Below are 55,975 nucleotides of genomic sequence, written 5' to 3'. Positions count from 1 at the left end.
CTGCTCTAATGTCATACCCTGCTCAGGTTTTGACTTCACATATCGCCCCATAGAGATTTTTTCGTGTTTCTTTCCAATCTGAAAACGAAATGTCCATGTCATTGTACCGGTAGGACGAACACGTATATTCAGCCCTTCAATTTTTTTATCTGGGATTAAATACTCTTTATCTTTTGGCTTCAGAGCTTGTAGTGTGGCATTGCTGTTTATTCGTTTTGTCATTATAAGCAACTCTCTAACTAAATCCTGGGTACGGTGTGGGGTACGGCAATAACGCGATTTCTATTGTACCCATAAAGACGTCAATGGAAAACAAATAGAGACAAATAACCATAAAGCATTGATTTAAATTACATTCAAAGACATTGGTGGACACCTATGGAATTATGTAACTATTTACCCACCACATAGAAGCAGGTGTGATGTTAGAGCGTAAAGACAACCAATAAACAGCAGAAACGAGCCAAATGGCTCGTTTCTTGTTCTGGAAAGATTGACATTATTTCGCTTAAGCTATTCAGTGGCGACGGCCAATAAATCCGAGCTTTTTACCGATCCACAATAAAAGGGCTAAGACAATAAAAAGAGAAAGTAAGTTTGAACCACTATCAGGATATTGAGCCTTAATAAACGCAGAATGGCCAAATGCTCCAACAAAGAAACAGGCCAGACTCACCAACGGGATATCTTCGGCAACAGGATGACGTAAATACTGCTGATAGAGAGCCTGCACCGATAAAACTAAAGCGATCAAGGGAAAGATCGAGAATGTGACTTCACTCATGGTAAGCCAAGATAGTAAGGCATCTCCGGACATACCCGAGATTAATGCTAACACCAAGGTTTTACGCTCAGAGCTTGGATAATGATTATTTGTTTTTTTCGTCATTAGTCTATTCCACCTTTTAATCGATTTCGTTCCCGTTCCTTCCGATACCAGAGAGCCCCTTTTGCCATCATGCGTAGTTGCATTATTAATCGCTCAGCTAATTCCTCTCTCGCTTGTCGATTTAAATCTAAAGCTTGAGCGCCGGAGCTAAATACCAATGTCACTGATGCTTCAGCTTGCACCATGGCCTCTTCACGTGACATGCCTGTATTAATTAAGTACTCGGTTAACTCTGCTGAAAAATGTTCAATTTCACGCACCACTGCGGTACGAAACTCAAAGGATGTACCAGAACGCTCACGCAGCAACAGACGAAATACATTGGGGCTGCTGTCAATAAATTCCATAAAGGTTTCAACTGAGGTTCGAATGACACTCCCTTCTTTAACAATGCGCTGGCGGGCTTGACGCATTAACTGTCGTAATAACAGCCCGCCTTCATCCACCATGGTTAAGCCTAGCTCATCCATATCTTTAAAGTGGCGATAGAACGAGGTCGGGGCGATCCCCGCTTCACGGGCAACTTCACGTAGGCTCAAGTTGGAAAAGCTGCGATCCGCACTGAGTTGACGAAAAGCAGCATCAATCAATGAGCGGCGGGTTTTTTCTTTTTGTTGTGCGCGAATTCCCGTGGGTTTCATACTGGATCCGTTCTATCAATGAAAATCGACTCAATACTATAACGCAAGACAAAGACTTGTCGACTCTCTCATTACCTCGTTACCTCGTTCTGCTTAGGAGCAATCTTCTATTCAATGATTCAATCAATCTCGGTCCCACACCATGAAAGTACGTGATCCTAAACACTCTCTGAAAGCAACAAGATTTACCTCACTGACTAATTCGTTACAATCTCGCTACAGTCAGACAAAGCATGGATAACAAGGACACTTTATGGCACAGAATCACCACTTTGACGTCATCGTAATCGGCAGTGGTCCAGGCGGAGAAGGAGCCGCCATGGGCTTAACAAAAGCAGGTATGAATGTCGCCATTATCGAAAAAGAAAGCAGTGTTGGCGGAGGATGTACACACTGGGGAACCATTCCCTCCAAAGCACTACGCCATGCTGTTAGCCGAATTATTGAATTTAATCGTAACCCTCTATTTTGTAAAAATAACACCAGCCTCTACGCTAATTTCTCATCGATTCTCGACCATGCAAAATCGGTGATTGATAAGCAAACTCGTTTGCGCCAAGGTTTTTACGATCGTAATCACTGTTCTCTTATTTTTGGCTCTGCTCAATTTGTTGACCCACAAACTGTCGCGGTTAGCAAAGAGGATGGTAGTGTGGAACATTACCAAGCGGATAAGTTTGTGATCGCTACAGGCTCTCGACCTTATCAACCAAGTGATGTCGACTTTAGTCACCCTCGCATCTATGACAGTGATTCGATTCTCAACCTTAAACATGACCCCAAACATATTATTATTTACGGTGCAGGAGTCATCGGCTGCGAATACGCCTCTATTTTTCGTGGCTTAGGGGTTAAAACCGATTTAGTAAACACGCGGGATCGCTTACTCGCCTTCTTGGATAATGAAATTTCAGATGCACTCTCTTATCACTTCTGGAATAGTGGTATCGTGATCCGTAACGATGAAACCTATCAAAAAGTGGAAGGCACCGACGATGGGGTTATTGTTTACTTGCAGTCTGGCAAAAAAATGAAAGCAGATTGCCTACTGTATGCCAATGGACGAACGGGAAATACCGATAAACTCAATCTCTCTTCTGTTGGACTCAGCCCAGACTCACGCGGCCAGTTGGCGGTCAACAACAACTACCAAACTGATATCGAACATATTTATGCCGTAGGTGATGTGATCGGTTATCCAAGCCTTGCCAGCGCTGCCTATGATCAAGGCCGCTTTACCGCCCAAGCCATTACTCAAGGGCAAGCCAGTAATAAACTGATTGAAGATATTCCAACCGGAATTTATACCATTCCTGAAATCAGCTCGGTGGGGAAAACTGAGCAAGAACTTACGGCCGCGAAAGTTCCTTATGAAGTGGGCCGCTCGTCGTTTAAACATCTTGCGAGAGCACAAATTTCAGGAAAAGATATCGGAAGCCTAAAAATTTTGTTCCATCGAGAGACAAAGGAAATTTTAGGCATTCACGTATTCGGGGAACGTGCGGCTGAAATCATTCATATTGGCCAAGCAATTATGGAACAAAAAGGAACAGCGAACACCATTGAGTATTTTGTGAATACCACATTTAACTACCCAACCATGGCAGAAGCGTATCGCGTCGCGGCGCTCAATGGCTTAAATCGACTCTTTTAAAAAAAGCTCCCCAACCGTTTACCATGCTTGGGGAGCACATTTATCCCTTTTCGAAAAATAGCCCGTATCGCCACAGCCCTATCAATCGCCAGCCTAACGTCATACCACGTAATGCCATAAAAGCCAGCATGGAGAACCACAAAGCATGATTCTGCCAAGCAGAAAACAGAGTGAAGAAAATAAAAAAGCCCAAAGCAGCAATAAACATACTATTGCGCATTTCCTTCCCTTTCGTTGCGCCAATAAAAATACCATCCAATAAAAAGCACCACATGGAAATTAACGGCATGGCCACCAACCAAGGAAGAAAAGCTTGAGCTGTTTGCTGGACGTCTTCAATACTGGTGATGAGACTAATCAGCCATGTCCCTGCCACCGAGAACATCACGGTTAAACCTAGACAAATCAGTAGACTCCAGAAAGTACTACCAATGATAGAGGCTTTGAGTTGCTGCTGACTATTGGCTCCGATCGCCTTGCCGACCATGGCTTCTATTGCATAAGCAAAACCGTCCATGCCATAGGAGATCATCATTAGAAAACTCATTAATACCGCATTCGCCGCAACAACCTGATCACCAAATGCTGCGCCTTGAAAGGTCATAAAACTAAATACGGCTTGCAAGCACAGTGAACGAAGGAAAATATCACGATTTAGGCGAATAAAACGGCTCATGCCCTGTGAGGCTTCTGCCAACAAAGACCATGGTGATGGTAACGATTTTGCACACCAGTACCGCCACACACATAATAATCCAAAGCTCATGCCAACATAATCAGCAATCACCGAGGCCGCCGCAACACCTTGTACTTTCCAGCCTAATCCCAGCACAAAAAACATATCTAATCCAATATTGGTAAGATTAGTAATAATCACCATCCACATCGGAGCTTTAGCATTTTGTGTGCCCAACAACCATCCCAGCAATACGAGATTGATTAACGCCGCGGGGGCACTCCAAGATCGAATAACAAAATACTGCATCGCATAGGTTTTGACTTGTTCACTGGCCTGACTGATAGAAAAAATCGCCTCCGCGATCCCACGATGAAAAAGTAAAAATAGCGTTGCAAACCCTAACGCCATAAGGATGCCTTGTAACCAAACTCGCGCTAATTGCTGAGCATTATCCGCACCATAGGCTTGTGCGGTTAAGCCCGTCGTCGACATACGTAAAAAACCCAGCAACCAAAATGCCACACTGATCAAATTGCTTCCTAAGGCCACGCCTCCTAGATACCAAGCATGTGGTAAGTGACCAATCACGGCCGCATCAACCACCCCCAATAAGGGAACAGTAATATTTGACAACACCATCGGAATAGACAGCAGTAAAACCTGCCGATGAAGAGAACGATTAGACAATGTTTGAATGATGGATTGCACGCCATAGCCCTCGAGAAATGAAGGCATCAGTGTAACGAAAATTCTGCCTAACAGCTATGTAACGACTATCAGTGTAAGTACTACCAGCAAACGAGAGCAGCCACAGGCGTGAAGCGCTGTTTTACGTAACCAAACTTGCTCATGAAGCGTTGCCATAATTTCCAACGTCCACAATCACGATCCAGAGGAGAAAACAGAGTAACCTGATTCGCCCAAGGTAAACAGTGTAATACCGCCTGATCTGGGTGAGAAAAACCATGTCGATAATTGCCTGAGCCCATTTTTTGCCCTAAACGAGTATCGGTTTTATCCCCAGCTAAAATAATACAAGCCTGCGCATGAGCGAAGTGCAGGCCAATTGAGCGAATAAAATGCGCCACTTGTTGTGCATTGCAATCTAACAAAGCTTGCTCGCATAAGATAAACACAGGAGCAGATTCAGGGATCGGTAAACATTCCAGCCAATTAATGGTCTCGACGCTGCCACAGCAGTGTTGATAACGTTCACTGCGGTGGAAAAGCTTTTGCCGCCAAAGAAGATGTTCAGTCACATCCACTTCTAACCAATGGCAACGACCATTATCAATCCGGTAGAAACGAGTATCGAGCCCTGCACCAACATTGACGACCCAACCCTCTGGGTAATGTTTAAGGAACTGCTGAACCAGTTGATCGCACAGCCGCGTTAACGTGACGTGTAATAGTTGTTTTTGATGTATATCACCCGCAAAGCACTCAGGTGCTAAATGACAACGCTGACAAGCGCTAGTGGCCATGGGGTCATAAACTAAACCATCATCAACTAAGCTTTCTCGGCTACGTAACCAAAGCGGCTGCAGTAACCGAACGGGAACATGATAAGCGGATGAATCTGTCTTTTTTGAGGGCATAACCATCTTCCTTATGACGCCATAAAGAAGATGATAATGAATATCAGTTAGATTAGCAAGATTCTTTACTGGAAGGAATTCTACATCCAATCGGTATTGCGAATAATACCGACGGCCACCCCCTCAATCGCTAATTCCTGACAAGTAAGATCAACTTCAATCGGTGCAAATGCTTCATTCTCTGCATGCAGAAAAACTTTCGCACCCTTACGTTCTAACCGTTTAACAGTGACATCATCTTCAACTCGAGCCACTACCACTTGCCCATTGCGAACATCTTGAGTTTTATGCACCGCAAGCAGATCACCATCCATAATACCAATATTCTTCATGCTTTCGCCTTGGACACGCAATAAGAAGTCGGCCTGCGGACGAAACATGCTCGGATCGACCTGGTAGTGAGCTTCGACATGCTCTTGCGCGAGAATCGGCTCTCCCGCAGCAACACGGCCAATGAGCGGCAGCCCGTCGTCCTGAGTTTCATCATTTGCTCCCAGTAAAATTCGCAGGCCTCGCGAAGCACCTGGAATAATCTCAATCACTTGTTTACGAGCAAGCGCTTTTAGGTGCTCTTCAGCTGCGTTGGCAGAACGAAAACCGAGTTCACGAGCTATTTCCGCTCGAGTCGGTGGCATACCTGTTTCTTCAATTTTACTTTTAATTAAATCGAAAACTTGTTGCTGGCGTGGCGTTAACGGCTTCATAACTCACCTGTCTTTTTATACAGTTAACTGTGAGTATATCCAGTAATAATGGAAAAGCAATCCAGATTACTGGTTTTTGAGTCATTCCTACCAGGCTCATGGGTATAGTACCTATTGGTTTGCTTTCCGACGATGGCCGCATAACTCATCATAACATCGATAAAATGACGTTATGTTGAGCAATATTATTAAAAGGTTTGACCAGTTTCTGGTATTCTTGCGATCCAAAAAAGACTCCGACTTAAGCATCTTCCTTTTGAGCAACGACTAAACAAAAGTAAGCCGTTTAAGTTTTTGTATGTATTCTCGAGGCCTTAAACTCTTATGTCTTCCGGACACTCATTTTCACGTTCCCTGCTTAAATTACCGCTTTCGGTACTGGTTAAGGGGACAGCTATTCCGTCAAATCCAATTGATGATCTTAGCATCGACCTCAATAAGCCGGTCGTCTATGCGCTACCGTTTCGCTCTAATGTTGATTTACTGACATTACAAACACACGCTCGGCGCGCAGGTTTACCCGACCCGCTTACGCCACTCGTTATCAATGGACACCAGCTAAAACGTTATGTTTTTATCTCCTCACGTCCAACCTTATTACAAGATGATAACCATGTTCCTAGTGAGTCCATCTCAACCTTTACCGAACTCCTTAGCCTACATCAGTTAGATTCTGAGCTGGACGTTCAGATGATCCCAGCGACTGTTTTATGGGGAAGAAAACCAGGTAAAGAAGGGCGTGAGAAACCGTACTTACAAATGCTAAACGGCCCACAAAAAGCCAAAGCCGTTCTGTTGTCTGGCCGAGATTGTTTGGTTCGTTTTAGCCCTGTCGTTTCGCTACGTTATATGGCTGATGCCCATGGCACCGATAGTTCAATTGCCCACAAATTAGCCCGCGTCGCACGAATCCATTTTTCTCGTCAAAAACTTGCAGCATCAGGGCCAAACCTTCCTCAGCGTCACCAATTATTTACACGATTAATGCATTCTCCGGCGATTGAGAAAGCCATTGCTGATGAAGCGAATAGTAAAAATATTTCGCTTGAAAAAGCACGTAAAGAAGCACACAACATCCTTGATGAAATTGCGGCTGATTTCTCCTACTCCTTAATCAAAAAAGGCGATCGTATTCTGGGTTGGTTATGGAACCGAATTTATCAAGGTTTAAATATAAATAATGCCGCTAGCGTTCGGAAGCTCGCACAAGATGGACATGAAATTGTCTATGTTCCTTGCCATCGGAGCCACATGGATTATCTATTACTCTCTTATGTGCTGTATCACGAAGGCATGGTGCCGCCCCATATCGCCGCAGGTATTAACTTAAATTTCTTTCCAGCTGGCTTAATTTTCCGCCGTGGCGGTGCCTTTTTTATTCGTCGCAGTTTTAAAGGAAATAAACTTTATTCCACCATTTTCCGAGAATATTTAGCAGAACTGTTCGCTAAAGGCTATTCCGTGGAATATTTTAGTGAAGGAGGACGCTCAAGAACGGGGCGTTTGCTCCAGGCGAAAACGGGTATGCTCGCGATGACCATTCAAGCGATGTTGCGCGGACTTAATCGTCCAGTAACCCTGGTGCCCGTGTATATTGGTTATGAGCATGTTATGGAAGTCAGTACTTATGCGAAAGAACTACGAGGTAAGCGTAAAGAAAAAGAAAATGCTGGGCTCGTTTTTCGTACCTTGCGCAAACTACGCAATTTTGGACAAGGCTACGTAAACTTTGGGGAACCGATTCCACTTAATCAATTTCTAAATGAACACGTACCAGAATGGACCCAAGCGATCGACCCAATGGGAGCCAGTAAACCACAATGGATGACTTCTGTGGTCAATGAGTTGGCCACCAAAATGATGACCCATATTAACGATGCAGCGGCGGCCAATGCGATGACATTATGCGCAACTGCATTACTCGCTTCACGTCAACGTGCGCTCGCTCGGGATAATTTAGTCAAGCAAATTGAATGTTACTTGTCGCTGCTGCGCAATGTACCGTATTCCAATACCTTCACCGTACCAAATGAAAGTGCAGAACAATTAGTTTTACATGCTGAGTCTTTAGATAAGTTTTTAGTGGAAACCGATACCATGGGGGATATTATTTCCCTCGATCGTAATCAATCCATTTTGATGACCTATTATCGCAACAATATTATTCATCTACTTGCGCTCCCATCATTAATTGCTCAGATGTTGATTCGTCAACAGCAGATGTCGGTCGCGGCAATCCAGCAGCATGTCGCACAGGTATATCCATTTCTCAAACAAGAACTCTTTTTGAGCTATAAGGAAGAAGAACTCCCCCAAGTTGTTGAGCACTACCTGGCAGAATTAGAAGCACAGCAAATGCTCACCCAACATGATGGTAACGTCACAATTAACCAAGCACAAACGCAGGTATTGATGTTACTTGGTCGAACTATTCTAGAAACCTTACAGCGCTATGCGATTGCTTTAAATCTGCTGGTGGCTAATCCTGAACTGGATAAGGCAGAGTTAGAAAGTAAGAGCCAAGAAATCGCTCAGCGTCTAGGCCGATTACATGGCATTAATGCGCCAGAGTTTTTTGATAAAGGCGTCTTCTCAGCGCTGTTTGTCACCTTAACCAAACAAGGTTATTTAGAGAGCAATGGCGATTGTCATTTAGAAAAAACCCAATCCTTGGCACAAGCGCTGTATGCCATGCTTTATCCGGAGGTTCGACTTACCATCCAAGAAAGCATCTATCAAGTGGAATGGTAGCCAGGTTATACCAGCAATACTGTTATGGCGCAGCAGCTAGCAAGCGCAAAAGCCATCAGGCATCCATTAAGGATGCCTGATGGCTCTACAAGATAAACCATTATAGAAAAGAGAGAAATAAACCAACAGCAACCACCATACCAACGTAATTATTATTAAGAAAAGCTTGAAAACAAGGCATACGCTCACGATGTCGAATGAGATGTTGCTGGTGAACAAATAAGCCACAAGCAATTAAGATAGCCCAATAATAACTCGATCCTAACTGATAACCGTAGCCAAGCAGCATCAATAATAATACGGTCAAAAGCTGTAAAGTTCCGATAATCATTTTATCAAAACGACCAAATAAAATAGCGGTCGATTTAACCCCAATGATTAAATCATCATCTCGGTCGACCATGGCATACTGGGTATCATAAGCAATGGTCCAAATAACATTGATCGCAAACAAAAACCACACCACCATCGGTAATTCATTGGCTTGTGCAGCCCATGCCATCGGAATAGACCAGCTAAACGCTAACCCCAAAAAAAACTGCGGGAGATGTGTGTAACGTTTCATAAACGGATAAATAAAGGCTAACACCACCCCAGCAAAAGAGAGCTTGATGGTCAGTGGATTCATGGTTAGCACCAATAAAAATGAGAACAAAACTAAGGTAACAAAAAGAATAATCGCTTCTTGTGCTGTTACCATGCCAGAAGGCAATGGACGTTGAGCGGTGCGCTTAACGTGCCCATCCACATGACGGTCAGCAAAATCATTAATCACGCATCCCGCAGATCGCATCGCAAAGACTCCCACAATAAAGACCAGCAACACTTTGAGATCGGGTATTCCTTGTGCAGCAAGGATCAGCGCCCATACGGTTGGCCATAATAAAAGTAATGAGCCAATCGGCCGATTCATGCGCATTAACTGCCAATAAGCACGCGCTTTTGCTACTGTCATTTACACACTCTCCTTAGTGTACACAGGACAATCCGGAAGAAATAATTCTGCGACTAACATGGGTTTATCATTCATCCATAAACGTGAACGTCGAGCAAGTAGTTGCCCCTGTGACGTTTTTGCCCATCCCACTTGCAGTGCATCGCGGTTAACGTTCTCACACCTAAAAACCGTTAAACCAAGTGGAATATTACCCTGCAAGGTCAGATCTATCGGTTGATCGTGTAATGAGGCTTGAGGAATCAAGGTTCGACCAAGCACCCAAGGATGGCTGTCGCCAGATAAGATGACTTGCCGTAATAAACAACGCTCTTGCGATAACAAGGCAATTTCATCGATCGCCAACTGTTTGGGATCAGCCCAGTGATGCTCACAAAGATTAACTTGTAATGTTTGACAGTGTTGACTCATCAAACGCGATAATGAACCTTGCTCGAGCAACCAAGACCTAGCCAACTCGCTTGGATAGCTAAATTCTGCTGGTATTTGCCAATTTACTTGCTGTAACGCAGAAAGATAGAGCGGAGTTATTCTCTTCATACTATTATTCAATATAATGCTTAACCATCATACAATAACGCTTGAATACAGCAACACGACTCGTGTGTAAGCTCTAGTTAAGCATTTCTTTACCATCAGATGCACTATTGTAACAAGACTCAGGCGATTCGAATATCGTGAACAGAACAAAGAACAGGCACAAATATGCTTAAACGTTATTTAGTTCCAACAATGCTCGCCTTTGGCCTGCTAACCGCTTACCCAAGCCAAGCAACTGAAGAAAATAAACCACAGTTGGCTTACTTTACTCTTGAACCCGATCTTACCACTAACTTTTACACTAAAGGTAAACAGTTGGGCTATATTCAAGTCAGGATTGATATTATGGTCGCGAATAATGCCGATCTGCCGCTGATCGAATTGCACCAGCCTTTAATACGAGATGCCGTGGTTGAGATGCTTGGAAAACAAACGGAAGAAGCGATAAAGTCACTGGCTGGGCGAGAAAACTTACGTAAAACTTTAGTTGAGCAATTAAATGATATTTTATTGCCAGAAACGGGGCGCATGCTCATTGCTGACTTACTGTTCACGAAGTATATTTATCAATAAATGTCCAAGACTGCTCTTAATCAAAAGCATTCTATTGATGCTTTTGATTTGTTTTTTTCAGTCGTCCGATATCTAACCAACCCAATAACAAACCACAGATCAGCCCAGCAAGATGTGCACTGTTTGCGATCGCCATAAACGGCTGAACAAAACCTAGAATTAACCAAACCAACATAAATCCAATCAACGGTTTAGGCATAGTTAATCCCAACTCAGGAACCCGCCAGCCTACAATCCATAAATAACCCACTAAGGCATAAACGACGCCGGATAAGCCGCCAAAGTTCGCGCCTTCAACCCAATATTGCCCGGCACCCGAGAGTGCTGCTGAGATCAAAAAGATTTGTAATACCTTACCACTGCCTAACCGCTTTTCAATATCTCCCCCTAATTGCCACCACCACAATAAATTAAAGGTAATATGTATAACAGAAAAATGCAGTAGCGCATGGCTAAACCAACGCCATAGTTGCCATTTCTGATCGGCAACTGCCGGAAAATGTAAAGCAGCAAATACCTGCTGAGCCCAACCAAACTGTTGTAGAGTAAAGTTAGCGACACACACCAGCATCACCAGCAAAGTGATGGGGCCTGCTTTCGCTTTTATTAACGAAAAAAGGCTAGGAGAAGCATAATAAAAGTGCGGCTTACGCGTCTCTGCCACATCCCAAGACGCCGCTTGATATTTGCTATCTTGCGGACAACGCAAAAACTGTTTTAATTCACTTTCCGTTTCTGTCCAATGTTGCTCATCCATCAGCCATAAAGAAAATAGCTCCCCCTCTTCGACTTCCATCTGCACTTCAATCTGACGTGAAGCCATATAGTCAATAAAAGACTGTGCCATTCGAGGGTTATTTAGGGTGATCAATTTTATCATCGTCGCTTAACTCGTTTCTATCGGTAAACCGGCCCGTTGCCAAGCTTCAAATCCACCATCAATACTATATACCTGCTCAAAACCTTGGTTAATCAGATATTGTGCGGCACCTTGGCTGCTGACACCATGATAACACAGCACCAAAATAGGCTGTTCAAAATCGGTGTCATTCATAAAATGAATCATAGAATCGTTAGTTAAATGAAAAGCTTGAGGTGGATGAGCAAGAGCAAAAGATTGTGCGTCTCGAATATCCACTAGTTTTGCTGTTAACTCGGTCAATAATGATTGGGCAGACATGACATCAATATGCTGAAACTGGTCCATAACTGTTCTCGTTGAGGCTTGATTTTATAGCGCACATTGTAACCTAACTCACACGGAACAAGTACACAGAGAGATTAAGGTTATCCACTGCTGAATGCTTTTTCATCATTTGTGGATAATTCTGTGAATTGCGTTGATAAGGTATATTGATAAATTTAGATCCACAACATCTTGTAATGATCTTTACTTTACTGTGTGTAAAAAAACATATCCCCAAATAAAAAACAGCGTTCAACCCTTTATTTACCCTGTTTGATGACAGTTAGCAAATAATTTTGTCACAGAGTTATCCACAGAAAAATCGCCGAATGATCCGGCACTAAGATCGAAAACAAAAAAAACCGGGATCACTGGATCCCGGCTTCTTAAATATGGAGCGGCGGTATTTAAATTACAACTCGCCTACCGCATCTTTGAGCTTTTTCATGGCATTTTTTTCTAGCTGACGAATACGTTCCGCTGAAACTTGGTATAAATCGGCAAGCTCTTGTAATGTCGCTTTTTGATCATCTAACCAACGAGAACGTACAATATGCTGGCTTCGTTCATCTAAGCTTGCAAGAGCCAAACTTAAACGCTGATTGGTATGACTTTCCCAATTTTGGGCTTCAATATTGTCAGCAATATCCGATTGCTTATCTTCTAAATACAGCATCGGTGCGGTATAAGCATTTGGGTTGTCATCATCTTCAGCAGAAAATTCAAATGTTGGATCTTGAGCTGCTAACCGAGACTCCATTTCACGAACTTCTGACGGCTCAACACCCAACTCTCGCGCAACCGTTTCGACTTCACCATTATTAAACCAACCTAAACGTTTTTTCGACTTACGTAGGTTAAAAAACAGCTTACGTTGTGCTTTCGTTGTCGCGATTTTGACAATGCGCCAGTTCCGCAAGACATATTCATGGATTTCCGCTTTAATCCAATGAACCGCAAAAGAAACTAATCGAACACCAACCTCTGGGTTAAAGCGTTTTACCGCTTTCATTAAACCGATATTTCCTTCTTGGACAAGGTCAGCCATCGGCAATCCATAGCCGGAATAGCCACGAGCAACATGAACAACAAATCGAAGATGCGATAAAATAAGCGTTTTCGCCGCTTCAAGATCACCTGAGTAATGTAATTGCTCCGCCAATTCACGTTCCTCTTCAGCAGTCAACATTGGGTAACTGTTTACTGAACGGATATAGCTATCTAAGCTATCTTGTGAAACGAGAGCCATTGGATACGCTTGGTTAGTCATTCAAATCCTCATCAATCTCTGATCTGGAGTTATTTTTAACCCATCAATCTTGAACTGAAAATGAACAGGTTTCAAGTGTTGATTGCCGATCATTAACAAGCCACACTCAAGAAACAAACCTTAGCCTCAATAATTATATCTTTGCCCAATAAAAAATGAAGGCATTGAGAACAGAAAAATTTACTTTATTTATCGAGATTACTAAGGTCTGTTTATCTTTCGAGCTGATTTTTGCAGCAGTTTGTGGCTTCTTTATACAAGGCAGAGGCTTTGAAATGTAGTTATTCTACCTGAGAAGCCGATAACGCCGTAGAAAGGAGCTACAAACGCTGCCCGAAGGGTTCGGCTAAAAGTGTTTTAACCGCGAAAGATAAACAGACCCTAGACCTCAACAACTTAAATAGGTTCAATTTCTTTTAAATGCCGTTTCGCTGAAATCTGTGCCGCAATACAGCCTAAAAACGTCCCTACCATCAATAACAGGAGTGACTCATCCCAGCTTAGGCCAATCATCCGAAAACGACTGTCGTATAAAGCTGCTAATGCAGAGACCGCGTCATTCAACACCACCGTAATTAAGGCCGTCATTAGCCACGCAAAAAACGAGCCGAGCAAACCTAACCACATTCCGGAATACAGGTAAGGGCGTAAAATATAACTGTCGGTTGCACCAATCAGTTTCATCGTTTGAATTTCGTCTTTATTGGCCTGCACATTAAAACGTAACGTATTACCAACAATGAGAAAAACAGATGAAAGCATTAATAATGAAAGGCTCACCACCACAATCAAAACCAGATGTCGAATGGCATCTAACCGGGCTAGCCAATCTTCATCTAAACGGACATCGGTAACATTTGCCTCTTCACGCAGAGTGTGGGCAAGTTGTTTTATCATCTCATTATCGTCAATACTCGGTGAGATCACCAAGACCGCTGGCAAGGCATATTCATCCAATAGGCTTAGCGCTTGATCAAAGCCTGCGTATTGGCTGAGTTCAGCAAGACCTTGCTGTGGCGAAATGTATTCCACCGTTGCCACTTCACTACGGCGCTCAATCTGGTCTTTTAACACCATGATTCGTGGCTCAGGAGTTCCTTCTTGAATATACAGGTTAATTTGTGATGGGCTTGCAACATTAACGGCAACAGAGGCAATATTTTTGGTGAGTAAATATAAACTTGCCGGTAGTGTTAACGCCATCGAAATGACCGCTAACGTCAGAATATTTCCTAATGGACGTTGCCATAATGCAGAAAAGGCCGCTTTGGATTGCTTCATCTGTACCGTAAAGAAGGAGTCTCGTTGTACTCTTTGCTGCCCACGTTGTTTATTCACTTTCTTTTTAATGACCATATTCATCTACCTCACTCAAGAAGCCTTGGTTGAGTTCCATATGGCGATATTGAGGGCGCGAATGCACCAAATGAATATCATGGGTTGCGAGTAAAATCGTCACCCCGGCTCGGTTAAACTCCTCAAATAATCGTAAGATACGATTAGAAAGTTCGGGATCCAAATTTCCGGTTGGCTCATCGGCTAACAATAACGTCGGTCGATTAACAACCGCACGAGCAATACCGACACGTTGCTGCTCACCACCGGAGAGTTGACTGGGTAAACAACGAGCTTTATCTAATAAACCCGTTTTATCTAGTGCTGCCGAAACTCGACGTTTTACCTCATATTCTGAAATAGATTCGATTCGCATCGGCAATGCAACATTATCGAACACAGGACGATCCATAAGTAGTCGATGATCTTGAAACACAATACCAATATTACGTCGTAAAAAAGGAATATCTTTATTAGGGATGCGGGTGATATCGTGCCCATTGAAGCTGACTTTACCATCTGTAGGCCGCTCGATAGCACAGATCAATTTCAGTAACGTGCTTTTTCCTGCGCCTGAATGGCCACCTAAAAAAGCCATTTCTCCTCGACGCAAATGAAAATCCACTTTCTGAAGCGCTTGGCGGCCACCTCGATAGGCTTTACTGACTTGTTGAAACTTAATCACCCGCTATTCCCCTATTAAACACATAACAAACTCATGCCAAGGCTAAATGTGATTGCTTAAACGATAGCCAAACCACTTGTCGTTGCAGGTAAGCGGCAAGTAAGTTTATCCCCATGAGCATAGACAGCCTATGTGATAGAGGTAAACGAACGCAACCAACATCGCTGCATCTTCAAGTAAGAAAAATGTATCACTACCTATTATTCATCCCGACTAAATAAAGCATCAATAAATTCTTCAGTTGAGAATGGGCGTAAGTCATCAATTCCCTCACCAACACCGATATAGCGGATAGGAATGGTAAACTGATCGGCAATCGCAAAGATCACTCCGCCTTTTGCGGTGCCGTCTAATTTGGTTAGCGTAATCCCAGTTAACGGTGCAGCGTCACTAAATAGCTTCGCTTGGCTAATTGCATTTTGTCCGGTTCCGGCATCCAACGTCAGCATAATTTCATGCGGCGCTTGAGGATCGATCTTCTTCATCACTCGGACAATTTTTTTCAGCTCTTCCATTAAGTTCGCTTTATTTTGCAATCGTCCAGCGGTATCGGCTATCACCACATCCACGCCACGCGCTTTGGCCGCTTCAATGGCATCATAAATCACCGAGGCACTATCGGCTCCGGTATGTTGTGCAATGACGGGAACTTGGTTACGCTCTCCCCACACTTGTAATTGTTCAACTGCGGCCGCACGGAAAGTATCCCCAGCCGCCAGCATGACTTTCTTACCTTGAGCTTGAAACTGTTTTGCCAGTTTACCTATCGTGGTGGTTTTCCCAACCCCATTCACACCCACCATTAAAATAACATATGGCGTTGCTTGTTGGTCAATAACGAGCGGCTGATCAACGTGAGTAAGGATCTCAGCCATTTCCTGCTTCAGTAGTGCGTAAAGAGCTTCGCCATCACGCAATTGTTGACGCGAGGCTTTTTCTGTTAAGTTGGCAATGATTTTTAGGGTGGTCTCCATCCCGACATCCGCCATTAAGAGCTGCTCTTCTAACTCTTCGAATAACTCATCATCAATTTTTTTGCCTTTAAACAAGCCAAAAAAACCTGACCCAATATTGGCTTTTGTTCGGCTAAGGCTACGCTTTAAGCGCACAAAAAAGCTTTCTGTGGGTTTTTCTTGCTCTTGAACACGTGCACTTGGCGCTTCGGCTTCGGCTTCGGCTAAGAAAGTCTGTTCTTCACTTGGTTCAGTGACAACCTCAGTGGATAATGATGCTTCGATCAATTCATCTGACTGGGTCGCATCTGTTGCTTCGGTTTCTGATGAGGTTGATCCATTTTGATTCGGCTGTTCATCACCAAAACCGAGCCATGACAATAAGCCACGCTTCTTTTTTTCCGTCATTTGGGAATATCCTGAGTCTGACTAAGCGATAATGTCTCTCTAACCGAATTATTGCGGATCAGAGAAAGAAAAATGACAAAGCAGTGAAAATTTTTCTATTCACTTGGTACACTTGATCATTCTATTAAATTCTGCTTTCTGCTTTTCGCTAAGAAACCAGCAGATTGGCTATAATAACACTTATTTAGCGGTCAAAAAATCTATGCGAAAACCTCGCCAGCAAACCTCATCACAAAAACACTTCCCCAATGGCCATGTTCGTATCATTAGTGGCCTTTGGCGAGGACGAAAGCTTCCTGTTCATGATGCCCAAGGACTACGTCCCACCACTGATCGGGTCAAAGAAACTGTGTTTAACTGGTTAGCACAAGATATTGCGCATGCGAAATGTCTTGATATTTTTGCAGGCTCTGGAGGATTAGGCTTTGAATGTGCTTCTCGACAAGCCGAGCATGTTACCTTGCTTGAGTTGAATGCCACCGCTTATGCTCAACTCAAAACTAATATTGCAACCTTAAAAGCGACCAATATCCATGCTATCAATACCGATGCGATGACCTACCTGCAACAAGATGGGCAGCCGTTCGATATAGTCTTTATTGATCCGCCTTTTCGACAAGGATTGCTACACCAAACCATCAATTTATTAGAAGAGAAAGGTTGGTTGGCTGAGCAAGCTCTGATTTACGTGGAAAGCGAAAAAGAATTAGCAAGCACGACCTTCCCTGAATCTTGGCACTTATATCGAGAAAAGAACGCAGGACAAGTCTGCTACCGGCTGTTCGTCCGTAACGCAATGACGACCGAACATAGTGAAGTAATATAAAGCGTAAGCAAGTTGACCAAAGTAACCAGCCACATTAATAATGATGTGGCTAGTTTGTCCATCTAGCCAATTAAAGTACCGAGGCAACAATCAGTGCTTGAGCCAATAAATAGCTACCTGAAATCCAATACTGCCCCCAAGGTAGAGCATGCCGATAATCATGAATAGCCAGTAATACTGCCGATAAGATAAAAATCAAGCTACCAACAAAACCAACCAGCGCGCCCCATGAAGGTGACTTTAACCACACATCTCCAGAAGCCCAAGCCAGCTGAACGAGAATAATCCCCATAATCGTAACGGGAAAAATCAAGGTATCTAACTGGGGTAATAACAAGAAAAAAGCCACGATACTGGTTGCAAGTAACAATGCAGGTAACCACCAAACGATGGTTCCAGAAAGCTGAACCCAAAATGCTCTGCTGTAACACAGTTGTGCCGCAACAAATGCAAAAAAGCAAAATTTCGGCCACTTACCAAGAAGATGTAAACTGTCAGCAAACATCGCAACCAATAACCCGATCGCCACCCATATGCTTGGCGAGGACCAATCACCAGCTTGCTCAACAAGCATCGCCAGTAATAATACTGGCGTTATATTTTTAAACAGTAATGCTTGCTTAAGATTATGGTTTTCAAACGCAGAAATGCTGATGAATCCCGATAATCCGACAGAAATCCAGCTCCACATGTCGATACCTCTTGTGAAATCTGCCGCCAGTGTAGGCTTGTCACCAATGAAGTCCAGAAACCAACTGCAAAAATTGGATCTTGATTGCGAATCCATACCGCTCGATAGTGCTATGTTCGCTTTCTATCAAAGTCCCCCATCAAAAAGGCGATAGGGCCACCAAATGATTAAAAACATCATTTTAAATATCTATAAATCAAACAAAAAGTATAAAATCAAAAATTAAAACACAAGAATAAAGATTAAAAAACATATAAAAACAATTACTTAAAATGATAAAGCAAATTTACATAAGTTTAAAGCAACCTATAAGATATCTAATCGATAAAAATAACAGTTAAAAGTAAATCAACGATTCTGAGTTCAGGTCAAACCATGCTCTCTGCTGTCCTGTTCTATTCTTTTCTTAAAAAACGAGAATTCACCAAAAAATGACAATTTAGCCCAAGCAAGCCATAAAACCCAAACAAACCTAACATTAGAACATTAAATAAACAAAAACAATCCTTTAAATATCAATAATTTAATTTATATTTGCATTAATGCCATACGAAAAGAACAAGAGATAAACAGCTCATAATTCATGGTTTAATCTGCAAAAAAATCCAGATATCATACTACAAAGTGCTTTTTTTAAAGGCTTAAGATAGATCCACTTGATCAAGGCTGTAAAGTGGTGCTATTCTAAAAACATAGGATGAGACAAACAGAGGAGCAGTGTTATGATTTCTTCATCTCAAAAACAGGGATTGGTAATGATTGCAGTCATCGTTGGCTTAATGACACTGCCGTTACTTTACTAATTCGTTATCAATAAACAAAAAAGACGCAAATGCGTCTTTTTTGTTTATTGATAAGCACCTTTGCTCAATCTTTATTGCTGCTCATTACGTTGAATATCGCTAGCGTTATAACGAGCTAGGAAGATATTTTGAGACTTCATCCCAGTGAATATAATAAAAGAGCATGGCTGCTAACGTCATTAACGTGACTAAAGCCAATGCAGCTCGCCATACAAAGCGACTACTGCGAGGGGTTAAGACTTTTTCGCACTCACCGCACACAGTAAAAAAAGCTTTTCTATCCTCTAATTGATAGTGATCTTCATGCACAATTTTATTGCGAATGGTCGCTATATATCTGAGCCTTGCAATCACATCATGCGGTAAGCGCTCTTCACAGCTTGAGATCAATTGATGTAATCCCTTACCTTGCGCATGATATTGCTGACGAAGCAAGGTTTCTAATCTTCGCGTTCGTAATACAACTTGTTCTATCTCTGACATAACGGCCTCCTTGCATAGCCACTCACGCTATCTACACCATATTGTCACTTACTCATCAAGATAAGTGCTACATTCTTGTCAATTAAACCTCAATATCGACAGCGAAATGTGAGATCAATCGAAAAATATCGTCATATCATGCCAACATATACAGATTATTGCAGCCAACTCCCCATAAGATATCACTAACGATTTATTAATGTTTCCACTTTGGAGTGAGTTATGTCACCACTATTATTACTATTGATTAGCTTAATCGCTTTATTCATTAGCGGATTATGGCTATTTTTGCATTTTTATCGCCGTCATATCCAAGGCGAAAATGCTCCGCAACGCCAAGCCTTTGTCACTATTTTAGATAAGCAGATTATCGACATCCCTCACCCATTACCCGATCAAGAAGATCAAGAATATTGGATTTACGTTCAAAAAGGATTGGGCCCGAAAAGAGAGTTTCAAGTTGGCCCTCACTATTTCCATGCTTTAAAACCCGGCGATCAAGGAGAACTCACCTATCAAGGACGTAAATTTCTCCATTTTGCATTGACGCGCTAAACAAGCAACGTGTTTTTCAGCGACCAAGAATAAGAAGATTAATCGTTATTACCTATCAACACGATGCATAGAATCACCTTTCAAGACGACCATGAGAGGCATATGATGTTTACCAGATTTCAAATAAATCCACTTAATTGATAAACACTTACATGAGGTGAGAACATGACAACCAATCTGATCGGCCTAGACAACACCCAAAGCCAACAACTCGCTCAATCGTTAAATCGTTTATTGGCTAATTACCAAGTATTTTATATGAATACTCGTGGCTACCACTGGAATATTAAAGGTAAAGAATTCTTTGAACTGCATGCGAAATTCGAAGAAATTTACACTGACTTGCAAGTCAAAATTGATGAATTAGCAGAGCGTATCCTAACCTTGGGCGCGCAACCTTTGCACAGCTTTAGCGATTACCTAACGACAACAGAAATTAAAGAACACACCAATGCCACTGATGGTCAAAGCACCATGCAAGGCTTATTAGCTGGATTTAGTTCATTGATAGCTCAGCAGCGTACGATTTTATCGCTGGCCGCCGAAGTGGGTGATGAGGGAACCAGTGCTCAAATGGGCGATTATATTCGTGAACAAGAAAAATTGGTTTGGATGCTGAACGCTTGGCTGCAATAAATCCATAACCCTATAACTTAAAATTTTGGCTGGCGGTTTGAGCTCCCCAAAGACAAGCACTTACCGCCAACCTTTTCGGTTAACAACGTCTCACTTTTTGGCTCCACAGTTGAGCCGCTTTCAGTTCTTGCGTCACATCCGCCATTGCAATGCCTAAGGTAGTGCAATGGCTTTCTATTCCCTGCCAATCCGCTTGTTCAAAACATTCCTCAAGGTTAAGCAATTGACCAAATGGACCTTCTCGCTTATTCAGCGCTTGTTTAATCGCTTGAGTCACCGGTAACTGCTCAAGCAAACGGTCTAGTGGAGTATCAAACAAGGCATCCAGTACTGAAAACAAACCGATTAAAAAGGCCTGATCTTGGTATTTATCAAACGGTTTTCGCTTCGACATTCGCTGACAAAATTGCGCCCGTTGTAGCGATAAATGATAAAGTTCTTGCGGTTTTTTGACTGAAACATAAGACGCAACCGTCAAAGCGACAAATGTCTTTAATTGATCGTGTCCAAGGTACACTAAAGCTTGACGAAAAGACGCGATAGAAACCGCCAAGCGAGGTGAAAGCCGATTAACAAAATGCAGCAACTTATAAGAGAGCGCCAAGTCTTGTGAAATGATCTGCTCAACTCGTTCAAAATCAACTGAAGGTCGACAAACCTCCTGAAACAGCCGCATCGAGATGAGCTGTTCTGGGCTAAGGTAGCGCTACTTTATCACTTGCGGTTTACTAAAAAAGTACCCCTGAAAGAAGCTGAATCCCGCACGGCGAGCCAGATCAAACTGTTCTTGTGTTTCTACTTTCTCAGCTAAAAATCGCCGCTTGCTTCCCGCCGCCAATCGCTGCTCGACAACACGACATGCTTGCTCAATCCCCATGTCAATCACGTCCAATTTGACAATATGCACATAAGGTAAAAAACGCTCCCATTCCGCGCTGTAAACAAAGTCATCTAATGCAATCAGGTAGCCCCGTTGACTTAAGTCTAGAATCGCCGCAAACAATTCATCAGTTGGTGGACAGGTTTCAAGGACTTCAACAACAATCTGCTCTTTAGGTAAAGTCAGCGGTAAACGACGTAGCAAACTTTTATAAGGAAAGTTAATAAAGCAGCGAGAATACTCTATCGACGGATTAGTACCTATACTCAAAAAATTTTCCACGATTAAGCGATAGGTGGCTCGATCAGAATCCATTTGGCGAGGAAACGCATTTTGCTCTCCATCACGAAACAATAGCTCATAACCAAGAGTATGCTTTTTAGCATTAAAAATTGGTTGCCTTGCTACATAGGTGGTATACATTTCCGCCTCACACATGATTGTTTTATATCACTACCTCTCAAATATTTCGCCACGCTATCATACCTTACTGGTCTCATAACCCTGAACTAAACTCTGGTTATTTTTTTTACCTGTTGTTCGCGTCTATTGATATAGCTGGGCGATCTTGCCAGTACTAAAGCCTATTGACCCGAACCATTGCAATTTTCAGCCACTCGCTTATGCTAGCTAAGCTCAGCATCACGCTGGACCTTGAAACTTAGGCAAAGATCAGACGAAGTCATGTTGCACACATACAGTCAAGAATCGTATTTTCCGCACTTGATGCAGCAGCATATCGCACCATGGTGGGAGCAGGCTTGCCACCAAGCACACTACCAAACTCAGGATAATATTAACCTGTATTGGTGCTCGATGACCTCATCACAGCACACGAAAGCGATCGTGGTCGTCAATGGACGACTTGAATCGGTGTGGAAGTATCAGGAGCTATTTTACGATCTTTTCCATCAAGGTTATGACATTTACTCTTTTGACCACCGAGGCCAAGGCTTATCTGATCGACTGCTTGATGATAGAGAAATTGGCCATGTTCACTCTTTTGATGACTATGTCAGTGATTTAGCGGCATTAGTATCTCATTTCAACTTACAACGCTATACACAACGGTTTCTATTAGCCCATTCGATGGGCGGAGCAATTGCCACTCGGTATCTACAAACTTATCCAACGCATCCATTCAATGCTGTCACGCTAAGCGCTCCAATGTTTGGTATTCATATGCCTTGGCAGTTACGTGCCGTTGCTGAGCCCCTCGCCCGTATGCTGACTTACCGCTACCGGACACCTCATTATGCTCCCGGTTATGGCCCTTACTATGCCAAACCGTTCGCGATTAACCCGCTCACCCACAGTGCAATCCGTTATCAATGGTTTCGAGCCTTATATGAGGAAAAGCCGGAACTGAAATTGGGAGGGCCAAGTACTCGCTGGGTATGGCAAGCGCTAAAAACGACACGTCGGTGTCGGCAATACACGCGTCAATTGACGATTCCACTCTTACTGCTGCAAGCAGAATGCGATACGATTGTCAGCAACGCCTCGCAAACCCGTTTTATCACTCAACTGGCACGCACCAACCCAAACGCTCGTATGCAGCGTATTGATGGCGCAAAACATGAGTTATTGTTTGAGCAGGATCACTACCGTAATCAAGCATTAGAGGCGCTATTGGATCATTTTAATTCGCCCCCATCGAAATAGAGGAAAGCCAACCTGAGGAGTTTTTCCCTCTTTTTCTAGCGGATTATCACTTACACTACCGGGCCAAGATCGTTTACTTGGCGACCTTTCCTGCGACAATGAGGGTTATATGACCACTGAACAAAAAACGGTTCCATTTCGAATTGTAGCTTCCGATCTGGATGGCACATTATTAGCACCCAACCATCAATTAAGCGCGTTTTCAAAACAGATACTCAAGGATCTTCATCAACAAGGTTTTACTTTTGTGTTTGCAACCGGGCGTCACCACGTCGATGTGGCGGGTATTCGAGAAATTGCTGGTATTCCAGCGTATATGATCACCGCCAACGGGGCGCGTGTCCATGATAAAAACAACCAAGAAATGTACAGCAAAAGTGTACCAGCTGAACTCGTTCAGGCCATCATTGACCAAGTCAAAAGCGATGATTCTCTCTACATTCATCTATATCGCCATGATCAATGGTTACTGAATCGGGAAGATGAAGCACTCCGTCACTTCCACAAAGATTCCGGTTTTACCTATCAGGTTTTCGATGTCGATCATGCTCCCACTGACGGAGTAGCAAAAATTTTCTTTACTAACCAAAGTAAAGATCACGAACAGCTGGTTCAACTGGAAACGCTGATAAACCAACGCTTTGCTGGACAAGTTAACGTCGCTTTTTCCACGCCATGGTGCCTAGAAATTATGGCTGCGGGGGTATCAAAAGGGGAAGCGTTACACGTTGTGGCAAAATCGCTTGGATTATCACTGGCCAACTGTATCGCATTTGGTGATGGCATGAACGATGTCGAGATGCTAACCATGGCTGGCAAAGGGCTCGTCATGCAGACCGCACACGAAAAAGTCCTACGAGCGCTGCCCAATAACGAAGTCATTGGTAGCAACGCCGATGATGCCGTTGCCCACTACCTACAAAATCACCTTCAATTGTCGAAATCGCCCGCATAAGTAAACGTTATTCAACACTCGCACCCATCATAAAGCTTAGCGGTGGGGCGAGGTTGAGCCTGTATATTGCCGCCCCGAGCGGTGTATCCCAGTGCAATAATTGCGAATGTCTTCCCAAGTAACCATTTTTCTGTCTGTAAAGTGTCAATAGCGCTTCCCTTAGGTTCAGTTTTAAAGCCACGATATGCCATAATGCATCAACGTTGGTTGCGTTTTTTACGAGGAAGAGAAACCATGAAGCAGCTGAGAATTCCAGCGGTCATCCTAGCCCTACTCGCTGTACAAGCGTGTTCGTCATCCCAGCCTACCGAGCAAGCGATAACGCCTGTGAATGCCACGTTAGATAATCCGGCGACGGTCGTTGCACAAAGTTTTATTATGCGAGGTGAAGTGGTTATAGGGCCAGAAGTCCGCTCTTTTACTCCCTGTGGGAGTAACCAACAATATTGGTTAGAGTTACCTCCCGAACTTAGCGTGCCAGCACAAAAGCTAAATCAGTCTCCTTATCAAATCCTTTATGGTGAAATGATTGGCTACCTTGTACCACCGAGCCAAACGGGATTCAATGCCGACTACCTCGCTCGCTTTGTCGTGCAGCAAATCAACCAATTAAGCGCAGAAAATACTCAACGTTGCCAGCATCCCACCAATCCAACTCGGGCATTTGGTACAGAACCATTTTGGTCTGTTCAATTTTCTGCTCAAGGGTTGGAATTTCAGCCATTAGGTAGTGATAAACAATTATTGACCATTCAGAGTAGTCAGTTATCCGCTAGCCGTCGTATTTATCAGTTTGAGCAGGGGGCTCTCACCTTAGAGCAAACAACATGCACCGATAGCATGAGTGATAATTTATACAGTTGGCGTTCAACTCTCACTCTCAAAGGGGAAACTTACCAAGGCTGCGCCGTGCTCAGCAATCTGGATACGACACAAGAGTGGGTAGGCAACTACTTTGCCAGTGCAACAGAGCAGCAAGGTTTTGGCGTAACATTGGAACTCAATCCCGATCATAGCGCAACCACTCGCTACCGCTATTTAAATGGCGAACGCGAACTGGTTGAAAAAGGATTCTGGCAACAGCTTAATCCTGATCAAATTCAAGTCGTGATGACCTTGCACCAGCAACAGTATTTACTCTCGGAACGAGTATTTAGCCGCCGTGGTTATCAACTCCATGCCGATAAGGAAAAAATAGGCAATGTAGTCTATCCAATCCGCAATGGTGGCCTGATTCTTTTTCAAGCAAAGCCGATAAGTCCTCGCCCCAGCACCGAAAAGCCGCCGCTTGATCAAACCGTGCACAACATCCCTTCCCGAGATGAATATGACGAAGAGGTTGACCAAGCGGTACGCCGATACTTTGCGCTGCATAAAACCGATCCCGCACAAATCCATTACCGCTGGTTAAAATATGACTTGAATGGTAATCAGCACCCAGAACTTCTGGTGCAACTCGATTGGTGTCAGCACACACAGTGCACTTTGCTTATTTTCGAACAAAAGCACGGTGAATGGCATTTTAATAGCCGTATCAATGGCGTTCAGACGCCTTTTCGATTAGGAAAACGTTCACAGTATGGCTGGCAAGATCTAATGCTCCCAATCAGTACAAAGCAAACGATCACCATCCACCAACTGCAATACAACGGGATCAGTTATCCGGTGACAAGCAAAAAATCAAAAACCGCTCACGCCAGTGACATTAGCGGTGTCAGCCTATTTTCTGATGGCTTATCGCCACGCACAGGAGTAAAACTTTAATGTCAGCGTGTTCTGGTTGCGGTTTAACCCACCAATGCTTGTGTGCAGCCATTCCTCGACTATCCAGTGAGTTGCACCTTTCATTACTCACGCATGAAAATGAGTTCCTGCGTGAGACGAATACTGGCCAGTGGCTGGTCAAAGCGCTGCCCCACTGCACCACTTTTACTTGGCGACGAACCTCACCCCCCCGCGCATTATTACAGCGCATTGCCGACCCGAATTATCATTCGGTACTGGTTTACCCAAGTGCACAAAGCCTTCCTGTCGCTCAGCCACTACAAAACGCGAAAATAAAGGGCAAAAAAATGCATTTTATCTTGCTTGATGGAACATGGCAGGAAGCGAAAAAAATGTTACGTAAAAGCCCTTGGTTAACCATCCCTCATGTCTACATTACTACGCCAAACGAGTCATGTTACCAATTAAGACGCCACCAACAAAACGGACATTTATGTACCTTAGAAGTGGGAGCTGCGTTACTCGACTCACTCAATGAAGCAGAAAATGCACAACGGCTGAATCATTTTCTTAATCGTTTTATGCGTACTCTGCAAGCGGATAAAAGCGGGCACGCACTGGTTGATTACCTGGCTTGACGCGGAATGTTCAGTAAAGAACATAAACTCTGTGGCTGGCCTAGGTAAAAGCCTTGCAAATAATCGATGCCCATATCTTGACTGATCTGGCATACCGTCTCGTTATGTACAAACTCAGCCACGGTTTTAGCGTTTAACACCTGGCATAACTTCACCAGTTGCTGAGCTATTTTGCGTTGTTTCATATCTTGGTCGATATTACGAATTAAACTGCCATCTAGTTTAATCACCTGAGGCTCAAGCTTAATGATTTCATCAATGTTTGAATAACCACTACCAAAATCGTCAACGATAATTCTCACCCCTAAACGACGAAAATGCTCACACACTTCAATCATATGTCCATAATCTTTGATTTGTTCATTCTCAAGCACTTCAAGCCCGACTCGAGCGGGATTAGCCAAAGATTGAATCGCTGTTTCAAGACGTTGTAATGTGCGATCACTCATTAAATCTTGTGCCGATAGATTAATGGAAAAATCTTCATGACGGTGACGCATCAACTCAAAAGTTCGATGAATCATCTGCCGACTTAAGCGCGTATAGAGATGGCTGCCTTCAATGATGGGTAAAAATCGTCCAGGTAAAACAATCTCTCCCTCATCTTCAATCCGCACTAAACATTCATAAGAAGCCAATTGATGAGATTGAGCATGGACAATTGGCTGTGCATAAACGAGTACCTTGTCATCCAACACCGCTCGGCTAACACAAGATAACCAGCTGAGCCGCTGTTGGCGCAATTGCTCATGAGTGCGTAACCGGGTCGCACTACAAAAGTGACGATTACGACGAAAAGCATAGCGTCTTGCCTCAATGGCACGGAGCAATAAATCATCCGCATCCTGTTCTGGGAACTCTTTGCGACTGACTAATCCAGCACACAAAGAAACCGACACGTAATCAATTTCAGGTAAACCAAACGGCTCAAAGTTGACATGTTCAAGCTGTTCGACAAATTGAGAGAAAGTGCGATGGATGGCTTCTTCGTCAACGTCGACAGTCAGCATCGCGGCCCACTCTCCAACGCCGATTGCATATAAAGCGCTTTTCTCCGGAAGATGTTCAGCGAGGTAACGTTGAAAGTGACCAGTTAAATCCAGTAATAATTGATCGCCAACCTGATAACCATATTTTTCATTAATTTGATTGAAATTAGTTAACTTCAATGCCAGTAAATATTCATTGGTTGCCATACGTAATAATTTTTCACGTAATACCACTCGATTCGGTAGCCCCGTCCTGCGATCAACCCGATAAGTAGCGGTTAGCAGAGAAGCTTGATCTTGAATTTTCAACGATAAATCGCGGTTCATTTCATCTAAATCATCCAACGCATTACGAATCAGACTAAATAAAGGCGCTAACTCATCATGTCGTGCACAATTCAAGGGAGGTATTGCTTCTTGGCTCGGCTCGCCTTCACGAATAGCAAAATAGGTCATACTGTGGTGCAACACTCGCTGTAATTGACCATCATGCCACAACTCCCCTGCACAATATCCGCCAGAGGTTAATGCAACCCGTTGAAATGGTAAAAGCTCTTGGTTGTCTTCAATAAAATCTAACCGAGAAGTGCAGTTATAAATAAAAATCTGTTCAGGTTGAAAAAGGCGTAGTTGCTCGGCACCTAACTGCACCTGTTCAAGCGTTAAGGACGGATGATCAAAACAAAAACGAACTTCATCGCCGACAGATAAGGCTTTATTAAACACCAATCCCCGCTCATCTTCATACTGAGGCACATAAACATCTTGTAATGCTAACTCACCTTTGATCAGCGGAAAATTATGTAACATCTCTAGCGGTACCTGCTGATGATCGCCTAAGTAACGGTTGTACACTTGACGGATCGGCATATCATCCAAGCGACATACCCTATTGCCTTCAGCTGCTGTGACACGAAAACTACGGCCAAGTGGGTTCCATTCGGTGTAGGCTCCGGTTTTAACTTTTAAGCATTCCCCATGAAACGCGACACAGACCATGGCATCATCGTACAATTGCCGACCATGTAATACCCATGTCCCATAAGGTGTTTCTGTCGCGGCCCCTCCAGCAACCTGAATGCCAGGCGCTAAATAATTAAACGCTCGAAAGTGCTCCTGTTCATCCATTTGTGCGACAAAACAGAGCAAACATTGGGTATCGGCTTGTAAAGCAAGCTGATCAAGTAACTGCTCAACATCTTTTTTGCCTGACAGGGTGCGAACTTGCGCGGTACTGGTTAACTGGCTGTGATGAAAATGACTGATAATGATCAGTGTACCGGTATGACAAATTTCACCGTGATCGACCATTTGGTTAGCACTAAAACCGATCAAGTGAGCATCTGGATATCGCGTTAGCAACTGATCTGCCAGCGTCTGTACATATTCCGTTGACTGGCTGGAAATCAGTTGAATTAATCGATTACTGGGATCAGACGAGATAAATTCTAATGGAATATCATTGAACGACTGATGTTCAGAAAGGAATAAAGACGTCGTAAACATACTTCCTGTAACTCATTTTGCAACACTGCCTTATGCATAGGTATCAAACCGTATACCATCTGAAAATCAGGTTAATGATTATCTGATACAGTCACAATTTTTATTCAGCAAACCAATACCTTAAGTTGTGAAAGATCGGTTATCTCAACATCCGGTAAAACTTTCGCATCACGATTTGCAACTAATGTGTGGCCTCGGTCGTTATACCAACAGGCTTGGAATCCGTTATTCTTGGCACCTTGTACATCGGTCACGAGATGATCGCCGACATGTAGAATAGCTGAGGCAGGAAGTTGAAGATACTGACTCGCTTTCGAAAAGAGATCCGGATAGGGTTTTGCACGTCCATCAGGCCCAGCCTTGAGCACTAATTGAAAATAATCACTCAGACCTATCTGTTCAACATCCACATTACCATTGGTAATTGCCAGCAAAGGCACCTGCTGCGCAAGTAACCGTAAGACTTGGTGAGTAAGTGGGGGCACGGTAACTAAATTTCTGAGTCGTAAAACTTCTTCGATCGCCTCTTGTGCCGCTTGCTTTGCTTGATTCGGTGAATAACCTAACTTCTGTAGGCCTTGTTTGATCTGTTCAAAACGCCATCGGGTCACGTCATGACTTAACCAAGGATCATGGTCAGCCAATTGCCACTTTAATTGATTCCACCATGTCATCGGTTGACTGGCTGTCACGGGATGATGCTGATAAAGCCACTGAGCAATTTGTTGCTCTAAATGGCGAATGACCGGATGGTTATCGTATAGCGTGTCGTCCAAGTCAAACGTCATCGCTTGAATCGGTTGTAACTGACGATAGAAATGCATCTCTACTCCTTGGTTTTTTTTCGGGCTCGAGGGTGAGCTTGATCATACACCTGCGCGAGATGCTGAAAATCAAGATGGGTATAAATTTGTGTGGTTGAAATATTCTCATGCCCCAGTAATTCCTGAACCGCACGTAGGTTATTGCTTGATTCCAACATATGGGTAGCAAAGGAGTGGCGCAATTTATGCGGGCTGATATGGCTGGCAACGGACTGTTTTTGTCCCCATTCTGCCAAGCGTTTTTGTACATTACGATGAGAAATACGTACGCCTAACTTGGAAATAAATAGTGCGGGTTCATCTCCTTTGAGCAAGCTAGGGCGAACTTTTAACCATTTACTGACCCACTCTTTTGCCTGTCCAGAAAACGGAGCTTTACGCTCTTTGTTGCCTTTTCCAATCACACGAATTTCACCTCGACTGAAACTGATGTCTTTTACATTAATTCCTACCAATTCAGCCAGCCGCAAACCTGCGCCATACATCAATTCCATAATGGCACGATCACGAATCGATAGTGGATCATCGGCATCCACCTCTAACAGTTGAGCCATTTCATCGACATCTAAATTCTTCGGTAACGGGCGTTGTTTTCTTGGTGCAGAAACACCTTTAGCAGGATTGGCTGCTAACTCTCCGCGTAAAATCAGAAAATCGAAAAAGCTACGCAAAGAAGAAAGACGCGTTGCTAGGCTACTGGCTTTCATCCCCTCGCGCATACCTTTGCTGGCAAGCTGGCGAACCCAAGCGGCATCCACTTGTTGCCATCGAGTAATTCCCATTTGATTGAGATGCGTCGCCATCGCATGCAACTGCTGCCGATAGTTACGTTGAGTGTGAATACTTAGCCCCTTCTCACTACGTAAATATTCATAGAAACGCAGTAAAGGCTGAGTTAATCCACTAGGCAGAGGGGGAATGGATTCGTTCATGTTCACTATATTGCCAAGGGAGTAAATCGATTAAATGAGTCAGCACTAAAGCTAAATGGCGCAAAAATAAGGTATCCATACAGGGTTGAAAATGCCCACCATCCGTACTTGCGAAGGCTAAAACTCCTTGAGATTGCGAAGAACCTAGCGCCAGAACGACGTAAGACCCCATTTCCGGGGTCAAACTCTGTTCACCAAACAACTGATGACGATCAGCCTGCCGTAAACGCCCTAAATAAGCCGATTTACCATTGAAGTGATTAGTGGCAAAGCGCTGCCATTGCTCTTGGGTGATGGCATACTCATTCATCGGTGAGCCAATCAAACGGACATAGGCCGTTAACCCTAGACGCTTTGCCGTACCTTCAATGGCTTGAAAAACTTGGCGCAACGAACGACATTGCAGCAATGTTTCTTGCAACGCCATAAATTCATGAAAGGTTCGATCATTGTTCGCCGCCAACGACATTAAGGTGGTGATCTCTTCTTCTAACTCTTCAATACGTTGTCGCTGCCGCGCCATTTGTATATGAACGAGAGAGATCGTTCCTGCATCGGAACGAGGCAATGAAAATGACTCAACCAACTGAGGATAATGGAGAAAAAAATCTGGGTGATCGCGTAAATACTCAGCGACCACTTCAGCGGTCAAGGCATCAGCCTGTTGTTGTAACAAAACACATCCTTAATTTAACAAGATAATTGACCATCAAATACATGAGTGGCAGGCCCGGTCATATACAAAGGTTGCCCCGGCCCTTGCCAACGCACATCTAAGCATCCTCCCGGTAATTGAACCGTCACCGTTGGATCCAAAAGCCCTTGAGTAACCCCCACCGCGACAGCCGCACAAGCACCACTACCACAAGCTTGAGTTTCACCGGAACCTCGCTCATAGACACGGAGTTTAATTTTTTGCCGATCAATCACTTGCATAAAACCCGCATTCACTCGCTCAGGAAAGCGTTCATGAGCTTCCAGCAACGGGCCTAACGTTTGTACTGCTGCTGTTGCTACATCCTCAACGATCGTTACCACATGCGGGTTCCCCATACTAACGGCTCCACAAAACAAAGTTTGCTCATCAACACGCATGATATAGGTTTTTTCTGCCTGTTTAGCACGAAATGGTATTTTATTCGGCTCAAACTCTGGCACCCCCATATTGACGGTAATTTGATCATCCTCTTCGATGGAAAGCACCATTTTACCTTTTTTGGTACTCACACTCAGTTGGTACTTATTGGTCAATCCTTTCATGCGTACAAAACGAGCAAAACAACGCGCACCGTTGCCACACTGCTCAACTTCACTACCGTCGGCATTAAAAATGCGGTAATGAAAATCGGTTTCTGGATCATACGGTGCTTCCACCACCAACAATTGGTCAAAACCAACACCAGTATGTCGATTCGCTAAACGCCGAATCAAATCGGGGGAAAAGAAAACGTTCTGGGTAATACAATCAACGACCATAAAATCATTACCCAAACCGTGCATTTTAGAAAAATGGAAATGCATAAGAAATCACTTTACTCTGGCAAAAGACTTTCCAAGGCCCACAGGCTGGAAAGAGGTTCCCGCTGACGAACGAGGTAGGTTTTGTCGCCATCCACCATAACCTCTGCCGCGCGAGTGCGGGTATTGTAGTTAGACGACATTGCAAAGCCGTAAGCCCCTGCCGATCGTACCGCTAATAGATCGCCATTCGCTAACACTAAGGCACGATCTTTCCCTAAGAAATCACCCGTTTCACATACAGGGCCAACCAAATCATACTTGATCGCATCCCCTGAACGCGGGACAACAGGCACGATATTTTGCCAAGCTTGATACAAAGCTGGCCGCATTAAATCATTCATCGCCGCATCAATAATGGCAAAGTTTTTATGTTCGGTATGTTTAAGAAATTCAACCCGTGTCAACAAAACACCGGCATTGGCAGCAATTGCGCGTCCAGGTTCAAAGATCAACTCTAAATGCTGATGATTGGCTAAACGCGCCAACAATGCTTTAGCATAATCTGAAGGCTGAGGAGGATGCTCATCACGATAAACCACACCAAGCCCCCCACCTACATCAAGGTGCCCAATCGTAATACCTTCGGCCTGCAATGAATCAATTAAAGCCAGTAAACGATCCGTCGCATCAATAAAAGGGGTTATTTCCGTCAACTGTGAACCGATATGGCAGTCGATTCCACGCACTTCAATATTCGGTAAGCGCTGTGCTAAACGGTAAACTTCAGGTGCACGCTCAAAGGCGATACCAAATTTATTGTCACGTAATCCGGTGGAAATATAAGGGTGGGTTTTTGCATCGACATCAGGATTAATACGTAGAGAAACCGGCGCGGTTACGCCTAACTCACCAGCAACCTGATTAAGCCGCTCAAGCTCCGGTTCCGACTCAACATTAAAGCATTTTATCTTCAGCGTTAATGCCCGTTTCATCTCTTGTGCTGTTTTACCAACCCCAGAGAAGACCACCTTACTGGGATCGCCCCCTGCAGCAATAACACGCTCCAGTTCACCACCAGAAACGATATCAAATCCCGATCCCAACCGAGCCAAAGTATTAAGCACCCCTAAATTAGAGTTTGCCTTAACCGCGTAACATATAAGGTGAGGATGCCCAGCCAACGCATGATCAAAGGCTCGCCAATGACGCTCCAGTGTCGCTCTAGAATAAACATACAGTGGCGTGCCGTATTGCTCAGCCAAATGTGACAAAGCCACATTTTCTGCCCACAGTTGACCATCGTCCTGATAATTGAAGTAATCCAAAATTCTTTCCCTTAATCTAATTGCTTAAGTCTACTGACTTTGTTCACTCTGCTGAGTATCATCAGGCAGGTACAATGGGCCAGTTTGTCCACACCCCGCTAATGCGAGTACAGACAACAAAAACAGTGCGGTGACAGACTTTTTCATTTTGCATATCGTGATTATTGAATCAATGCCTCCTATAATCGCACCACAATAAAGAAAAGCAATAGGATAGATACGATGAACGAAACTGAATTTCATCAGCAAGCGGAAACTCAAATGCAACTCATTGAACAACTGATTGATGAGACAGGAGCTGATATTGATTATGAGACATCTGGTAACGTGATGACGTTAGAGTTTGATGACCGTAGCCAAATTATTATCAACCGCCAAGAACCGATGAAAGAAATTTGGCTGGCATCAAAATCTGGTGGATTTCATTTTCAGTGGCAAAACGAGCACTGGCTTTGCTCGAAAACAGGTATCGAACTATTGGACATGGTCAAACAAGAATGTGAAAAACACGCCGGAGAACCAATTGATTGGGCTTAGATTATGCTCGTTACATGATCAATTTGACTAATCATCACTGCGTTGCGAAGGAGCATTTCGATGCTCTTTTCATCAGTAACCATGTTTCATCAATAACCATGAACCGCTTTAGAGGGCCGAGAATAGAGTACCGAGTCGTTACGATAAGGTACCACGTAGCTTTCTCCTTCCTCGGGATGAATGATCTGATAATATTGGGGTAAGTTAAAATTAATTAATTTCGAGGCAATTTTATTATCATCGCGAACTGAAGTATAAAAGCTATTAACACTGGCAATCATCTCATCTTTTTCACCATTATACTGATGGTAAACTTCGATCCGATTGGCTTCATCTAGCACATAAATATTAAATCCTTTTTCGGTGTCTTCAAAAAAGAACTGTACTAACCCTTCACTGGCAAATCCATCGACGACCTCTGGAAGCTGATAATCCTGCTCTCTATCTAGCATCAGCAACGGTGACCCTTTCAACTTATTACTGGAGATACTGCGATAGAAATCAACCGAGTTTTCTAACCGTTGAACAGACACACCGCGTCGTTCAAAAAACAATCCATACATCTGTTTTCCGAGACGTAACGCTTTAAATCGACGACGTTTTTCTTGTTCCACCGGTTTAAGACGCAGATCGATACATTCTGCCAACAATTGATAAATCAAATTACGCATCACACCACGTAAATTTTTACTGTAGCAAAAAACATCGACCGATTCAGGAGGAAGTGCATCTTGATGCATTTTACCCAATATCGTTTTTAGGGCATCAAGGATCGCCGTTTCTCCTTTAAAATGCAGTGTACGTACTTCTTGCCATGAGTTGCGATAAACCAAATCAACACTACCCACTAAGCACTGCTGTTGAGAGCCGAAACTAAAAATATCCAACGTTTTTAAATCGACTTTTAACGATTTACCAGCAAGTTGCACCGTGGGATCACTTTCAAAATTGATAAACATTGCCAGTTGGCTGATTTCACATGGGCTAGCCAGTGCTGCCATTGTAGGGCGTCGTTTATGCAGAGAAAAAGTATTGCGTAAATCGCTCACCATTTGATAAAACTTATCAAGATCCAACTGAGCACAACGAACGACCGAATGCAAATTGGTTGACTCGGTAATTAATCCATTAAAAAAAGCCCAAGCGACCAGTTTACTTAAATATTCATTCTGTTCTAAATAACGCTGCCCCATCATGCGTTGTGCAATTGGTGGTTGTTTATACAAATACCAACCGGAAGGATTTATTCGCCCCGTTGGGACTTCGATAAATGTTAAGTCAGTTTCGTGTAAATCTGGCGAAATTTGGGGGTTTAATAAGGTCACTTTACCCGGTAAGACTTCAAATGCGGCATACAGCTTACGCGCTAAAATCGAAATATCCTGCGGACTGATTGCCGAAGTAATGTCATGACGACGGGCAAATTGAATCAAATTACGATAACTGAGCATTAACGCATCAAGTAAAGCATGGTGAACGATTTTTACTTGCTCCACTTTCCAATGCCGACGGTTATCTAATTCTTGCAGGGTTGCCGTGTCCCATTGCCACTCTTGCACCATATGTTGCAAAGCTTCCCGTCGCCACGCAACCGAATCGACTTGCGCTTCGCGTGAGAGCTTTTCATGAGTTTTCAAGTAAAAACAACGCCGAACTAAATCGAGTCGAGTATGATCACCGATCTGAAGGAGATAGCGCGTCACTTTTTTAAGCATCAAATAGTAGGCATCCATCCCATACAAATCAGGCTCATGAGCAAAAAAGCGGCGCTTGGTATCAATACTGAGCAGTTGCGTATGAGGATACTCCCATGAATAAGCCTCCAACAGCGTGGCTTTAAGTACGGATTTATACGGTGAATCAATACTTTTATACAGTTGCCATAAATTAGCACCAAAATACTCTTCGGCAGGGATACGGTTTAAGCGACCAAAATCGATCCACTCTGAACAATCAATATATTGGTTAGCACAAAGCTGCTCGACATATTCTTCGTAACACTCTTCCATCTCTGGCGGGACAATTTGCCACAGCAACCGTTTACCGGCTAGCCGAACTGCCGAACGATAAAATTCATCTAATAACAGCAAATGTTGTGAGGAACCACAGTTTTCACCGGTCATTTTATCAGAACGGTTATGCCGAAAACGCTGCTCGTCCATGATAAAAAAGTTCGCTTCCACGCCTTGATTTTTCGCCCAATCAGTAATGAGCAAGCACTTATTGCTTAAACTTTCTCGATCATCACAATCCATCGACGCCGATACACAGACCCAAATGTCTAAGTCACTGGATGAACTTTGCCCGATGGATGAGGTACTCCCCATCGTGTAAAGCCCTAAAATCATCGGTTGTTTAGGAGCATGAAGCGGCTGACCTAACGCCAGTTCGGTATCTTCGACTAATTGCTGCTGAACCGCATTCATCTCAAAATTGTCGATACCATGGGGAACTTGCTGGTCTAAATAGCCAGGAATTAACGGATGGTTGTAATGCAGCAATGCAGGAATTAATTGAAAAACACGTTGACCTTGTAAATCCATAAGCGCCAGCGCCCGTTCAGTTCGTTGCCGGTTGAGATTATCCAGTCGTTGAATTAAGGTCGTGGTGTAAGCCTGCAAGGTTGGTTCCTTGGTTGAAACATTAATGCGCGCTTTGGTTATGTTTTACGCGAAAGCGCCAACAAAACGTGATCAATTTAACACTTTAATCGGACTGGGTAAAGCTATCTCCCTTTATCACTCGACTAAAGTTGTACCATCGTGAAGAAATCAGCATGTTAGCTAACTTTCGCTGCATAGTCGTGCGGTTCACGACCATTTCTCTTCTATATTGCCAGCGTTCTGATCCAAATAAAATAGGCCATCAGTGTGTGCGAGAAGACGCGTTTTCTCCTAGTCAGTCCGCGAACAAACGAGAGATTAATCACATTCTTTTAGTCAATTCAGTTCAATTTAATCACAAAAACGCCGGCTGACTATCTAGTAGTAAGACTTTCTCGTCCACAATGTTAGGATACTGTTATTGTTGACTGTTTTTATGGGATGATTATGACCACTACGCCGATTCGTATTGCTACCCGCCAAAGCCCACTGGCTTTATGGCAAGCACATTTTGTCAAAGATGCTTTACAAGCAGCGCATCCGGGGTTGGAAGTGGAACTAGTAACCATGGTCACCCGAGGCGATGTGTTACTCGATACTCCCCTGGCTAAAGTCGGAGGAAAAGGGCTTTTTGTCAAAGAGTTAGAACTAGCTATACTGGAAAACAGGGCCGATTTAGCCGTTCACTCGATGAAAGATGTCCCGGTCGACTTTCCCGATGGCTTAGGTTTAGTGACAATTTGTGAACGTGACGATCCTCGAGATGCTTTCGTCTCGAACCGCTATGTTTCTCTTGATGAGCTTCCTCATGGTGCAATTGTAGGTACTTGTAGCTTACGCCGCCAATGCCAAATCAAAGAAGCTCGCCCAGATATTACCATCAAACAATTGCGCGGTAATGTCGGCACTCGCTTAGCAAAGCTGGATGCCGGAGAATTTGATGCTATCGTACTAGCCGCCGCAGGACTTAAACGCTTGAAGCTCGAAGATCGGATCGCTAGCTTTCTTGAACCCGAACAATCGCTGCCAGCCGTTGGTCAAGGAGCGGTTGGTATTGAATGTCGCTTAAATGATCGACGCCTACTCACACTGCTTGAGCCACTTAATCACCTAGATACGGCGGATCGCGTCCGCTGCGAACGCGCGATGAATTTAACCTTGCAGGGTGGCTGTCAAGTGCCTATTGGTAGTTATACCGTCTTGGAAGGTAAGCAAATTTGGCTACGAGCGTTAGTCGGTGAACCAGATGGTTCGCACATCATCCGAGGAGAAATTCGGGGTGATCGTCAGCACGCCGAGCAGCTAGGTATTCAACTCGCTAATCAACTGCTTGAACAAGGAGCGAGAGAAATCTTAACTAAGTTGTATTCTGAGCACCAGTAAACCATGGCCATACTCGTTACACGTCCCGGCGAAGACGGTATTGAACTTTGTCACCGCTTAACAGAGCGTGGATATAAGGCACTTCATCATCCACTCATCACCATTACCGCAGGTAGAGAATTGACGCAACTCTGTGTCGAACTGGCTCAATACGACCTCATCATGGCTGTCAGCCAATCAGCCGTCAGTCTGACTCAGCAAGGGCTTCAAGCACAAGGGTTACCTTGGCCAACTAATGCGATTTATCTTGCCATTGGTCAAAAAACCGCACAAGTTTTAAGCAAGGCATGCCAACAACCAGTACACTACCCAGAGATCAGCGACAGTGAGCATTTATTGGAACTTCCGGTTTTACAGGAAGTCCACCAAAAACGAATGGTCATTCTGCGGGGAAATGGTGGACGAGAACTCATTTCACAGACGCTCACCCAACGAAGCGCACAAGTCTGGTGCCGTGAAGTCTATCGTCGTGTTGAACTGCCATTTGATTGGCAGCCAATGTTACAACGTTGGCAGCAAGTAAACGTGGATACCTTAATTATAACCAGTCTCCACCAACTAACATTTTTCATGTCGCAATTGACCGCTCACGCGCAAGCTTGGGCCTGTCAACTGCGGCTACTGGTTCCCAGTGAACGTATTGGCCGTGAAGCAATCGCTCTCGGCTTTCAACATATTGTGATAACAGGAAGTGCAGCAAACCACGACCTCGTGGCGGCTCTCCAGCCTTAACACAGGACTCTAGCCATGACAGATAAAAAAAACAATCCACAGCAGGAACCTGACAATTTAGAACCCAATGCCTCAGCTTCCTCTGATGTCACACCTCAGGGCACATATAACCACAAGGAACGGAAAAAAATGGCGTCTTCCGCTTCATCATCACACTCGAAATCGAACACAACCGTTCAGCCTACGGAAATAAAACCCACCACTCAGCGAGGAACGAAATTAGCCACTATCGCCATCGTGTTAACCATTTTATTTAGTGCCGGACTCACCTTACACTTTCAGCAACAACAGGCCTTGTATCAAACCCAATTAAGTGCGCTACGCGCTGAGCTTAATCAAACACGCCAGGGCTTACACACTGAACTAGATACCATCAAAAATGCCGCCATAAACGCTGCCACAGAGATCGCCACTCGCTCAGAAGTAGAACTCAACCAGCAACACAAAAGTATCGAAAGCTTACAATTAGCCATTGCTGATATTAAAGGACGCCGCCCTAATGATTGGCTGCTCGCAGAAGCGGATTATTTAGTAAAATTAGCTGGCCGTAAATTATTCTTAGAGCAAGATATTGAAAGTGCCACACTGTTGATGGAAAGCGCCGATCAACGAATTGCGCAGCTCAATGATCCCAGCTTAGCGCCACTACGTAAAGCGATGGCCCATGACATTACGACCCTCAAAGCGATTCCTTTACTTGATAAAGAAGGGTTAGTCTTAACCCTGCTCAGTTTGCAGCAAGTGGTAGACCAACTGCCATTAGCGAATGCAATTCTGCCCGAAGCGACACAAACTGAACCAGTCACGGTTTCAGACAATCTTGGCGACTGGCAAAGTAACTTAATGGCCTCACTTAAAGCATTTAGTGATAATTTTATTACGTTCCGCACTCGAGATGGACAAGCCGTTCCATTATTGTCGCCTGAACAACACTTTTATTTACGCGAAAACCTAAAAGCAAAATTAGAAACCGCCATCAAAGCCGTCTACGACGAGCAGACCGCGATCTACCACACCTCGCTCATCACTGCAAAACAGTGGTCTGAAACCTTTTTTAATTTACAAGACAATCAGGTCAACGCATTCAATCGTACCCTGGCTCAACTGGCAGAAAAAACGATTACCGTGACTTATCCACAGGCGCTCACAAGTCAACAACCGCTTACGGATATCATTCAAGAACGCTTACGTCGTTCAGTCTCATCCATCACCACGGAGGAGAAAGCCCAATGATTCGCCTACTATTTCTCTTTATCGTATTGGGGTTGGGATTATTTGCAGGAACTCAGTATGCCGGTCAACAAGGGTACGTATTGATTTCCATTGCCAACAAAACCCTAGAAATGAGTGTTACGACACTCGTTATTTTGATGATAGCCACCCTCGCTGGGTTGTTTTTCCTCGAGTATCTTATTAAAAAACTACTGCGCGCCAGTAGTACGACTTGGAACTGGTTCAGTGTTCGCAAACAGCGTCATTCACGACGTTATACTAATGAAGGCATTGTTAAATTATTAGAAGGCGATTGGAAACAAGCTGAACGTAAAGTCACTCGTTGGGCTAACTACCATGATATGCCACAACTCTGTTATCTCATTGCCGCCGAAGCCGCTCACGGGATGGGTAAGACCAAACAACGCGATCATTATCTGGCTTTAGCCGCTCAACAAAAAGACGCGGCTTTAGCGGTGGAATTAACTCGAGCTAAGCAACAACTGAGCGAAAAAAACTGGTCTGCTGCTCTTGATACTCTCACCCAGTTACATCGTGACCATCCTGACCATCTGATGATTATAAAACTACTGAAGCAAGTTTATCTCGCGCTCGAACAATGGCAACCGCTGCTCGATTTACTTCCTAAGCTGGTCAAAGCACAATTGCTTACCCGTTCAGAGGCAGAGCAACTCACTTTAACCGCTCAGCAAGGCATACTCACGACGGTTGCGAGCGAAAAAGGCAGCGAGGGTTTATTAACGTACTGGTCAGGGCTACCTAAAAAACTCAAAAACCAGCCAGCAATGGTGGCGACATTAGCTCAACAGCTGATGAAGCGTAAAGCGGATCATCAAGCATTCACTCTTATCAAAGAAGGACTAAAAAAACAGCCATCACCTGAGCTATACGCCCTGCTTCCGCAGTTAAATATTCCAGATCATCACCCAATCACTGCTTTTCTACAGCAGCAGTTACGTCAAGATAGCAACAATCCGGATCTGCATAGTGCCTTAGGTCAGCTTTTGTTACGCTCTCAACAGTGGCAAGACGCTCAGCAACATCTGGAAAAAGCGTTATCGATTCGCCCTGACGCATCTGATTACGCTTATTTAGCTGAAGTTTTAGATCAACAAAATCGTCCACAAGCCGCCCACGATGTAGCACGGAAGGCTTTATCACTGTTTACTAAGCAAAAGAATAATCAACACTCTCTTATCCTGCATGAGCAATAAATAAAAGTTACGCCTTCCTAGCTGAAGCCAGCTAGGGAGGAATGGCGCAGATTAAATGACACGAGAGAACTGTTGCTGACGCGCACGCTGACGGAGATACTTATCAAAACACATACAGATATTTCGAATCAGTAATCGACCTCGTAACGTCACTTGGATCGATTGGTTATCGACCACCACTAATTGATCATCAATAAAGGTTTGCAGTAACGATAAATCAAGTTGGAAATAATGGTCAAACTGAATCGAAAACTGTTTTTCGATTATGGCTTTATCAAGTTTAAAATTGCAAATTAACTGTTTGATAACTTCTCTTCTCACCAAGTCATCACGGTCAAGAGATACGCCTTTCCATAATGCGTGCCGCATTTCGTTAACTTGGCGGTAATAACGCTTTAGCTCTTTTTGGTTCTGTGCATACACATCCCCAATCATCGAAATCGCCGATACACCAAATCCAACTAAGTCACAGTTTCCTTGTGTGGTATAACCTTGAAAATTTCGATGCAAAACCCCCTCACGCTGGGCTATCGCTAATTCATCATCAGGTAGCGCAAAATGATCCATACCAATAAACTGATAACCGGCGGTGGTTAAGGTATTAATACTATCTTGTAAAATTGCCATTTTCTCTTCGGCAGCAGGCAATTCTTCTTGCTTGATTTTTCGTTGTGCAGCAAACAACTGTGGCATGTGAGCATAGTTAAAAACGGATAACCGCCCCGGTTTCATCTGTAGCACTTGTGTTAATGTTTGATGAAAACTGGATACTGTTTGTTTAGGTAAGCCATAAATCAAATCTAGGTTGGTTGAGCGAAAGCCCAGCCGCTTAGCTCGCGCGACTAAATCAACAATAAATTGCTCATCTTGTTCACGATTAACTAACTGCTGTACTTCTTTATTGAAGTCTTGAACCCCAATACTAACCCGATTAAACCCCTCACTATAAAGATGATCCAAGATGGAAAGCTCAATTTCGCGTGGGTCAACCTCAATGCTAATCTCAGCATCAACCTGAAACTGAAACTCTTCGCGTAGCAAACTCATTAGGCGACTAATTTGCTTATGCGTCAAAAAAGTAGGTGTACCACCACCAAAGTGCAATTGAGAAACTTGACGATTTTGTAATAGTGAAGCCCGTTGGCGAATTTCATGCTCAAGGACATCAAGATACTCATCGGCTTTGTGAGAGTGGCGAGTAATAATTTTATTACAGCCGCAGTAGTAACAAAGCTTATGGCAAAATGGGATATGAATATACAGCGAAAGCGGTCGTTCTGGATAACGGGTACACGCCATATCATACTCGGCAATGGTAAAGGCTTCATGGAATTCCACCGCCGTCGGATAGGAAGTGTAACGAGGCCCTGAATAGTTGTACTTGTCTAAAATGGCTTGATCCCATACGATTTGCTGACTGGGTACGACTTTCGACAACATAGTGACTCTTCCCGTGATGAATTTGTAACGCGATAGTTTGCCACACGACCCGAATAAGGTCGGGTGGCAAAAGACAATTTGCGGATAAAATATTCTAAATTGCTAGCCGGATCACTTCTTCTTGAGCGCAAACCGCCGCTAAAGCATTTGAATATGGATTTGCTGATTCAATGGCTGAATATGTTGTCGGAGTAATGTAAGCTCGGAAACAATCGCATCATTTAAACGAACTTCTGCTTTTTGCCGAGTCAAATTTTGTCGCATCCGCTCTTGCTTAAGCATATTCTGCCGAGCTTCTCCGCGTGGCATATCTTTGACAATATGATACAGCTCGGTGATCGCTGGGTAGCTTTGTTCAAAATCCACCCGCGCTTCACCTTGAACATAATCCATAATGCAGTACACACGAATGGCGATTTCAGACAAATCACATTGGCCTTGAATACCAGCCAAACAGAGCGTATTTACGCTCTCAAAAATATTTGCGTTACGTTTTTCTATGGCTAATGTCTGATGTTGCTGCTGCAGTTGAGTTTGCCTTCTCAACTTCCACAATAAGTAAGCAGCATAACTTGCCAGAGCGAAAATAATCGTAGCGCCAATAACGGCTAGTAAAGTCCCATTCATGAGTTTGCCCTATCCTTTGTAGTCGTCTAGGTCCAAGGTTTCAAATTGAGCCAGTAAATCGTCATCTGAGGCTGGTTTACGTCGCTCTGATTTCGTTGGTACTGCCACCGCTTCAACCTCCTCTTCCGTTTCTTCAACCAATAAGCCAAGTTGAGTCATTAAGGTCTCAATTCGATCCAGTTTTTCATCGACATACTTTTGTAAGCCTGCACCAAGCTTTTCACCGTTATCCAAGCGATCAAGCAAAACATTCAGCTGAGCATCGTTCTCTAACTGCTTCAGTTCTTGCTCTGCGTCCAAACGGCGAGCCTGTTTGCTGGCTTTTTTATTGGTTTCCACCACCAATGGGATTTTTTTCTTACTACCTAAACGAGGATCTCGCACTTGAGTCCCCGCTCCTTGGCTAGTAGAGCTGCCATCAGAATGGCGACTACCACTTTTTAGTCCTTTACGTTTTTTCTGTTTCTTACGTTCACGGCCTTCCATTTCTGCATTCGTACGATTATGTTTACGAGCAAAAACGAGGTCACCGTTAATACCTGTTTTGGTTTTCTTTTCTCGAGACATTACTGGGGGTTCCTCAGTAAAATTACATCACTACCGATAAATTCAAGTTCGAGCTTATCCCGCTCAGCCAAAAACTGAAAGGTTTCACGACTAAAAAAACTCACATGGGTGAGATCATTTTTGTAGTGCCACCCAGCAAACGCATCCACGTTTTTTACCAGTTTGGTCATGAGACCAATCCAGCCTCCTGGCTTAACTAAATTCAGCCATTGTTGCCAGATAGTGTGAGGATCATGCAAATGCTCAATCACTTCGCTGGCAGTCATAAAATCATAGCGCGTATGAAGCACCTCTTGCTTTGGATAAAAAAAATGATCATACAACGCAACGCTGTGCCCCGCCTCTGCCAACATAAGTGATAATGTTGGCCCCGGACCACAACCAAAATCCAACCCAACAGATTGAGGATTTAGTCTTTCTAACATCGGTTCACAGAGCCGAGATAAAAAACGACGATATCCTAAATCATGAGGATTATTTTCATGTAAATCATAGAACGCTTTTTCACGCTCCGCACTCAATCGATGAGCCGGTGGAACAAACACCAAGTGACACACTTGACATCGCACATAGCTGCGGTGCTTATCTTCAAAATAAGCCTCAACATGATGACTGTGGCACAAGGGACAAGTATGCATAAAAACGTTCCTCAACTTGGGGATGCGCAACATACCAGAAATGCGTGTGAGAGTGGAGAGTGTAGGGTTAAAATTTCAGCAATTTTCGGAAAAAGATAGCCATGAGCATGAAATTATCATCAGAGCAGTAACAGCGTCATCGCCCCAGCAACACATGTGCAAGGGCGATCGAATGCCTGAAAATTAGTCATGAAATAGGCTCAAGGTCAATGTAAACCACCAACGTATTTGGAGAGCACATCAATATCGGCATCGGTCAGTTTTTTTGCGACATCACGCATCATGGCATTCATGTCGTTATTGCGGCTATCATCACGAAACTTTTCTAACTGCAATTTGATGTAATCAGCATGTTGTCCGGATATTTTTGGGAAACCAGAAAGCGCCGTACCATTACCCCGCGGGCCATGGCACGCAATACACGCGGTTAAACCTCGCGAAAGATCACCAGCACTATAGAGTACCTTGCCTTTATCAACCACGTCTTCCGGTGTTGCATTGTCTGAAATAGGTAAAGAAGCATAATAGGCAGCAAGATCCGCCATATCTTGCTCACTTAGAGGCATCGCCATGGCACTCATCACTGGATCGTATCGCCCTTGCGCTCCCCCACTGACGATGCCCAGTTTAAGATCCTTCAACTGTTTCTCTAGATAAATCCTATGCTGACCAGCAAGTTTTGGATAGGTCGTGATTATACCGTTCCCGTCGGCACCGTGACAGGCAACACACGTTTCCGATTTCGCTTTACCGGCCTCAATATTGCCTTGTGCCCATACCGAGCCACAGGCTAAGATACTCAAGATTAGCGCTAATTTCTTCATGACATTCCATTTATAATTATCAAGCTTCCAGTACCACTCATGGTACAATAAGCAACCTCGTTCCGAGCACATTTATTTTACACAAATTCACAAAAAAGTAATCAATTGACTACAAAAAAGTCGAGATGGAGTTAACAGAACCGTGAGCGTAAAAATTCATTACCAAAACACGCATTTCATTACCAGCGCCCCAGATATTCGCCATCTTCCAGAAGATGAAGGTATCGAAATTGCGTTTGCAGGACGCTCTAATGCTGGAAAATCAAGTTCTCTCAATCGGTTAACTAACCAAAAGAACCTAGCTAAAACCAGTAAAACCCCCGGTCGAACTCAGTTAATTAACCTGTTTAAAGTCACGGATGGATGCCATATTGTAGATCTTCCTGGATATGGATTCGCCCAAGTACCGCTCGAAATGAAGAAAAAGTGGCAACAATCATTGGGAGAGTATTTACAACAGCGCGCTTGTCTAAAAGGGCTCGTAGTTTTGATGGATATTCGCCATCCGATGAAGGATCTCGATCAACAACTGATTATTTGGGCGGTGGAATGTTCGATTCCGGTACAAGTACTGCTAACAAAAGCGGATAAGCTCAAAAGTGGCGCACGTAAAGCACAACTGCTAAAAATCAGAGAGCAAGCTCTGACCTTTGGCGGTGATGTCAGTGTTGATGTTTTTTCTTCATTAAACGGTCTTGGGGTTGATACGTTGCGCCAAAAACTAGACACTTGGTTTGCCCCACAATTACAGCAGCTTGAAGCTCAACAAGCAGAGAATAACCAAATCCCCGCAGCTGAATAAAGATAAGCAGCTCCTGCCATACCAATAAAAATCCCCACCATCCTGGTGGGGCAACGGGAGAGAAATAGGAGGTAATTATTATTATGCCTTTAGCATTCCTCAAACCCGTCTAAATTACAACACCCTACAGCAGATTAACTTTATTGGCTCATGTTTTTATAGCCAATAACATATTGTTATTAAATTCAGAATATTAGCGAAAAACACACAACAACAATTACTTAGTTTCTATCTAGAAAAAACAAGAAATGTGATTAATGTTTAATTACAGAAATGATATTTATATTCATTTTACAGTGATCAGTAACCGGGTGTTTAACGAAGTAACGCGAAACGTTTGTGAGCAAAAATAACGGGGAAAATGAAAGAGAATCGAATAAAAAACGCCCCAGTCAAAAGGTGACTGGGGCGGCTGAATCAGCCTAATCCAATAACGTGAAACAAAAGGTCTGAAAGATAGAACATCTTACCTCTGTACCCTACGAAATTAAATGTACAACAATTGGTCAGAAATGAAAACCATTTTTGTAGTTTTTTTTCATTAATTTTTTGTTAAAAAACATAAGCGTTTGAAATGCGTTTATTTTTTTATGTATAAAAAAAAGCCAACGTTTGTGCGCTGGCTCATAGATTCAAGCGATAAAAAGGATTTTTTAAGACTTAATGCGCCTCATCCCAGTTATTTCCATGCCCAGTCTCGGCCACTAAAGGTACCTTAAGCGTTGCCGCTGACTCCATCAATTCTTGTACTTTACTTTCAATTTCGGATAAAGCTGACTCTTCGACTTCAAATACCAGTTCATCGTGTACTTGCATTAGTAATTTCACTCGACCTTGGCCTTCTGTTTCGATCCAGTGATCCACCAATAACATGGCTTTTTTAATGATATCTGCCGCCGTGCCCTGCATCGGTGCGTTAATGGCTGCTCGCTCTGCCGCTTTACGACGCATTCCATTACGAGATTTAATTTCAGGCAGATGAAGACGACGGCCAAAGAGGGTTTCAACATACCCCTGCTCAGCGGCGGTACGACGAGTCTCTTCCATATATTGCATCACGCCAGGATAACGCTCAAAGTACTTATCCATATAATGTTGAGCTTCAGAGCGAGGAATGCCCAGTTGTTTTGCTAATCCAAAAGCGCTCATACCATAAATGAGCCCAAAGTTGACCGCTTTAGCTCGGCGACGTTGCTCAGAACTCACTTGCTCAATACCAATACCCAGTATTTCTGCAGCGGTGGCGGCATGGATATCTTTGCCTTGTTGGAACGCCTCTAACAGAGCTTTGTCGCCCGACAGATGAGCCATAATCCGTAATTCAATTTGTGAATAGTCAACCGCCATGATTTTCCACCCCGATGGCGCAATAAAAGCCTGACGAATACGACGCCCTTCATGATTACGAATCGGAATATTCTGCAAGTTTGGATCGGTCGAAGATAAACGCCCGGTTGCCGTGACCGCTTGATGATAAGAGGTATGCACTCGCCCTGTCCGCGGGTTGATCATTTTGGGTAGTTTATCAGTATAGGTTGATTTCAGTTTCGCTAAGCCACGATATTCGAGAATCACCGCTGGTAACGGATAATCAAGCGCTAATTCTTGCAACACTTCTTCATTGGTCGAAGGCGTACCTGACGGCGTTTTTTTCACCACGGGTAATTTCATTTGTTCAAATAAAATAGTTTGCAGTTGTTTCGGAGAGCTTAAGTTAAACTCTTGCCCTGCAATGTCGTACGCTTTACGTTCTAATTCCACCAAACGTTGCGAAATTTCTTGGGATTGAATAGCGAGCAATTGGTCATCGATGAACACTCCCGTCCGTTCCATACGAGAAAGCACCGGAACCAATGGAACTTCTATCTCACGATAAACCGTGTTGAGTTTCTCATCTGCGGTTAATAACGCTTGCAAACGATGATGCAGCCGCAAAGTGACATCGGCATCTTCTGCTGCATAAGGAGAGGCTTGTTCCAATTCTATTTGGTTGAAGGTGAGTTGATTTTTACCTTTGCCTGCAACTTGCTCAAAAGAAATGCAGCTGTGCTGTAAAAAACGTAACGCTAAGCTATCCATATCATGCTTACCGCCGACGCTATTATAAACATAGGAAGCTAACATGGTGTCGTGGGCAATACCACGCATGGTGATACAATAACGCGCTAATACACTCGCATCATACTTTAAGTTTTGCCCTACTTTCGCTTGCTGTTCATCTTCCAATAGCGGTTGTAGCTGAGCCAGAACCCAATCACGATCGAGTTGTTGAGGGGCATCCAGATAATCATGCGCGACAGGCACATAAGCAGCTTCGCCCTCTGCAACCGCAAAGGATAGCCCAACTAAATTAGCCACCATGTAATCAAGACTATCGGTTTCGGTATCAAAGGCAAAAACTTCGGCCTGTTTTAGCTTTTCCATCCAACGATGAAAATGTTGCTCATCTAAAATCGTTTCGTATTGGCTACGATCAATATTGATTGCGGGTGAGTTGCTGACAACGCCAGGCTGTACACCTTCTGTTAGCGGGCTTTTTCTTTCTATTGCTTCCACCACACCACTGCCGCCTTCTAACAACTCGGTTAACCAAGATTTAAAGGCAAACTTGCCATATAACTCAATTAAAGTATCACGATCAGGCGTTGCTTTTAATAGCGATTCCGGTGTGCAAGCCAGTTCAACATCACGCTTAATTGTCGCAAGCTGGTAAGAAAGCTGAGCATTATCACGATGCTCTTCCAACTTTTTCGCCATGCTTTTCGAACCACGAAAGCCTAATTCAGCAATTTTATCTAAGTTATCATATAAATCACTTAAACCGCCGATGCCTTGTAAAAGAGCCGTTGCGGTTTTTTCACCTACGCCCGGAACACCAGGAATGTTATCCACTTTATCCCCCATCAAAGCGAGATAATCGATGATCAATTCTGGCGGAATACCAAATTTATCAATCACGCCCTCACGATCCATCACAACATTGGTCATGGTGTTAATCAAGGTGACATGATCGTTCGCTAATTGGGCCATGTCTTTATCACCGGTACTGATCAGTACCGGCATTCCTGCCTGTGATGCCTGATGAGCCAGCGTCCCTATCACATCATCCGCTTCCACCCCTTCAATAGAAAGCAAAGGTAAACCCATAGCCCGAATAATCTGATGCAGCGGTTCAATTTGGCAACGAAGATCATCCGGCATTGGTGGCCGATTGGCCTTATATTGATCATACATTTGATCGCGGAATGTTTTACCTTTCGCATCAAAAATAACCGCAATACGATCAGACGCAAATTGGCGCATCATGGCTCGTACCATATTTACGACCCCATAAATGGCATTGGTTGGAATTTCACCATTACTCATCGTGCCAGGATAGGCATGGAATGCACGGTATAAATAGGAAGAGCCATCAATCAAAATAAGAGGGTTATCAGGGATACGAGCCATAGTTTTGTTATCCGATCAGCAACAATAGGTGCTTAGGATGCCACGACTACCGTTAGGTTTCCATGCTAGCTCATCCAATCGGCCCAGCTTACAACAGCCTCATTCTGTCTAATGAATCACCAATCTGTGGATAAGTCTGTTCATACATTTTATCCACAATGTTAATATCAAGCAAACACCCAGAACACTTAAAACATAACAACTTGTTTTTTAAGAAATTTAATCAGGATCACTAAAAACACCAATGATCCTTTTGCGATCATGCTCTGTGGAAAAGATACTCGATATCCTTTTGCTTGGTTTAAGATCAATAGCAAAGAAAACGATATTGATCGGCTAACTTTCATTCACTTTACTAACAACGTAGTGAATAACAGGCATAAAAAAAGCGACACCCGAAGATGTCGCCTAGCAATACAAGGTGAAGTCAATTCAGTGATCAACTTTCCATAAAGCTAAATATTACACTGGAAGCAATGTGAGCAATGTCGTGCCAAAAAGAACAAAATCGCGTTTCCTCTCTACTGCTAATAGCGACTTGAAGGCCCCTTCAAGAACAGAAAGCAATCAATGAGTTGACGTTATTTATTCCCTAAGACAAGGTTAATAATAATCATTATCATTGGTGAGTCAAGTTCTAAATGATAAAAAATATCATTTAAGTTAAAAGGCCTCGATAAATTCAATCAATATCACAAATTTAATTGGATAAAAGCAGCCTAATCACAAGGGAAATGAGCTGGCTAAATCGACGATATGATCGAAAAAGCGAGCACACAACTCGCCTTTAAGTCCTTCATTGTAAAATTATTTATCGCGTAAATGCTGTGCGGCTTGAGCTTGATCTTCTAATATCCACTCAGCAACTTGCTTTGCAAAGTAAGTCAAAATACCATCAGCACCAGCACGTTTGAAGCAAAGCAGTGATTCCATCACCGTTTCTCGCTCTTTTAACCAACCATTATCAATGGCGGCTTTATGCATTGCGTATTCGCCAGAAACTTGGTAAGCGAATGTTGGCACTTGCAGCTCGGTTTTTACACGCCGAACGACATCCAAGTAGGGCATTCCCGGTTTAACCATTACCATATCTGCCCCTTCACTAATGTCCATCGCCACTTCATGCAAAGCTTCGTCACTATTCGCTGGATCCATCTGGTAATTTTTCTTGTTACCAGCTTTCAAATTATTAGCCGAACCAACGGCATCACGAAATGGTCCATAATAAGAAGAAGCGTATTTCGCTGAATAGGCCATAATTTGCGTATGAATGTACCCAGCTTCTTCTAACGCCTGCCGAATTTTGCCAATCCGACCATCCATCATATCGGATGGCGCGACAACATCAGCACCCGCTTGCGCATGTGATAACGCTTGTTTGACTAACACTTCCGTCGTTTCGTCATTGAGGACATAACCTGTCTCATCTATGATGCCATCTTGTCCATGAGTGGTGAAAGGATCTAATGCTACATCAGTAATCACTCCCAGTTGTGGGACATGCTCTTTCAAGACTTTCACCGCTCGCTGCACCAAGCCATCTGGATTATAAGCTTCTGCGGCGTCGAGACTTTTTGCATCCTGTGTCACCACAGGAAAAAGAGCAATGGCAGGAATACCCAATTTGGCTAAGTATTGCGCTTCTTCGAGCAGTAAATCGATGGAAAAGCGTTCAACACCAGGCATGGACTCAACTGGCTCACGACGATCTTTTCCCATAAGCACAAACATCGGATAAATCAAATCATTGACCGACAACTGATGCTCTGCCACTAAACGACGACTGAAATCATGTTTACGCACACGACGTAAACGACGCCCAGGAAACTGACCTTGAATAGATACTGACACTCGACTCTCCTTATTGATGGCTCACTTACCCACAAGAAACCATGATAGCGAGCATTATTGGAAATATTAACCCGATCATATCACTCTGATGATTGCGCGCTAGGATCTATCGATGAAAATACAAAAATGATCTCTTGTTTATGCTCACGTATACTATCAAGCCTGATTTAAATCTGACTCACTAAATGAAGGCTCTATGATTGATACCCATGCCCATATCTACGCCAACGAATTTGATCATGATCGAGAGCTAGTCATCCAACGCGCACTTGAACAAGGAATTGAGCAGATACTAATGCCAAATATTGATCTCGATTCAATTGCTCCGATGCTCGCGACGGAGGATGCCTACCCCACGCTATGCCGCTCAATGATGGGGTTGCATCCTTGTTATGTTAATCAAGAGGTTACACAGACCTTAGCCACAATTGAACGATGGTTAAGCCAGCGAGCGTTTATTGCGGTAGGAGAAATCGGCATCGATCTCTACTGGGATAAAACCTATCGGATCGAGCAGGAAATGGCCTTTATTACTCAATTAAACTGGGCGAAAAGTCTTAACCTTCCGGTGGTGATTCATACTCGTGATTCCATTGAAGAAACGTTAACGCTTCTTAAACAAGAACAAAACGGTCAATTGCGTGGCGTTTTTCATTGCTTTGGCGGAACGAAAGAGCAAGCACAAGCGATCAATGCGCTCGGTTTTCATCTTGGTTTAGGTGGCGTCAGTACCTTTAAAAATGGTGGCATGGATAAAGTTATCCCACACTTAGATCTCGATTATGTGATTCTAGAAACAGACTGCCCTTACCTCGCACCTGTTCCACATCGAGGAAAGCGCAACGAACCCGCTTACACCCGCTTGGTTGCCGAGCGTATTGCCGAATTACGCTCAATAGAATTATCAGAAGTAGATCGTGTGACGACAAACAACGCAAAACAACTCTTTAATTTGTAATCATACCCGTTAATTTGTAGTCATACCTGCAACGCCCACTTGGCCGGATTAAAAAACCAAACAATATCAACACGCCGATTTGTTCGCCTTTGTTATTGCGTTTCTTGCTCTTCATCTTGTCCTCGTTGACCGTAGAAGCGCGCAAAAAATAGCCCAACCTCAAATAGCAAACACATCGGAATAGCCAGCAAGGTTTGCGAAATTATATCCGGTGGCGTAAGTAACATCCCCACCACAAATGCAGCAACCACAATATACGGGCGTTTGGCGGCTAACGCTTTGGGCGTTGTCGCCCCTGTCCAGCACAAGAGAATAATCGCCACTGGCACTTCAAAAGCGATACCAAAGGCTAAAAATAAGGCGAGTACGAAATCTAAATAACTGGCAATGTCAGTGGCAAACTCAACACCACCAAGAGAAATGGCAGTAAAAAAGCCAAACACCAGCGGAAACACCACAAAATAGGCAAATGCGACGCCACAATAAAACAGCAGAGAGCTAGACATCAGTAACGGAAAAATGAGTCGTCGTTCATGTTTATATAGACCTGGTGCCACAAAAGCCCATACCTGATAAAGAATGTAAGGCACAGACAAAAACACCGCGGCAATTAATGTCAATTTAAGTGGGGTAAAAAAAGGAGATGCCACATCGGTCGCAATCATCGTTGCCCCTTCGGGTAAGCGTTCAACCAAAGGGCGAGAAACAAATTCATAGATATGATTAGAAAAATAAATTAAACCGATAAAGACTAAAATTACCGCAGCAATACTGCGTAACAATCGATCGCGCAATTCCAACAAATGGCTAATTAACGGCTGAGTCTGTTCGACGGATGACATGGAAACCTCAACAAGCGTTGAAAAAAGAGTGGTAGTTTCAGGCCACCACTCTTTTATAAATACAAATATCTGAATTAATCGGTGTGGTGTTTCGGCACTTTTTCGGCAGATTGAGCCGAACGGGGTGACGACGGCTGTGCCTGATCCCCCTCACTGGCCGATGAATCAGAACCAGCGCCAGTCTTTGCCGAGGCTCTATCCGCTGAAGCGTAAGGACGTTGCACCTCCTGTGCTGCCTGTTTTAGCTTATCCACTGATTCTTGCAATTCTGGTGATAAGTTTTTCATCCCGAGTTGCTCAGCTTTACGTAAATGTTCTTGCAACTCTTGAACTTTAAGCTCATGGGCTAGCTCATCTTTTACGCTATTGGCCATCCCCTTCGCCGCAGCAATAAATTTAGTCACACTACGAATCGCATGAGGTAAACGCTCCGGACCAAGCACCACCAGTGCCACCACCGAAATTAATATCAGTTCCCAAAAACCGATATCAAACACGATTTATGCCTGCTCTTTGTCTTTTTGAGACTCGCTTGAGTGCTCAGTTTTCTTCTGCTGTAAATTTTTTGATTCAAAATCAGCATCTTGCTCTGGCTTACTTGCTTCATCTTCAGCCATGGCTTTTTTAAAGCCCTTTACTGCACTACCGAGATCACTGCCGATGCCACGTAGTTTTTTCGTACCAAATAACAAAACGACAATCACGGCAATAATAAGAAGTTGCCAAATACTAATACCACCCATGCTTTTTACCTCGGGTTATATGTTACACAATGATTGATTATAAAAATAATCTGCTTTATCGACGGTAAGCCCGCCAACTTAACCACCAACTTATCGCTCCAACAAAAACGGTGCCTGCTGCAAGCGGTGGAGAATGGCTAAATAATAGTGCTGAGCATACGATGAAAGTTGCGCCAACACCAAATAAAAACTGCCCAGTCGACTGTTGTCGTTTCGAAGCTCGATAGCCTTGATAAAGCTCTTCGACCCGTATGTTCAAGTTTTTCCCTTGCTTTAAACTCTCATAGAGAAGCTCTGGGAGTTCTGGTAATTTTTCAGCCCATAATGGTGCTTTTTCTTTTACCGCATTGATCACCGCTTGCGGACCAACTTGCTGCATCATCCATTTTTCTAAAAACGGCTTCGCTGTTTGCCATAAATCTAATTGGGGGTAAAGCTGACGACCTAACCCTTCAACGTACAATAATGTTTTTTGTAATAAAACCAACTGGGGCTGAACTTCCATTTCGAATCGCCTTGCGGTATTAAACAGGTTGAGCAACACATGACCAAATGAAATTTCACATAAAGGTTTGGCAAAAATCGGTTCACAAACAATACGAATCGCCACTTCAAACTCATCAATGTTTGTATCGTGCGGGACCCAGCCAGAATCGACATGCAATTGAGCGACTTTACGGTAATCACGATTAAAAAAAGCTAAAAAGTTTTCCGCTAAATAACGCTTATCCTCCGCATTCAGTGTGCCAACGATACCACAGTCTAATCCAATCCATTGTGGATTTTCTGGATGCAGAGGGTTAACAAAAACATTGCCAGGATGCATATCTGCGTGGAAAAAACTGTCTCGGAAAACTTGAGTAAAGAAAACGCTAACGCCACGCTCTGCTAGCAATTTCATGTTAGTTCCGTTGGCGTGTAATGTTTCTAAATCTGAAACTTGAATGCCATATATTCGCTCAGAAACCATCACCGTTTGATTACTAAAATCGGTAATCACTTCAGGAACATAGAGTTCTTCACTCTGCTCAAAATTACGCCTTAACTGGATAGCATTTGCCGCTTCACGACGAAGGTCTAATTCATCGAGCAAGGTTTTCTCATATTCACGCACCACTTCCACAGGCTTTAAACGACGAGATTCTTCTGTCGCTTTGGCGATGATCCGAGCCAAGCGGTACATGAGTTTGATATCTGCATTAATCACAGGGCGAATGTCAGGACGAATCACCTTCAATACAATGTCCCGCCCATTCGACTTCAGTTTTGCCGTATGTACTTGCGCTATCGAAGCTGAGGCCAAGGGTTGAATATCAAAATCATCAAACCAAGTTTCAAGTGGCCCACCCAATGCCTGTTCCATCTGCTGTTTGGCTAACTTACCATCAAACGGGGCAACTTTATCTTGCAGTAATGCCAATTGATCCGCGATATGAGGAGGAAAGAGATCGCGACGCGTCGACATCATCTGACCAAATTTTATCCACACCGGCCCAAGCTCTTGTAGCGCAAGGCGCAACCGTTCGCCAAGCGGTTTATCACTATGTTGGTTGCGGATCCAAAAAAGAGATTGACGAGCTAAAATAGGGGCTTTGGTTAACCGATGTTCAGGTAGTAGTTCATCTAAACCATATTCGAGCTGTACTTTAATGATGCGATATAAACGTTTTAGTTCTGCAAGAGTCATACTTTTTCCAGTAACTGATTCAGTTTTACTTCCACTCGCGCAGCTTGACTTTTGACGTCATCAACTTGATCACAAAAATAAGCGACTTCTAGCGGCGGAGGAGCAAGACGCCACTCTTCGGTTAACACT

Annotated in this window: 53 protein-coding genes and 1 pseudogene; 17 read left to right on the top strand and 37 right to left on the bottom strand. The window is 43.6% G+C overall.

What is annotated here, in order from left to right:
- The 3 genes from B7C60_RS17665 to fabR form a co-directional block, all read right to left on the bottom strand.
- Positions 1-222, bottom strand: a 222-nt coding sequence (locus B7C60_RS17665; RefSeq protein ID WP_245868457.1) for an Arm DNA-binding domain-containing protein, incomplete at its 3' end; no start/stop codon positions are given.
- A gap of 295 nt (positions 223-517) precedes the next feature.
- A complete protein-coding gene (locus B7C60_RS03080; RefSeq protein ID WP_099610381.1) occupies positions 518-889 on the bottom strand; it encodes a YijD family membrane protein in 372 nt (123 codons plus the stop codon).
- Entirely contained in the window at positions 889-1,530 is a 642-nt protein-coding gene (gene fabR, locus B7C60_RS03075) for an HTH-type transcriptional repressor FabR (protein WP_099610380.1), read from the bottom strand. The genes B7C60_RS03080 and fabR overlap by 1 nt, the downstream gene beginning before the upstream one ends.
- Before the next feature lie 253 nt (positions 1,531-1,783).
- Between fabR and sthA the strand changes: the two genes are divergently transcribed.
- On the top strand, positions 1,784-3,184 hold the full coding sequence (gene sthA / locus B7C60_RS03070) for a Si-specific NAD(P)(+) transhydrogenase (protein ID WP_099610379.1): 1,401 nt from the start codon (positions 1,784-1,786) through the stop codon (positions 3,182-3,184).
- 40 nt (positions 3,185-3,224) lie between these two features.
- On the opposite strand, the gene dinF is transcribed toward sthA, so the two are convergent.
- The 3 genes from dinF to lexA form a co-directional block, all read right to left on the bottom strand.
- Positions 3,225-4,598 (bottom strand): MATE family efflux transporter DinF, encoded by a 1,374-nt coding sequence (gene dinF, locus B7C60_RS03065; RefSeq protein WP_099610378.1) that lies wholly within the window; start codon positions 4,596-4,598, stop codon positions 3,225-3,227.
- Between the two features lie 53 nt (positions 4,599-4,651).
- Positions 4,652-5,467 carry a class I SAM-dependent methyltransferase gene (locus B7C60_RS03060; protein WP_099610377.1) on the bottom strand — a complete coding sequence of 272 codons (816 nt, stop codon included), beginning with the start codon at positions 5,465-5,467 and terminating at the stop codon, positions 4,652-4,654.
- Between the two features lie 74 nt (positions 5,468-5,541).
- Entirely contained in the window at positions 5,542-6,165 is a 624-nt protein-coding gene (lexA, locus tag B7C60_RS03055; protein WP_099610376.1) for a transcriptional repressor LexA, read from the bottom strand.
- Positions 6,166-6,489: 324 nt separating this feature from the next.
- Between lexA and plsB the strand changes: the two genes are divergently transcribed.
- Complete coding sequence (gene plsB, locus B7C60_RS03050; RefSeq protein ID WP_099610375.1) at positions 6,490-8,916, top strand: glycerol-3-phosphate 1-O-acyltransferase PlsB; 2,427 nt, start codon at positions 6,490-6,492, stop codon at positions 8,914-8,916.
- A 100-nt stretch (positions 8,917-9,016) separates the two neighbouring features.
- On the opposite strand, the gene ubiA is transcribed toward plsB, so the two are convergent.
- Both ubiA and B7C60_RS03040 read right to left on the bottom strand, forming a co-directional pair.
- Positions 9,017-9,871 (bottom strand): 4-hydroxybenzoate octaprenyltransferase, encoded by an 855-nt coding sequence (gene ubiA, locus B7C60_RS03045; protein ID WP_099610374.1) that lies wholly within the window; start codon positions 9,869-9,871, stop codon positions 9,017-9,019.
- A complete protein-coding gene (locus B7C60_RS03040; RefSeq protein ID WP_099610373.1) occupies positions 9,872-10,411 on the bottom strand; it encodes a chorismate lyase in 540 nt (179 codons plus the stop codon).
- A gap of 165 nt (positions 10,412-10,576) precedes the next feature.
- On the opposite strand from B7C60_RS03040, the gene B7C60_RS03035 reads away from it, so the two are divergent.
- Complete coding sequence (locus tag B7C60_RS03035) at positions 10,577-10,984, top strand: flagellar basal body-associated protein FliL (RefSeq protein ID WP_099610372.1); 408 nt, start codon at positions 10,577-10,579, stop codon at positions 10,982-10,984.
- 31 nt (positions 10,985-11,015) lie between these two features.
- Here B7C60_RS03035 and glpG read toward each other — a convergent pair whose 3' ends face one another.
- The 6 genes from glpG to ftsY all read right to left on the bottom strand — a co-directional run bounded on the left by glpG (position 11,016) and on the right by ftsY (position 16,821).
- Entirely contained in the window at positions 11,016-11,864 is an 849-nt protein-coding gene (gene glpG, locus B7C60_RS03030) for a rhomboid family intramembrane serine protease GlpG (RefSeq protein ID WP_099610371.1), read from the bottom strand.
- 6 nt (positions 11,865-11,870) lie between these two features.
- On the bottom strand, positions 11,871-12,191 hold the full coding sequence (gene glpE / locus B7C60_RS03025) for a thiosulfate sulfurtransferase GlpE (protein WP_099610370.1): 321 nt from the start codon (positions 12,189-12,191) through the stop codon (positions 11,871-11,873).
- Between the two features lie 391 nt (positions 12,192-12,582).
- Positions 12,583-13,440, bottom strand: a complete 858-nt coding sequence (gene rpoH, locus B7C60_RS03020; RefSeq protein ID WP_099610369.1) for an RNA polymerase sigma factor RpoH — start codon at positions 13,438-13,440, stop codon at positions 12,583-12,585.
- Between the two features lie 396 nt (positions 13,441-13,836).
- Positions 13,837-14,796, bottom strand: a complete 960-nt coding sequence (gene ftsX / locus B7C60_RS03015; protein WP_099610396.1) for a permease-like cell division protein FtsX — start codon at positions 14,794-14,796, stop codon at positions 13,837-13,839.
- Positions 14,786-15,460 (bottom strand): cell division ATP-binding protein FtsE, encoded by a 675-nt coding sequence (gene ftsE / locus B7C60_RS03010; RefSeq protein WP_099610368.1) that lies wholly within the window; start codon positions 15,458-15,460, stop codon positions 14,786-14,788. Before ftsE ends, ftsX begins: the two co-directional genes overlap by 11 nt.
- Before the next feature lie 200 nt (positions 15,461-15,660).
- On the bottom strand, positions 15,661-16,821 hold the full coding sequence (gene ftsY / locus B7C60_RS03005) for a signal recognition particle-docking protein FtsY (RefSeq protein WP_099610367.1): 1,161 nt from the start codon (positions 16,819-16,821) through the stop codon (positions 15,661-15,663).
- A gap of 202 nt (positions 16,822-17,023) precedes the next feature.
- On the opposite strand from ftsY, the gene rsmD reads away from it, so the two are divergent.
- Positions 17,024-17,647, top strand: coding sequence for a 16S rRNA (guanine(966)-N(2))-methyltransferase RsmD (rsmD, locus tag B7C60_RS03000; protein WP_099610395.1), 624 nt, complete (start codon positions 17,024-17,026; stop codon positions 17,645-17,647).
- Positions 17,648-17,717: 70 nt separating this feature from the next.
- Here the strand turns inward: rsmD and B7C60_RS02995 are convergent, their stop codons facing one another.
- Entirely contained in the window at positions 17,718-18,338 is a 621-nt protein-coding gene (locus B7C60_RS02995) for a lysoplasmalogenase (protein ID WP_099610366.1), read from the bottom strand.
- A gap of 908 nt (positions 18,339-19,246) precedes the next feature.
- On the bottom strand, positions 19,247-19,624 hold the full coding sequence (locus B7C60_RS02985; protein WP_099610364.1) for a DUF4145 domain-containing protein: 378 nt from the start codon (positions 19,622-19,624) through the stop codon (positions 19,247-19,249).
- A 222-nt stretch (positions 19,625-19,846) separates the two neighbouring features.
- Here B7C60_RS02985 and B7C60_RS02980 point away from each other — a divergent pair, with 222 nt between their 5' ends.
- Both B7C60_RS02980 and B7C60_RS02975 read left to right on the top strand, forming a co-directional pair.
- Positions 19,847-20,179 (top strand): DUF2500 domain-containing protein, encoded by a 333-nt coding sequence (locus B7C60_RS02980; RefSeq protein ID WP_099610363.1) that lies wholly within the window; start codon positions 19,847-19,849, stop codon positions 20,177-20,179.
- A gap of 165 nt (positions 20,180-20,344) precedes the next feature.
- Positions 20,345-20,815, top strand: coding sequence for a Dps family protein (locus tag B7C60_RS02975; protein ID WP_099610362.1), 471 nt, complete (start codon positions 20,345-20,347; stop codon positions 20,813-20,815).
- A gap of 79 nt (positions 20,816-20,894) precedes the next feature.
- Here the strand turns inward: B7C60_RS02975 and B7C60_RS02970 are convergent.
- Positions 20,895-22,118: pseudogene (locus B7C60_RS02970) on the bottom strand (EAL and HDOD domain-containing protein).
- 261 nt (positions 22,119-22,379) lie between these two features.
- Here B7C60_RS02970 and B7C60_RS02965 point away from each other — a divergent pair.
- The 4 genes from B7C60_RS02965 (at position 22,380) to B7C60_RS02945 (ending at position 26,678) form a co-directional block, all read left to right on the top strand.
- Positions 22,380-23,360, top strand: coding sequence for an alpha/beta fold hydrolase (locus B7C60_RS02965; protein ID WP_099610361.1), 981 nt, complete (start codon positions 22,380-22,382; stop codon positions 23,358-23,360).
- 109 nt (positions 23,361-23,469) lie between these two features.
- The gene (locus B7C60_RS02960; RefSeq protein WP_099610360.1) at positions 23,470-24,315 is read left to right on the top strand and encodes a Cof-type HAD-IIB family hydrolase; all 846 of its coding nucleotides are present in this window, start codon (positions 23,470-23,472) and stop codon (positions 24,313-24,315) included.
- A gap of 234 nt (positions 24,316-24,549) precedes the next feature.
- A complete protein-coding gene (locus B7C60_RS02950; protein WP_099610394.1) occupies positions 24,550-26,079 on the top strand; it encodes a COG3650 family protein in 1,530 nt (509 codons plus the stop codon).
- Positions 26,079-26,678 carry a tRNA-uridine aminocarboxypropyltransferase gene (locus B7C60_RS02945; protein WP_099610358.1) on the top strand — a complete coding sequence of 200 codons (600 nt, stop codon included), beginning with the start codon at positions 26,079-26,081 and terminating at the stop codon, positions 26,676-26,678. The genes B7C60_RS02950 and B7C60_RS02945 overlap by 1 nt, the downstream gene beginning before the upstream one ends.
- On the opposite strand, the gene B7C60_RS02940 is transcribed toward B7C60_RS02945, so the two are convergent.
- The 7 genes from B7C60_RS02940 to lptM form a co-directional block, all read right to left on the bottom strand.
- The gene (locus B7C60_RS02940) at positions 26,666-29,173 is read right to left on the bottom strand and encodes a bifunctional diguanylate cyclase/phosphodiesterase (protein WP_099610357.1); all 2,508 of its coding nucleotides are present in this window, start codon (positions 29,171-29,173) and stop codon (positions 26,666-26,668) included. The genes B7C60_RS02945 and B7C60_RS02940 overlap by 13 nt on opposite strands.
- A gap of 104 nt (positions 29,174-29,277) precedes the next feature.
- On the bottom strand, positions 29,278-29,997 hold the full coding sequence (yigB, locus tag B7C60_RS02935) for a 5-amino-6-(5-phospho-D-ribitylamino)uracil phosphatase YigB (RefSeq protein WP_099610356.1): 720 nt from the start codon (positions 29,995-29,997) through the stop codon (positions 29,278-29,280).
- 2 nt (positions 29,998-29,999) lie between these two features.
- Positions 30,000-30,929, bottom strand: a complete 930-nt coding sequence (xerC, locus tag B7C60_RS02930; protein ID WP_099610355.1) for a tyrosine recombinase XerC — start codon at positions 30,927-30,929, stop codon at positions 30,000-30,002.
- Positions 30,901-31,605: a DUF484 family protein gene (locus B7C60_RS02925; protein WP_099610354.1), complete on the bottom strand. Its 705-nt coding sequence runs from the start codon at positions 31,603-31,605 to the stop codon at positions 30,901-30,903. The genes xerC and B7C60_RS02925 overlap by 29 nt, the downstream gene beginning before the upstream one ends.
- A gap of 14 nt (positions 31,606-31,619) precedes the next feature.
- Entirely contained in the window at positions 31,620-32,450 is an 831-nt protein-coding gene (gene dapF, locus B7C60_RS02920; protein ID WP_099610353.1) for a diaminopimelate epimerase, read from the bottom strand.
- An 11-nt stretch (positions 32,451-32,461) separates the two neighbouring features.
- Positions 32,462-33,715: a diaminopimelate decarboxylase gene (gene lysA / locus B7C60_RS02915; RefSeq protein WP_099610352.1), complete on the bottom strand. Its 1,254-nt coding sequence runs from the start codon at positions 33,713-33,715 to the stop codon at positions 32,462-32,464.
- Positions 33,716-33,745: 30 nt separating this feature from the next.
- Positions 33,746-33,862 carry an LPS translocon maturation chaperone LptM gene (gene lptM, locus B7C60_RS20050; RefSeq protein WP_425445490.1) on the bottom strand — a complete coding sequence of 39 codons (117 nt, stop codon included), beginning with the start codon at positions 33,860-33,862 and terminating at the stop codon, positions 33,746-33,748.
- 75 nt (positions 33,863-33,937) lie between these two features.
- On the opposite strand from lptM, the gene cyaY reads away from it, so the two are divergent.
- Entirely contained in the window at positions 33,938-34,252 is a 315-nt protein-coding gene (gene cyaY / locus B7C60_RS02905) for an iron donor protein CyaY (RefSeq protein WP_099610350.1), read from the top strand.
- 89 nt (positions 34,253-34,341) lie between these two features.
- Here the strand turns inward: cyaY and B7C60_RS02900 are convergent, their stop codons facing one another.
- Positions 34,342-36,873: a class I adenylate cyclase gene (locus B7C60_RS02900; protein ID WP_099610349.1), complete on the bottom strand. Its 2,532-nt coding sequence runs from the start codon at positions 36,871-36,873 to the stop codon at positions 34,342-34,344.
- Between the two features lie 429 nt (positions 36,874-37,302).
- Here B7C60_RS02900 and hemC point away from each other — a divergent pair, with 429 nt between their 5' ends.
- The 4 genes from hemC to B7C60_RS02875 are packed head-to-tail and all read left to right on the top strand — an operon-like array spanning position 37,303 to position 41,417.
- Complete coding sequence (gene hemC, locus B7C60_RS02890; protein WP_099610392.1) at positions 37,303-38,238, top strand: hydroxymethylbilane synthase; 936 nt, start codon at positions 37,303-37,305, stop codon at positions 38,236-38,238.
- A 3-nt stretch (positions 38,239-38,241) separates the two neighbouring features.
- Entirely contained in the window at positions 38,242-38,970 is a 729-nt protein-coding gene (locus B7C60_RS02885; protein WP_099610348.1) for a uroporphyrinogen-III synthase, read from the top strand.
- A 15-nt stretch (positions 38,971-38,985) separates the two neighbouring features.
- Complete coding sequence (locus tag B7C60_RS02880) at positions 38,986-40,203, top strand: uroporphyrinogen-III C-methyltransferase (RefSeq protein WP_099610347.1); 1,218 nt, start codon at positions 38,986-38,988, stop codon at positions 40,201-40,203.
- On the top strand, positions 40,200-41,417 hold the full coding sequence (locus tag B7C60_RS02875; protein ID WP_099610346.1) for a heme biosynthesis protein HemY: 1,218 nt from the start codon (positions 40,200-40,202) through the stop codon (positions 41,415-41,417). Before B7C60_RS02880 ends, B7C60_RS02875 begins: the two co-directional genes overlap by 4 nt.
- Before the next feature lie 51 nt (positions 41,418-41,468).
- Here the strand turns inward: B7C60_RS02875 and hemN are convergent, their stop codons facing one another.
- From hemN to B7C60_RS02850, 5 genes are all read right to left on the bottom strand, one after another.
- Positions 41,469-42,857, bottom strand: coding sequence for an oxygen-independent coproporphyrinogen III oxidase (gene hemN, locus B7C60_RS02870; RefSeq protein WP_099610345.1), 1,389 nt, complete (start codon positions 42,855-42,857; stop codon positions 41,469-41,471).
- 138 nt (positions 42,858-42,995) lie between these two features.
- Entirely contained in the window at positions 42,996-43,484 is a 489-nt protein-coding gene (locus B7C60_RS02865; RefSeq protein WP_099610344.1) for a DUF2489 domain-containing protein, read from the bottom strand.
- Between the two features lie 9 nt (positions 43,485-43,493).
- On the bottom strand, positions 43,494-44,051 hold the full coding sequence (gene yihI, locus B7C60_RS02860; protein ID WP_099610343.1) for a Der GTPase-activating protein YihI: 558 nt from the start codon (positions 44,049-44,051) through the stop codon (positions 43,494-43,496).
- The gene (locus B7C60_RS02855; RefSeq protein WP_161427562.1) at positions 44,051-44,689 is read right to left on the bottom strand and encodes a class I SAM-dependent methyltransferase; all 639 of its coding nucleotides are present in this window, start codon (positions 44,687-44,689) and stop codon (positions 44,051-44,053) included. The genes yihI and B7C60_RS02855 overlap by 1 nt, the downstream gene beginning before the upstream one ends.
- Before the next feature lie 206 nt (positions 44,690-44,895).
- The gene (locus tag B7C60_RS02850) at positions 44,896-45,513 is read right to left on the bottom strand and encodes a c-type cytochrome (RefSeq protein ID WP_099610341.1); all 618 of its coding nucleotides are present in this window, start codon (positions 45,511-45,513) and stop codon (positions 44,896-44,898) included.
- Positions 45,514-45,655: 142 nt separating this feature from the next.
- Here B7C60_RS02850 and yihA point away from each other — a divergent pair, with 142 nt between their 5' ends.
- Positions 45,656-46,315, top strand: coding sequence for a ribosome biogenesis GTP-binding protein YihA/YsxC (yihA, locus tag B7C60_RS02845; RefSeq protein ID WP_099610340.1), 660 nt, complete (start codon positions 45,656-45,658; stop codon positions 46,313-46,315).
- A 417-nt stretch (positions 46,316-46,732) separates the two neighbouring features.
- Here yihA and spfP read toward each other — a convergent pair whose 3' ends face one another.
- The 3 genes from spfP to hemB all read right to left on the bottom strand — a co-directional run bounded on the left by spfP (position 46,733) and on the right by hemB (position 51,616).
- On the bottom strand, positions 46,733-46,780 hold the full coding sequence (gene spfP / locus B7C60_RS20125; RefSeq protein WP_438356636.1) for a small protein SpfP: 48 nt from the start codon (positions 46,778-46,780) through the stop codon (positions 46,733-46,735).
- Between the two features lie 195 nt (positions 46,781-46,975).
- Positions 46,976-49,765: a DNA polymerase I gene (polA, locus tag B7C60_RS02840; protein WP_099610339.1), complete on the bottom strand. Its 2,790-nt coding sequence runs from the start codon at positions 49,763-49,765 to the stop codon at positions 46,976-46,978.
- A gap of 807 nt (positions 49,766-50,572) precedes the next feature.
- Positions 50,573-51,616: a porphobilinogen synthase gene (hemB, locus tag B7C60_RS02835; protein ID WP_099610338.1), complete on the bottom strand. Its 1,044-nt coding sequence runs from the start codon at positions 51,614-51,616 to the stop codon at positions 50,573-50,575.
- 196 nt (positions 51,617-51,812) lie between these two features.
- Here hemB and B7C60_RS02830 point away from each other — a divergent pair, with 196 nt between their 5' ends.
- Positions 51,813-52,574, top strand: coding sequence for a TatD family hydrolase (locus B7C60_RS02830; RefSeq protein WP_099610337.1), 762 nt, complete (start codon positions 51,813-51,815; stop codon positions 52,572-52,574).
- A 92-nt stretch (positions 52,575-52,666) separates the two neighbouring features.
- On the opposite strand, the gene tatC is transcribed toward B7C60_RS02830, so the two are convergent.
- The 4 genes from tatC to ubiB form a co-directional block, all read right to left on the bottom strand.
- Positions 52,667-53,416, bottom strand: coding sequence for a twin-arginine translocase subunit TatC (tatC, locus tag B7C60_RS02825; protein ID WP_099610336.1), 750 nt, complete (start codon positions 53,414-53,416; stop codon positions 52,667-52,669).
- A gap of 74 nt (positions 53,417-53,490) precedes the next feature.
- The gene (gene tatB, locus B7C60_RS02820) at positions 53,491-53,913 is read right to left on the bottom strand and encodes a Sec-independent protein translocase protein TatB (protein ID WP_099610335.1); all 423 of its coding nucleotides are present in this window, start codon (positions 53,911-53,913) and stop codon (positions 53,491-53,493) included.
- Between the two features lie 3 nt (positions 53,914-53,916).
- Complete coding sequence (tatA, locus tag B7C60_RS02815; RefSeq protein ID WP_099610334.1) at positions 53,917-54,159, bottom strand: Sec-independent protein translocase subunit TatA; 243 nt, start codon at positions 54,157-54,159, stop codon at positions 53,917-53,919.
- Positions 54,160-54,214: 55 nt separating this feature from the next.
- Positions 54,215-55,846 carry a ubiquinone biosynthesis regulatory protein kinase UbiB gene (gene ubiB / locus B7C60_RS02810; RefSeq protein WP_099610333.1) on the bottom strand — a complete coding sequence of 544 codons (1,632 nt, stop codon included), beginning with the start codon at positions 55,844-55,846 and terminating at the stop codon, positions 54,215-54,217.
- Positions 55,847-55,975 lie beyond the last annotated feature (129 nt).

The organism is Vibrio fujianensis, from assembly GCF_002749895.1.
Classification (GTDB): domain Bacteria; phylum Pseudomonadota; class Gammaproteobacteria; order Enterobacterales; family Vibrionaceae; genus Vibrio; species Vibrio fujianensis.
The sequence above is the reverse complement of the archived record's forward strand: the minus strand, read 5'-3'. Positions and strand labels throughout refer to the sequence as shown.

Coding starts and splice junctions, on each gene's coding strand:
- B7C60_RS03080 (WP_099610381.1), bottom strand. CDS start 889: ATGACGAAAAAAACAAATAATCATTATCCAAGCTCTGAGCGTAAAACC.
- fabR (WP_099610380.1), bottom strand. CDS start 1,530: ATGAAACCCACGGGAATTCGCGCACAACAAAAAGAAAAAACCCGCCGC.
- sthA (WP_099610379.1), top strand. CDS start 1,784: ATGGCACAGAATCACCACTTTGACGTCATCGTAATCGGCAGTGGTCCA.
- dinF (WP_099610378.1), bottom strand. CDS start 4,598: ATGCCTTCATTTCTCGAGGGCTATGGCGTGCAATCCATCATTCAAACA.
- B7C60_RS03060 (WP_099610377.1), bottom strand. CDS start 5,467: ATGGTTATGCCCTCAAAAAAGACAGATTCATCCGCTTATCATGTTCCC.
- lexA (WP_099610376.1), bottom strand. CDS start 6,165: ATGAAGCCGTTAACGCCACGCCAGCAACAAGTTTTCGATTTAATTAAA.
- plsB (WP_099610375.1), top strand. CDS start 6,490: ATGTCTTCCGGACACTCATTTTCACGTTCCCTGCTTAAATTACCGCTT.
- ubiA (WP_099610374.1), bottom strand. CDS start 9,871: ATGACAGTAGCAAAAGCGCGTGCTTATTGGCAGTTAATGCGCATGAAT.
- B7C60_RS03040 (WP_099610373.1), bottom strand. CDS start 10,411: ATGAAGAGAATAACTCCGCTCTATCTTTCTGCGTTACAGCAAGTAAAT.
- B7C60_RS03035 (WP_099610372.1), top strand. CDS start 10,577: ATGCTTAAACGTTATTTAGTTCCAACAATGCTCGCCTTTGGCCTGCTA.
- glpG (WP_099610371.1), bottom strand. CDS start 11,864: ATGATAAAATTGATCACCCTAAATAACCCTCGAATGGCACAGTCTTTT.
- glpE (WP_099610370.1), bottom strand. CDS start 12,191: ATGGACCAGTTTCAGCATATTGATGTCATGTCTGCCCAATCATTATTG.
- rpoH (WP_099610369.1), bottom strand. CDS start 13,440: ATGACTAACCAAGCGTATCCAATGGCTCTCGTTTCACAAGATAGCTTA.
- ftsX (WP_099610396.1), bottom strand. CDS start 14,796: ATGGTCATTAAAAAGAAAGTGAATAAACAACGTGGGCAGCAAAGAGTA.
- ftsY (WP_099610367.1), bottom strand. CDS start 16,821: ATGACGGAAAAAAAGAAGCGTGGCTTATTGTCATGGCTCGGTTTTGGT.
- rsmD (WP_099610395.1), top strand. CDS start 17,024: ATGCGAAAACCTCGCCAGCAAACCTCATCACAAAAACACTTCCCCAAT.
- B7C60_RS02995 (WP_099610366.1), bottom strand. CDS start 18,338: ATGTGGAGCTGGATTTCTGTCGGATTATCGGGATTCATCAGCATTTCT.
- B7C60_RS02985 (WP_099610364.1), bottom strand. CDS start 19,624: ATGTCAGAGATAGAACAAGTTGTATTACGAACGCGAAGATTAGAAACC.
- B7C60_RS02980 (WP_099610363.1), top strand. CDS start 19,847: ATGTCACCACTATTATTACTATTGATTAGCTTAATCGCTTTATTCATT.
- B7C60_RS02975 (WP_099610362.1), top strand. CDS start 20,345: ATGACAACCAATCTGATCGGCCTAGACAACACCCAAAGCCAACAACTC.
- B7C60_RS02965 (WP_099610361.1), top strand. CDS start 22,380: ATGTTGCACACATACAGTCAAGAATCGTATTTTCCGCACTTGATGCAG.
- B7C60_RS02960 (WP_099610360.1), top strand. CDS start 23,470: ATGACCACTGAACAAAAAACGGTTCCATTTCGAATTGTAGCTTCCGAT.
- B7C60_RS02950 (WP_099610394.1), top strand. CDS start 24,550: ATGAAGCAGCTGAGAATTCCAGCGGTCATCCTAGCCCTACTCGCTGTA.
- B7C60_RS02945 (WP_099610358.1), top strand. CDS start 26,079: ATGTCAGCGTGTTCTGGTTGCGGTTTAACCCACCAATGCTTGTGTGCA.
- B7C60_RS02940 (WP_099610357.1), bottom strand. CDS start 29,173: ATGTTTACGACGTCTTTATTCCTTTCTGAACATCAGTCGTTCAATGAT.
- yigB (WP_099610356.1), bottom strand. CDS start 29,997: ATGCATTTCTATCGTCAGTTACAACCGATTCAAGCGATGACGTTTGAC.
- xerC (WP_099610355.1), bottom strand. CDS start 30,929: ATGAACGAATCCATTCCCCCTCTGCCTAGTGGATTAACTCAGCCTTTA.
- dapF (WP_099610353.1), bottom strand. CDS start 32,450: ATGCATTTCCATTTTTCTAAAATGCACGGTTTGGGTAATGATTTTATG.
- lptM (WP_425445490.1), bottom strand. CDS start 33,862: ATGAAAAAGTCTGTCACCGCACTGTTTTTGTTGTCTGTACTCGCATTA.
- cyaY (WP_099610350.1), top strand. CDS start 33,938: ATGAACGAAACTGAATTTCATCAGCAAGCGGAAACTCAAATGCAACTC.
- hemC (WP_099610392.1), top strand. CDS start 37,303: ATGACCACTACGCCGATTCGTATTGCTACCCGCCAAAGCCCACTGGCT.
- B7C60_RS02885 (WP_099610348.1), top strand. CDS start 38,242: ATGGCCATACTCGTTACACGTCCCGGCGAAGACGGTATTGAACTTTGT.
- B7C60_RS02880 (WP_099610347.1), top strand. CDS start 38,986: ATGACAGATAAAAAAAACAATCCACAGCAGGAACCTGACAATTTAGAA.
- B7C60_RS02875 (WP_099610346.1), top strand. CDS start 40,200: ATGATTCGCCTACTATTTCTCTTTATCGTATTGGGGTTGGGATTATTT.
- hemN (WP_099610345.1), bottom strand. CDS start 42,857: ATGTTGTCGAAAGTCGTACCCAGTCAGCAAATCGTATGGGATCAAGCC.
- B7C60_RS02865 (WP_099610344.1), bottom strand. CDS start 43,484: ATGAATGGGACTTTACTAGCCGTTATTGGCGCTACGATTATTTTCGCT.
- yihI (WP_099610343.1), bottom strand. CDS start 44,051: ATGTCTCGAGAAAAGAAAACCAAAACAGGTATTAACGGTGACCTCGTT.
- B7C60_RS02855 (WP_161427562.1), bottom strand. CDS start 44,689: ATGCATACTTGTCCCTTGTGCCACAGTCATCATGTTGAGGCTTATTTT.
- B7C60_RS02850 (WP_099610341.1), bottom strand. CDS start 45,513: ATGAAGAAATTAGCGCTAATCTTGAGTATCTTAGCCTGTGGCTCGGTA.
- polA (WP_099610339.1), bottom strand. CDS start 49,765: ATGGCTCGTATCCCTGATAACCCTCTTATTTTGATTGATGGCTCTTCC.
- B7C60_RS02830 (WP_099610337.1), top strand. CDS start 51,813: ATGATTGATACCCATGCCCATATCTACGCCAACGAATTTGATCATGAT.
- tatC (WP_099610336.1), bottom strand. CDS start 53,416: ATGTCATCCGTCGAACAGACTCAGCCGTTAATTAGCCATTTGTTGGAA.
- tatA (WP_099610334.1), bottom strand. CDS start 54,159: ATGGGTGGTATTAGTATTTGGCAACTTCTTATTATTGCCGTGATTGTC.
- ubiB (WP_099610333.1), bottom strand. CDS start 55,846: ATGACTCTTGCAGAACTAAAACGTTTATATCGCATCATTAAAGTACAG.